This window comes from Flavobacterium sandaracinum, from assembly GCF_004349135.1.
In the GTDB taxonomy this organism is placed as follows: Bacteria; Bacteroidota; Bacteroidia; order Flavobacteriales; family Flavobacteriaceae; genus Flavobacterium; species Flavobacterium sandaracinum.
Map to the genome: position 1 here is coordinate 1 of NZ_SMFN01000007.1, position 57,671 is coordinate 57,671.

The window sequence follows — 57,671 nt, forward strand, 5'->3', positions numbered from 1 at the left end:
AACTATCCAATAATGACAAAGAATCTTTCTGAATTGATTGTAAAACATTGAATTTAAATGCATCACTATAACTACGGTTCTTCCTTGGTATTAATCCATCTTCACCATAATAATTGTATAATCTAACCCATTTCTTAATACTGGATCTATGAACCATCTTTTTATTAGCTACAGATACACAGGAATTGTGCTGTTTGATAACTAATTCTACACATTCAAGCTTAAATGTGTATTCATACTTGACTTTTCTTTCCATAAAAATGCCCCCAAATAGTGTCTAACTTTTTGGGGGCAGTGTATAATCAAGACTTTTTTTATGGAATTTAATATCCGTATTTATTTTTCCAACGGTTTTTCAGAAATTCTCGTATGCTGTTTTCCCTTGAATTGTTTCCAGGAATATAAATAGGTTTTTTACTTATAGCATCAGGTAAAAATTCCTGCTCTGCAAAATTATTAGTGTAATCATGGGCGTATTTGTACTCTTCACCATATCCTAGCTCTTTCATTAATTTTGTGGGTGCATTGCGCAGGTGAATAGGAACCGGCAGATCTCCGGTTTGTTTTACTAATTGTTGTGCTGTCCCAATTGCTAAATAGGAAGCATTACTTTTGGGTGAAGTCGCAAGATAAACCGCACATTGGCTTAATAGGATTCGGCTTTCTGGATACCCAATTATGGATACAGCCTGAAAAGTATTATTGGCCATAATAAAGGCAGTAGGATTTGCATTTCCTATATCTTCACTGCTGAGAATAAGCATTCTTCTGGCTATGAATTTTACATCTTCACCGCCTTCGATCATTCGCGCTAGCCAGTAAACAGCGCCATTAGGATCGCTGCCTCGAATTGATTTTATAAAAGCAGAAACAATGTCATAATGTTGTTCTCCAGTTTTGTCATACAAAACAGTATTTTGTTGTACTAAAGCAAAAACACGATCATTAGTGATTAGAACTTCGTCGTCATTAGAAGCGTTTACAACAAGTTCAAAAATATTTAACAGTTTGCGTCCATCGCCACCGGAAAGTCGCAATAGGGCTTCGGTCTCGTTTAGTTTAATGTTTTTTGTTGACAAATACGGATCCGTTTTCATGGCACGGTCTAACAGTGACTCAAGGTCTTTTTTAGTGAAAGCGTTCAACACATAAACCTGACAGCGGGAAAGTAATGCGGGAATCACTTCAAAGCTTGGGTTTTCAGTTGTAGCGCCTATCAGCGTAATCCAACCTTTTTCGACAGCAGCCAATAATGAATCCTGTTGGGATTTGCTAAAACGGTGAATCTCATCAATGAAAAGAATAGGATTTTTTGCAGTGAATAAACCGCCACTTTGCTTTGCTTTTTCAATCACTTCCCTAATATCCTTAACTCCTGAATTGATCGCACTCAAAATATAAAAGGGACGTTTGGATTCTTGTGCAATTATTTGTGCCAATGTAGTTTTTCCAGTTCCTGGTGGTCCCCAAAAAATTAATGACGGTATAATTCCTTTTGCAATTTGTTGTGTCAAGGAGCCATTAGGTCCTATTAAATGGGATTGACTGATGTAGTCTTCTAATTTTTGAGGGCGTATGCGTTCTGCAAGTGGTGCTTCCATTTTTTACTTTAAATCTAAAATGCTTCGCCAGTTCGCTGGCGCTCGGGTCTAAATTCGTTACTCTTCAATCGAAAATATGACTTTGGTAAAATTACTATTTTTATTCGGAGCTATTTCCGGCTGTACACTATATCTTTTCTATCTTGTTAAAAAACGAGATAGAAAAGGATGCCGCTTCCATCCGGGCTAGGGACTTATACTTTAGAGAGTCTTTTTAATTTAAATATGACAAAATAGCATTAAATTGCTTTTGGATAAGTTTTTGAAATACTACTAAAATGTAAAATCTCACCTATTCATGGAAAAGCATTTTAAATTTACGAATTCAGTTATTGGATTGCCCCTTTCTTTTGTGGTGTTGTTGTGGTTTGTTTTTTGGCTCCAAATCCGATTTGATTTTGACTTTGTCGAAAACGGGATTTATCCTAGAACTTTTTCAGGTTTACAAGGTATTTTTTTTAGTCCATTTATTCATGCCGATATAGAACATCTTTACAACAATTCCATTCCGCTATTGATTTTATTAACTGCTTTACAATTTTTTTACGCAGAGCAAGCAATGAAGGTGATTGGATACGGTATTTTAATTTCGGGTTGTATCACTTGGAGTATTGGTAGAGAAAATTACCATATAGGCGCAAGCGGATTAATTTATGTGTTGTTTAGTTTTGTTTTTTTTAAAGGCCTACAAACGAAGTACAATCGGCTTGTAGCTTTGTCGCTTGCTGTTATAGTTGTTTATGGAGGCTTGGTTTGGTATGTTTTTCCAAGTCCTGAGATTACTGGAAATAAATCTATTTCTTGGGAAGGACATTTGGGAGGATTGCTCGCGGGTTTTTTTCTTTCTTTAGTTTATAAAACTCCTCAGTATAAGAAAGTGATTAAATACGATTGGGAACATCCTGATTTTGATGCTACAGCAGATAAATTTATGCAGCGTTTTGATGAAAATGGAAACTTTGTAAATTTACCTCAAGAAAATGAGGAAGCCATTTTTACCTATTATACAGCCGACATTCCTATAAATTATAGCGTTGTACCAGATCAAAAAAAAGAATCAAAACCGCAGTCTTGATTCTTTTTTTTATTTAGCAGTATTGGCTCCCTTCCCTTTGGGAAGGGTCGGGGATGGGATTAACTTCTTTGTCTTACGGCTTCATACAAGAAAGCACCGCAAGCTACTGAAACATTCAAAGATCCTATAGTTCCAAACATAGGAAGTTTTGCTTTTTCATCTACAATTTTAAGAACTGATGGGTTTACACCACGATCTTCTGACCCCATGATAATAGCAACGGGCTCGTTTAAAGAGATGTCATATATAGTTGTGTCTGTTTTTTCAGTTGCAGCGACAGTTTTAATGCCACTTGCTTGTAACAGAAAAATGGCGTCTTTAATGTGTTCTACTTTACAAATAGGAATATTAAAGACTGCACCTGCTGACGTTTTAACGGTGTCGCCATTTACGGGCGCTGAACCTGCTTTTTGAACAATAATTCCATTTACTCCGGTACATTCTGCAGTTCTAATAATTGCACCAAAATTGCGAGCGTCAGAGATTTGATCTAATATTAAAAATAATGGTTTCTTTCCGTTTTCAACAACAGATTCAATTAAAGATTCTAAATCAAAAAAGGAGATCGGAGATACGGTTGCCACTGCACCTTGATGATTATTAGGTGTAAGTCTGTTAAGTTTTTCAACCGGTACATAAGAAAAATTGATGTTTCCACGCTTCATTACTTTCATTAAGTCTTTCATAAGTTCGCTACTAGCTTCCTTTTGAATATAGACTTTATCTACTGTTGCGCCTGCTTGGATGGCTTCAATGATTGCTCTAATGCCAAATATTTGATGTTCTTTTTCCATGGTGCAAATATATAAAAAAAAACCATCAGCATTTGCTGATGGTTTTAAAGATTTAGTTTCATACTGTACATTAGTGTAAAGGGATCTTTTAATACAGTACAAATTATAAAAATAGGAGGTAAGGATCCTCAGATGAATAAACTTTTAGATTGTTTTGTGTCTTTACTTTTTCTAAGAAAGCTAATTAAATAAAAAGGCCGCCCGTTTAAGGGCAGCCTTTAGTTGATTTAACTGTATTTTCTAGTTTACGTCCCAGAAAAGTTTTGTAGTTTGTTCATCACCTCCTATGGCTGCAGAAGCCTCAGTATAGTTTGTTTTATTTAAATTTTGTTCGCTTATAGGATACGTATATCTTGTAGGAACTGGTAATTCAGACACAGCTGGTATGTTGAAACCGGGAATATCGTAAGTTCTCCAAGCAGTCCATGCCTCAAAGCCTCTATTGTACATAGCCAACCACAGTTGATTACCTATTTTTACTCTCCATGAACCTGGAGCAGTTGCATAAGCTACATTAGGGTTAAGTAAATAACTTGTAATACCTGATGCACCCCATTGTTCAAATGAAGCTGTTATTCCTTTGTTGTAGAATTCCGCTGCGAGAGCTGGAGTACCTGAAATAGAACGTTCAGCTGCATCAGCTAAATAAAAGTTTACTTCTGAGTAATCTAATAAAGAGGCTGGATTAGTTGGATTTGCTACTATATCTCCAATTTGGGTATATGCTAAAAAGCTATTATTTGCTCCGTAAGGTCCACCTTTGTAAACTCCTGAACCTAAATTTTGTTTAAAATAAACTTCTCTTCTCGGATCACTAAGATTATTCATGAAATCTACTAAGGTATTAGCAACAACGAAATCAGATCTTCCAGATTGTACTAGATCTACCCATACTGGATTTGTATTTGGAGATGCGCTCTCGTATTGTAACGACGCGTTATCTGCATTTGAAGTCAATACACCATCTGCAATAGCAGTTGTAATTGCCGACCTCGCTACAGTTGATAGTGAAGGAACATCAACAATACGAATACCCATCCTTAACTTTAAGGAGTTCCCAAACTTTTTCCAAGAAGCCACGTTTCCAGAATAAATTGGATCTATGGCGCCAAAGCCGCTGTTGGATAATTTAGGTATTGTAGCATTTAAACGAGTAAGTAAGTCAGCATAAATTGTAGCTGCGTCATCATACTTAGGTAAAATGTAAGTACCAGGATCTAATGATTGAGAATAAGGAATATCTCCAAAAGTCTCCACTAAGTTAGCCCAAGCATAAATGCTTAATATTTCTATTTGAGCTTTTCGTGAGTCCTTAGTTTCTTGAGAAAAAGTAGGACTTATAGGAGTTGCTTCAGTATTGTTCTTTGCTGTGTTTAAATCTAAAATAACATCTCTGTACATTTCAGACCAATGAGCATTAGTAATGTTACGTGTGTTGAAGTCGTAATTTGCCTCGTCTACATACGTTGTTTCAGTCCAGTGCTGTCCTAACATCCTGAAGATATTAGTGTTCACATTTGTACTTGTCATTTGATCCACTAAACTCTTAGTTGCACTATTGAATAAAAATGATGCATTAACCTGAGTTGGGTTCTTGGGGTCTCTATTTAAGTCTTCATATGCATCATCAGATTGGCATGATACAAGTGCTAAAATAGATAACGCTGTTATTATTATCTTTTTCATAATTTAATTTTTTAAAACTGTAATTTAAGACTTGCTCCAATTTCTCTAATAGAAGGATAAGCACCAGATTGGTAGCCCTGAACGTTTCCTGAGCTTAAACCAGCTTCAGGATCTGCATATGGAGTGTTTTTGTCAATAATCCATAAGTTTCTACCAATGATTGAAAAGGAAGCGTTAGTAAAAGGTAATCTATCCAATGTTTTACCACTGAAAATATACGTTAAGCTAGCTTCACGTAATTTGATATACCCAGCATCGTAAACGTGTAACTTGTTAGGAGCTCTTGCGTAACCCCAAGGGTTTTGATAGGTGTCAGCATTCGCTCTAACTGTATTAGGTGTTCCATCAGGAGCAACACCAGGTAATATTATACCACCTGAGTTAGCACTGTAATTTCCAGGAGTTCCTACGACTGCATCTCTTACTGGATTTCCTAGTTCGTTTGTACCGGCAGAGAAATCATACATCCCTGTAGCATAACCGTACCATGTGTCAAGAGAGAAAACGTCTCCACCTTTTTGCATGTCAATTAGGAAACTTAAATTCACGTTTTTGTATGTAAAACTATTGTTAAGTCCAGCTTTCCAGTCAGCATTGATATCACCAATCACACTATTATTTGTGCTTGTTCTTTGGTATGAACCAATTCTTGTTGCTGACCCCGTTTGGTTAACAATAGGTTGGCCATTTTCTGCATAAATAAAATCACTACCTCTGATTGTTCCATAAGGTTGACCTGGCGTAGCGTTGATTGATATTCCCCCTTGTAAACTAGCTATTTGTAAGTTTTCAATTCCGTTCAATAATTCAACAACTAAACTTTTATTTTGTGACCAGTTTAGGTTTAAATCCCATTTAAAATCAGCAGTTTTAAAAGGTGTAGCATTCAATTGAACTTCTATACCTTTGTTTTCAATTGTTCCCGCGTTCAATAGTGCTTGAGAATATCCTGTTGAAGTAGATAATGGTATAGGTGTTATTTGGTTAATGTTTTGATTATTGTAGTAAGATATGTCAAAACCAACACGTTTCTTTAAAAATGACATTTCTAAACCAACTTCATAACTATTTTGTCTTTCAGGTAATAAATTCAGGTTAGCTTGTGCGCCAGGATTTGATGCAATACCTGTTCCGTTGAATGGAGTTCCAATGTCAAATGTATTAAATACATTATAAGGATTTGTGTCACTACCTACCTCTGCGTAGTTAGTACGTACTTTACCAAATGATAACCATGGAAGATCTATTAACTGGGAGAAAATTAAACTTCCAGATACTGAAAAATAATTAAATCTGTTGTTCTCTTTAGGTAATGTAGAAGAACGGTCAGATCTGAATGAGCCTTCTAAGTAAGCAAAACCATCATACCCTAAACTTGCTCTAATGTATTCGCCGTCAACTAAACTACTTGAAGCATATTCAATAGGAGCATTTATAGGATTCACACTATTTGAAAGAGAATATAAGCTTCTTAGATTTAAACCTCCGTTAGTCTCAGCAGAGATACTGTTGATAGTATTGTTTCTTAAATTGAAACCGATGTTTCCTTCTAAATTTAATTTTTCAGTTAAATCTTTATTGAAATTTAACATTGCATCGTAATTATATTCAGAAACATTTCTATTTCGTCTAGTGTATTTAGATACATCAGCACTTCCTACGTTGATTCTTTCTTCTTGAATTTCGCCGAAAGTATCAAATGAGAATCTTCCCATTACGCTCAACCAGTCATTTATTTTGTGATCTAAGGCAACGTTACCAAAGTATCTTGATCTAGTATCATTTTGATAATTCTCATAAAAAGTCCAATATGGATTGTCAGAATAGATCGGTCTTAAGTTCGAAGGACTATTTGGATTCCAAGAAATGTTATCGCCTGTAGCAAAATAAGCATCTTTTTGTTCTCCAAAATCAACGTTCATTTGATTCCATTGTCTGAATTGTTGCATAACGTTACCTGCAGAATAACCAGTACCGTTTCTTCCTTTACCATCCGCTTTTACAAAATTTAGGCTGGTAGATACTTTTAATTTATCCGAAAGATCTTGAGATCCTGAAAAAGTGATTGTATTTCTTCTTAGGTTACTATTTGGTAAGTTACCCTCCGCAAGCAGATTGGTAAAACCTAATCTGAAAGTACTAGTATCTGTACCACCGTCTAATGAAACAGAGTTAACAGCTGTGCTGCTAGTTCCCCAAACGGAATTTGGGTTATTTTTCCCAGCTACCCATGGTGTTGCTTTTTTGTATGTTTCTGTTAATTGTGGATAGAGTGAATTCCATTGGTATATCATCAAACTTGGATCAAAAGCAGCACCATATGAAGCGTCCTCTGTAAAAGGCGTAATCAAATCATCAATACCATCACCGTTAATGTCTGCTTCGTTAAAATATGCGTCCTCATTTGGTCCATAAAACGGGCCATATCCAGCTCCGTATTTATTTTGATATTTAGGTAAAGTTTCTTTGTCAGCATTACCTAAAGTCATACTAGAAGAGATCGTTATGCCAAGACCTTTTCGTTTTTTTCCTTTTTTAGTAACGATCATGACAACCCCTTTAGAAGCTCGAGAGCCATAAAGTGCAGTAGCTGCCGCTCCTTTTAGAACATTTATAGATTCGATGTCATCTGGATTGATATCTGATGCGGCATTTCCGTAATCATAACCACCTCCACCAGCTTGCTGGCTGCCAAGATTTGAGTTGCCGTTATCTATTGGAACTCCGTCAACTACAAATAATGCTTGATTATTTCCTGTTATAGAGCTATTTCCTCTTACTACAACTTGAGTAGAACCACCAAAGTTTCCAGATGTTTTGATGTTTAAACCTGCTACTTTACCAGAAAGCGAATTTACAAAATTCTGGCTTTTTACATTAGAGACTTCTTCACCGCTAACCTGCTGTGTTGCGTACCCCAGTGCTTTTTTTTCTCTTTTAATACCTAAAGCTGTAACAACAAGCCCTTCCAATTGCATTGCATCATCTGTCAATTTTATATTTATTGAGGATGTATTAGCTAACTTTTCTTGAGTTTTCATCCCAATGTAGCTAAATACCAAGACTTGACTTGGTGTTGCTCTGATGGAATATTTCCCGTCAAAATCAGTTTGTGCTCCAGATTGAGTTCCTTTCACTAATACACTCACGCCTGGTAAAGGCAATCCTGCATTATCAGAAACAACACCTGAAACAGTTCTTTCTTGCGCAAAAGTTATTTGCGCCACAAGTACTACTAAGAGCACTAAGAATCCATTAAACTTTAGTTTCATTTTTTAATATTTTGAATTAGTGTCGCAAACGTCTTAATAATTTGTTAACTTTCCTAATATATGAAATGCTAATTTTATCTTAAATTAAAATTTAACATTATAACTAATGTGGATGATGCTATTATAAATTTCAAATTGTTGCTTTTTAGTTTTGCCATTGGCTAGTGCTACTTTAAGTAATCCGTTTTTTGTTTGTAATCCCATCCCTAACCCAATGCCAATAAGGTTTTCCGTAATATCTGAATTTCCTGAACCGGATTTATTTTTAGCCAAGCCATAATCCAGAATGGTATTCAAATAAAGATTTGGAGCTAGAACATAGCGGTATTCTGTTAGTAATGATGTCGTTAAGTAGGCTTGTAGACTATTCTCTGCAAAGCCTCTTATGCTGTTAAATCCTCCAAAACGGAACAATTCATTAACAACATAACGGTTGCTATTAAGATAGCTGTTTTGACTGTTTAGATGAATTGAATTCTTTTTGTTTAAATAAATGTTGTGCATTGCTTGAACAGTAAGAGTCAATTGATTATTTTTTGAATCCTCCGTTGGATTCGTGATTTTTCTTTTACCAATTCCTACAGCGGTTTGAAATTTTGATTTTATGGGAAATAGGTTGTTGTTTGTGTCTGATTTTAAATATTCAAAACTGGAAGTTAAAAACGAATTATTAAAATCACTGATTGAAGTGCTGTTTGAATTTTGAATGTCGCTTGATTCTGTGGTGTGATATCCCAAGTACATCCGGGAATTATAATTTATAAAATAGCTTAGGTCGATTGCGGTTTTTGTGTTTTGAAAAGTAGTATCTTGTCTAAAGACTTGTAGTTGTGCTTTTAGTCCTATAGGTGTTTGGAATAGATATGGAAGTTCAAGGCTAGCTTTAAACGTTTTTTGATCGTTGCCGTCGCTTTTCCAATAGATAGAAAGTTGCTCTCCAGAACCCAGGATGTTTTGTAGATTTATGTCCAGGTATCCAGTTAGTATGATCTTTTGATTGTCATTATTTGCAAAGCCTAGGAAGCCATCAAAAGTATTTGAATTTCTTTTTTCTAAATATACATATACTTTTGTGCTGTCCTTAGTAAATAAAATTTCTGGGTATTTTAATTGATTTACAAAATTATATTTTTCGAAATCAGTATTAATTTGTTCAACCACTTTTTGATTGAAAATTATTTTTTGATATTTTTTGTTAATTTGTGTTAAATGACCCTTTGGGAATTTATTTGCACGTCCGTTTTCGGCATACCGAATTGTAATTGAGTTTAAAATCCTTTTTTGATCTGTTTCCACTTGTAGGGTAGCGGAAAGAGCACTTTTATCTCTTGTAATGTTTACTAGTTTTAATTTTGCTAGTGAAAAGCCATTTTGCTCTAGTTTCTGTAAGGTTTGCTCTAAGAATAAATCTATTTCTGAGTAGGGTACTTCAATACTATCATTTTTTTTACTTCGTGTGATTAAGTTGTTTAATTGTTTGGCATCTCCTAAGTATATAGAGATGGATTTTACTTTTTCTCCTATATTGATTTTTGCTATAAAGGAGGAATCTTTTGCTTTAGAAAATTCAAGCATGTTATTGTCAATATAGCCGATCTTTATTAATCTTATTGAAAATTTATTTATTTCCTCTTGAAGTTCTTTTGTATTTTGATGTTTGGAGTTGTAACCCAATGAATCGATGGTTTTGGATTCAGAGTCGGATTGCCCAATTATTTTTAATTGAAAATTTTGAGCGGAAGAGTGCCACCCAAAAATCAAAAATAAAAGAAAAATAAGGAAACGTTTCAAAGGAGTATTTGTTTTAATAAATATAATGCAAATATCTATGGTTTGTTATAAAAATCAAAGTGTAAAACAATGGTATTGAATTTGTCGCTGAAATAGTCCTGAATTCGTATCCTTATTTTAATTTAAGTAATTCTTTATTCCTTTAAAGAACAAATTATTAGTTCGTAAAAAAATTAATAGATTAACGTTTGTAGAGTAAAAAATATTTTCTACATTTGCAACCCCGTAAAAAGCGGGAATTTAATATAATAAGAAATTTTTAGTATTAATTATGCCAACAATTCAACAATTAGTAAGAACAGGAAGAACTCAGATAACTAAGAAGAGTAAATCGGTTGCTTTAGATTCTTGTCCTCAAAGAAGAGGGGTTTGTACGCGTGTTTACACTACAACACCAAAAAAACCAAACTCTGCAATGCGTAAAGTAGCGCGTGTACGTTTGACAAATGGTAATGAAGTGAATGCTTACATCCCTGGTGAAGGACACAATTTACAAGAGCACTCGATAGTATTAGTTAGGGGTGGAAGGGTAAAAGATTTACCAGGAGTTAGATATCACATCGTTCGTGGTGCACTTGATACGTCAGGAGTAGCAGGAAGAACGCAAAGAAGATCTAAGTACGGAGCTAAACGCCCAAAAGAAGCAAAAAAGTAATTTAAAACGTTATTTCTTGTAGAGATGTGATTCGTTACAGCTTTATAAGTATGACCTTTTATTAAAAAAAAGACATGAGAAAAAGAGCGGCAAAGAAAAGACCACTTTTACCAGATCCAAGGTTTAATGACCAACTGGTAACACGTTTTGTGAACAACTTAATGTGGGATGGAAAAAAATCGACAGCGTTTAAAGTATTTTATGATGCAATTGACATCATTGAGTCTAAAAAACAAGATGCGGAGAAACCGTCATTAGAGATTTGGAAAGATGCATTAACTAATGTTATGCCTCACGTAGAAGTGCGTAGTCGTAGAGTAGGTGGAGCTACATTCCAAATTCCAATGCAAATTCGTCCAGATAGAAAAATTTCTATGGCGATGAAATGGTTAATTCTTTATTCTAGAAGAAGAAACGAAAAATCTATGGCTCAAAGGTTAGCTTCAGAATGTTTAGCTGCGGCTAAAGAAGAAGGAGCAGCTGTGAAGAAAAGAATGGATACTCACAAAATGGCAGAAGCTAACAAAGCGTTCTCTCACTTTAGATTTTAATTCATAAGAAATGGCTAGAGATTTAAAATATACAAGAAACATAGGAATTGCTGCTCATATTGATGCTGGTAAAACAACAACAACAGAGCGTATATTATTCTATACTGGAAAGTCTCACAAGATAGGTGAAGTGCATGATGGTGCTGCAACTATGGACTGGATGGCGCAAGAGCAAGAAAGAGGTATTACAATTACTTCTGCTGCTACAACTTGTGAATGGAATTTCCCAACTGAGCAAGGTAAAGTTTTACCTGATACCTTACCGTATCACTTTAATATTATTGATACCCCAGGACACGTTGATTTTACTGTTGAAGTAAATCGTTCATTACGTGTACTTGATGGGTTGGTTTTCTTGTTTAGTGCTGTTGATGGTGTTGAGCCACAATCAGAAACAAACTGGAGACTTGCTGATCAATACAGAGTACCGCGTATCGGATTCGTAAACAAAATGGACCGCCAAGGTTCTAACTTTTTGATGGTTTGTCAGCAAGTTAGAGACATGTTGAAATCTAATGCAGTTGCTATTACTTTACCTATTGGTGAGGAAAACGACTTCAAAGGGGTGGTTGATTTAGTGAAAAATCAAGCGATAGTGTGGCATGAAGAAGGTCTTGGAGCGACATATGATATTGTACCTATCCCTGAGGATATGGTTGCAGAAGTGAAAGAATACAGATCGATTCTTATAGAAGCAGTTGCTGATTATGATGAAAATTTGTTAGAAAAATTCATGGAAGATGAAGACTCTATTACAGAGGAAGAAATCAATATTGCATTAAGAGCTGCTACTATGGACATGGCTATCATTCCTATGATTGCTGGTTCTTCCTTCAAAAACAAAGGAGTTCAATTCATGTTAGATGCAGTATGTAAATACCTACCATCTCCAATGGATAAAGAAGGTATCGAAGGGATCCATCCTGATGATGCTGAATTATTAGAAGAAGATCAAACTAAAATTTTGCGTAAGCCAGATGTTAAAGAGCCGTTCGCTGCTTTAGCATTTAAAATTGCTACTGATCCCTTCGTAGGTCGTTTAGCTTTCTTCCGTGCTTATTCAGGACGTTTAGATGCAGGTTCATATGTTTTGAACACACGTTCAGGAAACAAAGAAAGAATCTCGCGTATATACCAAATGCATGCTAACAAGCAAAACCCAATCGAGTACATCGAGGCAGGTGATATTGGAGCAGCGGTTGGGTTTAAGGATATTAAAACTGGAGATACATTGTGTGATGAAAAACACCCAATTATTCTTGAGTCAATGAAATTTCCTGCGCCGGTAATCGGTATTGCAATTGAGCCTAAAACTAAAGCTGACGTTGATAAAATGGGGATGGCTTTGGCTAAATTAGCGGAAGAGGATCCAACGTTTACCGTTAGAACTGATGAGGCTTCGGGACAAACTATTATCTCAGGGATGGGTGAGCTTCACTTAGATATCCTTGTTGATAGAATGAAACGTGAATTTAAAGTTGAAGTTAACCAAGGTGAGCCTCAAGTTGAATATAAAGAAGCATTTACTAAGTCTGCTCAACATAGAGAAACGTACAAGAAACAATCAGGTGGTCGTGGTAAATTCGGTGATATCGTATTTAGAATCGAACCAGCAGATTTAGTTGACGGTAAAGCTCCAGTTGGATTGCAATTTATCAATGCAGTAAAAGGGGGTAACGTTCCTAAAGAATATATCCCTTCAGTTGAAAAAGGTTTCAGAGAAGCTATGAAAACTGGTCCTTTAGCAGGATACCAAGTAGATAGTTTGAAAGTGACTTTATTAGACGGATCTTTTCACCCTGTCGATTCAGACGCGCTTTCTTTTGAGTTAGCTGCTAGAATGGGTTACAGAGAGTCAGGTCGTGCTGCAGGTGCTGTTATTCTTGAGCCTATCATGAAAATGGAAGTTATTACACCAGAAGAAAACATGGGAGATATCGTAGGTGATATCAACCGTCGTAGAGGTCAGGTAAATGACATGGGTGATAGAAATGGTGCTAAAACTATCAAGGCTGATGTGCCATTATCAGAAATGTTTGGTTATGTAACTACTTTAAGAACTTTATCTTCAGGTCGTGCAACATCAACAATGGAATTTTCACATTACGCTGAAACTCCTTCGAATATTTCGGAAGCAGTTATCAAAAAAGCAAAAGGAAACGCTTAATCTTTAAGAAAATGAGTCAAAAAATCAGAATAAAACTAAAATCTTACGATCACATGTTGGTAGATAAATCTGCTGAAAAGATTGTAAAAACTGTAAAAAGTACAGGTGCAGTAGTAACAGGACCAATTCCATTACCAACTCACAAAAAACTTTTCACTGTACTACGTTCTCCACACGTTAACAAAAAAGCGAGAGAGCAATTTGAAGTAATGTCATATAAGAGATTAATTGACATTTATTCATCTTCATCAAAAACTATTGATGCTTTAATGAAACTTGAATTGCCAAGTGGAGTTGAAGTTGAAATCAAAGTTTAAGTAGTTTAAGAGTAAAAAGGAACGCTGTTTTTAAGCGAAAAATATTTTTTTGGTTTGTGTGTAAATAAGTTATACATTTGCACCCACTAAAAAAATAGGATTCGCTTAAAAGCTGCGTTCTATATTTATATTTAATAATTAATAATTAATATTTATGTCTGGGTTAATTGGTAGAAAAATCGGCATGACTAGCATTTTCGACGAGAACGGGAAGAATATTCCTTGTACAGTAATCGAAGCTGGACCATGTGTTGTTACCCAAGTCAGAACCAAAGGTGTTGACGGGTACGAAGCGTTGCAACTTGGTTTCGATGACAAAAACGAGAAACATTCCACAAAAGCGGCTTTAGGTCACTTTAAAAAAGCGGGAACTGTAGCTAAGAAAAAAGTCGTTGAATTCCAAGATTTCGCAACAGAGCAAAAATTAGGAGATCTTATTGATGTTTCTATTTTTTCAGAAGGAGAATTTGTAGATGTACAAGGTGTGTCTAAAGGTAAAGGTTTTCAAGGGGTTGTAAAACGTCACGGTTTTGGTGGTGTTGGTCAAGCAACTCACGGTCAACACAACCGTTTAAGAGCGCCAGGTTCTGTAGGAGCTTCTTCTTATCCATCTAGAGTATTCAAAGGAATGCGTATGGCTGGACGTATGGGAGGAGATAATGTAAAAGTTCAAAACCTTAGAGTTTTAAAAGTAGTGGCTGAAAAGAACCTACTTGTTATTAAAGGATGTGTTCCTGGATGTAACAACTCTTATGTAATCATTCAGAAGTAATGGAAGCAAAAGTATTAGATTTCAACGGAAAAGATACTGGAAGAAAAGTGCAACTTTCTGATTCAGTATTTGGTATAGAACCAAACAATCACGCAGTATATCTTGATGTTAAGCAATATCTTGCTAATCAACGTCAAGGAACGCACAAAGCTAAAGAAAGAGCTGAAGTTGCAGGATCTACTCGTAAGATTAAAAAGCAAAAGGGAACAGGAACTGCTCGTGCAGGGTCTGCTAAAAACCCATTGTTTAAAGGTGGTGGAACAGTTTTTGGACCAAGACCAAGAAGTTATTCATTTAAATTGAATAAAAGCTTGAAACGTTTGGCAAGAAAATCTGCTTTTTCAATTAAAGCAAAAGAGTCGAATATTATTGTTCTTGAAGACTTTAATTTTGAAACGCCAAACACTAAAAATTTCATTAATGTTTTGAAAGCTTTAGAGTTAGAAAATAAAAAATCTCTGTTTGTGTTGGGTGATACCAATAAAAATGTATATTTGTCCTCACGCAATTTAAAAGGCTCTAGCGTTGTAAGTAGCTTAGAATTAAGCACTTATGCTATTCTAAATGCTAATAACTTAGTTCTTTTAGAGAGTTCTTTAGAGATAATTGAAGAAAATTTAAGTAAATAATAGGATATGAGCATCATAATTAAGCCTATAGTAACGGAAAAAGTAACCAAAGAAAGTGAAGTTTTAAACCGCTTCGGATTCGTTGTTGACAAAAAAGCAAACAAAGTGCAAATTAAGAAAGCTATTGAAGCTGCTTACGGAGTAACTATTTTGAGTGTTAACACGATGAACGTAAGACCGGATAGAACTACAAAATACACTAAAAGTGGTTTAATCAGTGGAAAGACTAATGCAATTAAAAAAGCAATTGTTCAAGTACAAGAAGGAGAAACAATTGATTTTTACAACAATATCTAAGATAGAAAAATGTCAGTAAGAAAATTAAAACCTATTACCCCAGGTCAGCGATTTAGAGTTGTGAATGGTTATGACGCCATTACAACTGATAAGCCGGAACGCTCTTTGATAGCGCCGATAAAAAACTCTGGAGGTAGAAATAGTCAAGGAAAGATGACCATGCGTTATACGGGTGGTGGTCACAAGCAGAGATATCGTATTATTGATTTCAAACGTACAAAAGAAGGAATTCCGGCTACTGTGAAATCAATCGAATATGATCCAAATCGTACTGCATTTATCGCTTTATTGGCGTATGCTGATGGAGAGAAAACGTATGTTATTGCTCAAAACGGATTGAAAGTTGGTCAGAAATTAGTTTCAGGTCCAGAATCTCAACCTGAAATTGGTAATACTTTACCTTTAAGTAGAGTTCCACTAGGAACTGTAATTTCTTGTATCGAATTGAGACCAGGGCAAGGAGCGGTAATCGCTCGTTCTGCTGGAACATTTGCTCAATTAATGGCAAGAGATGGAAAATATGCAACAATTAAGATGCCATCTGGTGAAACAAGATTAATCTTGTTGACTTGTTCGGCTACTATTGGAGCAGTATCTAATTCAGACCACCAATTAGTTGTATCAGGAAAAGCTGGTAGAACGAGATGGTTAGGAAGAAGACCTAGAACAAGACCTGTTGCAATGAACCCTGTCGATCACCCAATGGGTGGTGGTGAAGGACGTTCTTCTGGTGGACATCCACGTTCAAGAAATGGAATACCAGCAAAAGGTTATAGAACTCGTTCTAAGAAAAACCCGAGTAACAAGTATATCGTAGAACGTAGAAAGAAATAATAAGATATGGCACGTTCATTAAAAAAAGGACCTTTTGTTCATTATAAGTTAGACAAAAAAGTTCAAGAAAACATCGCAGGTGGAAATAAAGGAGTAGTAAAGACATGGTCTAGAGCTTCTATGATTACTCCAGACTTTGTTGGTCAAACTATCGCAGTTCACAACGGTCGTCAATTTGTACCGGTTTATGTTACTGAAAACATGGTAGGTCACAAATTAGGAGAATTTTCACCAACTAGATCTTTTAGAGGTCATGCTGGAGCAAAAAATAAAGGTAAAAAATAAGAAGCAATGGGAGTTCGTAAAAGAGAAACAGCAGATGCGAGAAAAGAGGCTAATAAGTCTATAGCTTTCGCAAAATTGAATAACTGCCCTACTTCACCTAGAAAAATGCGCTTAGTAGCGGACTTGGTAAGAGGTCAGAAGGTAGAGAGAGCACTTAACATCTTAAGATTTAGTTCTAAAGAAGCTTCAAGAAAATTAGAAAAATTGGTTTTATCTGTAATTGCCAACTGGCAAGCAAAAAACCCTGACGCTAATATGGAAGAAGCTGGGTTATTTGTTAAAACGATTACAGTTGATGGTGGAATGATGTTGAAAAGACTTCGTCCAGCTCCACAAGGTCGTGCTCACAGAATTAGAAAACGTTCTAATCACGTTACAATCGTGCTTGGATCTATTAATAACACACAAGCAATTTAATACAAGATGGGACAAAAGACAAATCCAATTGGAAATAGACTTGGTATCATCAGAGGATGGGACTCAAACTGGTATGGTGGAAATGATTATGGTGATAAACTTGCCGAAGATTATAAAATCAGAAAGTACATCCATGCTCGTTTATCAAAAGCTAGTGTATCAAAAGTAATTATTGAGAGAACTTTGAAACTCGTAACCGTTACTATCACTACTGCTAGACCTGGTATCATTATCGGAAAAGGTGGACAAGAGGTAGACAAGTTGAAAGAAGAACTTAAGAAAATTACTGACAAAGAGGTTCAAATCAACATCTTTGAAATAAAAAGACCTGAACTTGACGCGTATCTAGTTGCTACAAGCATCTGTCGTCAAATCGAAAGCCGTATTTCTTATAGACGTGCAATTAAAATGGCTATTGCTGCTTCTATGCGTATGAACGCAGAAGGTATCAAAGTTTTAATTTCTGGTCGTTTGAATGGTGCTGAGATGGCTCGTTCAGAAGGTTTCAAAGAAGGTAGAATTCCTCTATCAACTTTCAGAGCTGATATTGATTATGCTTTGGCAGAAGCTCACACTACTTATGGTAGAATGGGAATCAAAGTATGGATCATGAAAGGTGAAGTTTATGGAAAGAGAGATCTTTCTCCACTTGCTGGAATGGACAAAAAACAATCTGGTGCTGGTGGTAAAGGTGGTGATTCTCCAAGAGGAGATAGAAAACCTTTTAATAAAGGTGGTAAACCAGACGCTCGTAAACGAAAGTAAATTTTTAAACTAAAGAAAAATGTTACAGCCTAAAAGAACAAAATACCGTAAGGTACAAAAAGGTAAAATGAAAGGAAATTCTCAAAGAGGACATGAACTTTCTAATGGAATGTTTGGTATTAAATCTGTACATGAAGATGGAATGTTCTTAACCTCTCGTCAAATCGAAGCTGCGCGTATTGCTGCAACTCGTTTTATGAAAAGAGAAGGACAATTATGGATCAAAATATTTCCAGACAAACCAATTACTAAGAAGCCTCTTGAGGTACGTATGGGTAAAGGTAAAGGAGCCGTTGAATATTGGGCTGCTGTTGTTAAACCCGGAAGAATTATGTTTGAAGTTGGAGGAGTACCTTTGTCAGTTGCAAAAGAGGCGTTACGTCTTGCGGCTCAAAAGCTTCCAGTAAAAACTAAATTCGTCGTTGCTAGAGATTTCGAAGCATAATCTATATTATATTATGAAACAATCAGAAATAAAAGATCTTTCTGCAGCAGAGTTGCAAGAAAAGCTTAGCCAGACTAAGAAAACATATGCTGATCTAAAAATGGCTCACGCTATTTCACCAATTGAGAATCCACTTCAAATTAGAGGTGTAAGAAGAACAGTTGCAAGATTAGCTACCGAACTTACTAAAAGACAATAACTGTAGTCTGCTGAAAGATGGAAGAAAAAAGAAATTTAAGAAAAGAAAGAGTTGGTGTTGTAACTTCTGACAAAATGGATAAGTCTATTGTTGTTGCAGAAGTGCGTAAAGTAAAACACCCATTATACGGTAAGTTCGTGTTGAAAACTAAAAAGTATCACGCACACGACGAAATGAACGACTGTAACATTGGAGATACTGTAAGGATTAGCGAGACGCGTCCTTTGAGTAAAACAAAATGTTGGAGGTTAGTTGAAATCTTAGAAAGAGCTAAATAATTATGGTACAACAAGAATCAAGACTAAAAGTAGCAGATAACACTGGAGCAAAGGAAGTTTTAACTATCCGTGTTTTAGGAGGTACCAAAAGAAGGTATGCCTCTGTTGGTGACAAGATTGTAGTTTCTATCAAAGATACAGCCCCTAACGGAAGCGTTAAAAAAGGAGCTGTTTCAACTGCAGTTGTTGTACGTACCAAAAAAGAAGTGAGAAGAGCCGATGGTTCTTATATCCGTTTCGATGACAATGCATGTGTTCTTTTGAATGCTGCAGGTGAAATGAGAGGAACTCGTGTTTTTGGTCCCGTAGCAAGAGAACTTCGTGAAAAACAATTCATGAAAATTGTATCATTAGCACCAGAAGTGCTTTAATTCGTTTTAAGATGATAAAGCTAAAAATAAAATCAGGTGACATCGTAAGAGTAATTGCTGGAGACCATAAAGGTGCTGAAGGTAAAGTATTACGTGTGTACAAAGAGAAAAACAAAGCGATTGTTGAAGGTGTTAACATGGTTTCAAAACACACGAAACCTAGTGCAAAAAGCCCTCAAGGTGGTATCGTAAAGAAAGAAGCTTCTATACAAATATCTAATATTTCTTTAATTGATCCTAAAACTAAGGAAGCAACTAGAGTTGGTATTAGAGTAGAGGGAGATAAGAAAGTAAGATTTTCAAAAAAATCTAATCAAGTACTATAGTAATGGAGTATATACCTAGACTAAAAGAAGAATATAAGAGCAGAGTAATTGCTGCTCTTAAAGAGGAATTCGGATACGTAAACGTAATGCAAGTTCCTAAATTGGAAAAAATCGTTTTAAGTAAAGGAGTTGGTGCAGCTGTATCTGATAAAAAATTAATTGACTATGCAGTTGATGAGTTGACAAAGATCACTGGACAGAAAGCAATATCTACTATCTCAAAGAAAGACGTTGCGTCGTTCAAACTGAGAAAAGGGATGCCTATTGGAGCAAAAGTTACTTTGCGTGGGGAAAGAATGTATGAGTTTTTAGATAGACTTATTACTTCATCTTTGCCACGTGTGAGAGATTTTAGTGGTATTAAAGCTACTGGTTTTGACGGAAGAGGAAATTATAACCTTGGTGTTTTAGAGCAAATCATTTTCCCGGAAATTGATATTGATAAAGTAAACAAAATATCAGGAATGGACATATCTTTTGTAACTACTGCTAAAACAGATAAAGAAGCAAAGTCTCTATTGACAGAATTAGGATTACCTTTTAAAAAGAATTAAGACATGGCTAAAGAATCAATGAAAGCCCGCGAGGTTAAGAGAGAAAAAACAGTAGCTAAGTATGCTGAGAAAAGAAAAGCTTTGTTAGAAGCTGGAGATTTCGTAGGTTTGCAAAAGTTACCAAAAAATGCTTCACCAGTTCGTTTACACAATCGTTGTAAATTAACAGGTAGACCAAGAGGATATATGCGTCAATTCGGTCTTTCACGTGTTACATTTCGTGAAATGGCTAACAACGGATTGATACCTGGTGTTAAAAAGGCATCTTGGTAAGACGTAATTTATTACGTTCTGATACAGACTTAACTTACGTTTTGTCTGTATCATAAATATTTATAAATTGGTTTAAGGTTCGGCAAATCGTTTGTTGAAAACCAAAACCGCAAATTAATACATATGTATACAGATCCTATTGCAGATTATTTGACAAGAGTTCGTAACGCTGTGGCTGCAAGCCACAAAGTTGTTGAAATTCCTGCATCTAATCTAAAAAAAGAAATAACTAAGATCTTGTTTGATCAAGGTTATATCTTGAGTTACAAATTTGAAGACAACGCCGTTCAGGGTTCAATCAAAATCGCTTTAAAGTATGATAAGGATACTAAGGAGTCAGTAATTAAAGATATCCAAAGAATTAGTAAACCAGGTTTACGTAAATATTCAAGTTCTTCAAGTATTCCTAGAATCCTTAACGGATTAGGAATTGCTATTGTTTCTACTTCTAAAGGTTTAATGACTGGAAAGAAAGCGAAACAATTGAATGTTGGTGGCGAAGTAATTTGTTACGTATACTAATTTTAAAGACTATATAAGATGTCAAGAATAGGTAAAAGCCCAGTAACAATTCCTGCAGGAGTAACTGTTTCAGTTGCTAACGGTATTATTACGGTAAAAGGAAAAAATGGTCAACTAACTCAGGAGTTTTCGGACGTAACTGTAACAGTTGAAGGAGATCTAGTTCAAGTAGATAGGTCTTCTGATCACAAAGACCAAAGAGCAAAACACGGTTTGTACAGATCTTTAATCAATAACATGATTATTGGAGTTACAGATGGTTTTACTAAGTCATTAGAATTGGTAGGAGTTGGTTATAGAGCTTCAAATCAAGGACAAAAGCTAGATTTAGCACTTGGTTATTCTCACAATATAGTTTTAGAAATTGCTCCAGAAGTAACTTTAGAAACTATATCTGAAAAAGGTAAAAACCCGATTGTTAAATTAACATCATTTGACAAACAACTTTTAGGTCAGGTAGCTGCGAAAATCAGAGGTTTCCGTAAGCCTGAGCCGTACAAAGGAAAAGGTGTTAAATTTGTGGGTGAAGTATTAAGAAGAAAAGCAGGTAAATCAGCTTAAAAAATAAGATTATGTCATTAACAAAACCTGAAAGAAGGCAACGAATTAGATTCAGAATTAGAAAGTCAATTAGTGGTACAGCTACTAATCCTAGACTATCTGTATTTAGAAGTAACAAAGAAATTTACGCTCAACTTATTGATGACGTAAACGGAGTTACTTTGTTGGCGGCTTCTTCAAGAGAAAAAGAAATAGGTAACGGTACGAATATTGAAGTGGCTACAGCGGTTGGAAAACTAGTTGCTGAAAAAGCTTTAAAGGCTGGGATAGACGTAGTAACTTTCGATAGAGGAGGTTATTTATATCACGGACGTATTAAATCATTAGCGGAAGGCGCAAGAGCGGCTGGACTTAAATTCTAATATAGTATGTCTAATAGTAAATACAAGAATGTAGAGTTAGTAAAACCAAGTGGACTTGAATTAAAAGACCGTTTGGTAAGTGTAAATCGTGTTACTAAGGTTACAAAGGGTGGTAGAGCTTTTGGTTTTTCTGCTATTGTAGTTGTAGGTGATGAAAATGGAGTTGTAGGACACGGATTAGGAAAATCTAAAGATGTTTCTGAGGCAATTGCGAAAGCAGTAGAAGATGCAAAGAAAAATTTAGTAAAAATTCCTTTGAATGGTCAATCAGTTCCTCACGAACAAAAAGGTAAATTTGGTGGTGCACGTGTATTCTTAATTCCTGCCTCTCATGGTACAGGAGTTATTGCTGGTGGAGCTGTTCGTTCAGTTCTTGAATCAGTAGGAATTCATGATGTATTATCTAAATCACAAGGATCTTCAAATCCTCACAACGTAGTGAAAGCAACTTTTGATGCTTTATTACAAATGAGAAGCGCGTATACTGTTGCAAAACAAAGAGGCGTTTCTTTAGAAAAAGTTTTTAAAGGTTAATTCAAGGAAATTATGGCTAAATTATTAGTAAAACAAGTTAGAAGCAAAATCAACTGTCCTCTTTCTCAAAAGAGAGGATTAGAAGCTTTAGGTCTACGTAAAATGGGACAAGTTGTAGAGCATGATTCAAATCCTACAATCCTTGGGATGATAAATAAAGTTAAACACTTAGTTTCTGTAGAAGAAGCTAAATAACAAATACTGTTATGAATTTAAGTAACTTACAACCTGCTGAAGGTTCTACACACAATCAAAATAAAAGATTAGGTAGAGGAGAAGGTTCTGGAAAAGGTGGTACTTCTGCAAGAGGACACAAAGGAGCAAAATCTCGTTCTGGTTATTCTAAAAAGATTGGTTTTGAAGGTGGGCAAATGCCACTTCAAAGACGTGTGCCAAAGTTCGGTTTTACAAACATCAATCGTAAAGATTACGAAGGTGTAAATCTTGATACACTTCAACTATTAGTTGATAATGGTGTTATTAAAGATACTGTTGATATGACAGTTTATGTTGCTAATCGTTTAGCTACCAAAAATGAGATCGTTAAGATTTTAGGTAGAGGTGAATTGACAGCAAAATTAAAAGTAACCGCTCACAAATTTACTGCTACTGCAAAAGCTGCTATTGAAGCTGCTGGTGGAGAGGCTGTAACAATGTAATTTTTCTATTAATATGAAGAAATTTATTGAATCAATAAGTAATGTTTGGAAAATAGAAGAACTGAAAAATAGAATTCTAATCACCTTAGGACTACTTTTAGTTTATCGTTTCGGGGCTCAAGTTACCCTACCAGGCATTGATGCTACACAGTTAGGTAATTTAGCTGGGCAAACCAAAGAAGGAATTGGTTCAATTCTTGACATGTTTACCGGAGGTGCATTTTCTCAAGCTTCTGTTTTTGCTTTAGGAATTATGCCTTACATTTCTGCTTCCATTGTTGTTCAGTTGATGGGAATTGCGATTCCTTATTTACAAAAACTTCAAAGTGATGGAGAGAGTGGTAGAAAGAAGATTAATCAAATCACTCGTTGGTTGACAATTGGAATTACTTTAGTTCAAGGTCCAACTTATATCTATAATTTATATAGAACATTACCTAGTAATGCATTTTTATTGGGATTCAATTCATTTGAATTCTTGTTTTCATCAGTAGTTATTTTAGTTACAGGTACAATTTTTGCCATGTGGTTAGGAGAAAAGATTACTGACAAGGGAATTGGAAATGGTATATCTTTGTTGATTATGGTTGGGATATTGGCTAGATTTCCTCAAGCATTTATCCAAGAATTTACAACTAGGGTTACCAATAATAATGGGGGTCCAATGTTGCTGGTTATTGAGATTATCATCTGGTTATTAGTTATTATTTGTTGTGTACTCTTAGTAATGGCAGTTAGGAGAATTCCGGTGCAATATGCTCGTCGTACAACTTCAGGTGATTTCGAACAAGATATGTTAAATGGAAATAGACAATGGATTCCTTTAAAGCTTAATGCTTCAGGGGTTATGCCAATTATATTTGCACAAGCGATCATGTTCATACCTGCAGCTTTAGCTGGTTTGTCTAAATCAGATGCGTCACAATCAATTGTTGGTGCTTTTAGTAATATGTTTGGGTTTTGGTATAATTTAGTATTTGCAACTTTAATAATTGTATTTACATTTTTTTACACCGCTATCACGGTTCCTACTAATAAGATGTCTGATGATTTAAAGAGAAGCGGAGGTTTTATTCCTGGTATCAGACCTGGATTGGAAACATCAGATTATCTTGACAAAGTGATGTCTTTAATAACTTTTCCTGGGTCATTATTTCTGGCTTTAATTGCTGTGTTCCCGGCAATAATTGTTAGTGTTATGGATGTTCAACAATCTTGGGCAATGTTTTTTGGAGGTACTTCATTAATAATTATGGTTGGTGTTGCCATAGATACAATGCAGCAAATCAATTCATATTTGTTGAATAAACATTATGATGGTTTAATGAAAAGTGGTAAAAATAGAAAAGCAGTAGCTTAACTTTATGGCAAAACAATCAGCAATAGAACAAGACGGATCAATCATTGAGGCATTATCAAATGCCATGTTCCGTGTAGAATTAGAAAATGGACATATTGTAATTGCACATATTTCTGGAAAAATGCGTATGCATTATATCAAGTTATTACCTGGTGATAAAGTGAAACTAGAAATGAGCCCTTACGACTTGTCAAAAGCAAGAATTACTTATAGATATTAAAGGATATTCAAAATGAAAGTTAGAGCTTCAGTAAAAAAGAGAAGTCCCGAGTGCAAAATTGTGCGAAGAAAAGGGAGATTGTACGTAATAAACAAAAAGAATCCTAGATTTAAACAAAGACAAGGATAATTATGGCAAGAATAGCAGGGGTAGATATCCCAAAAAATAAGAGAGGTGTTATAGCACTTACCTACATCTTTGGATTAGGAAAAAGTAGAGCTGTTGAGATTTTAGAAAAAGCTCAAGTTAGCCAAGATAAAAAAGTTCAAGACTGGAATGATGATGAGATCGGAGCAATTCGTGAGGCAGTATCGACTTTCAAAATTGAAGGAGAATTACGTTCTGAGGTTTCTTTAAACATCAAACGTTTAATGGATATTGGATGTTATAGAGGTATCCGTCATAGAACTGGTCTTCCATTAAGAGGGCAAAGAACTAAAAACAACTCTAGAACAAGAAAAGGTAAAAGAAAAACTGTTGCTAACAAGAAAAAAGCAACTAAATAATAAGTAATATGGCTAAAGCAACTGCAAAAAAACGTAAAGTTATCGTTGAATCAACGGGAGAAGCTCATATTTCTGCTACTTTTAACAATATCATCATTTCTTTGACAAACAAAAAAGGTGAAGTTATTTCTTGGTCCTCAGCTGGAAAAATGGGTTTTAGAGGTTCTAAAAAGAATACTCCATACGCAGCCCAAATGGCAGCAGAAGATTGTAGTAAAGTAGCTCTTGAAGCTGGACTAAAAAAAGTAAAGGTTTATGTAAAAGGACCAGGAAACGGACGTGAGTCTGCTATTCGTTCTTTGCATAACGGTGGAATTGAAGTGACTGAGATTATCGACGTTACTCCAATGCCTCACAACGGATGTCGTCCTCCTAAGAGACGTAGAGTTTAATTATATATTTAAGTATAACTAGGTAGAATATACGATTATCGAAGGATATGACCTGAATTCATAATCTCTACCTTAATTTAATTTTTAGAAATGGCAAGATATACTGGTCCAAAAACTAGAATTGCTCGTAAATTTGGCGAAGCAATTTTCGGAGATGACAAATCATTCGAAAAAAGAAATTATCCTCCTGGACAACACGGGATGGCTAAAAAAAGAGGTAAAAAATCTGAATATGCTATCCAGTTGATGGAAAAGCAAAAAGCTAAATATTCTTATGGAATTTTAGAAAAACAATTCAGAGGTTTATTCAAAAAAGCATCAGCTACCAAAGGTGTTACTGGTGAAGTTCTTTTACAGTTGTGTGAAGCAAGATTAGATAACGTTGTTTTTAGAATGGGTATCGCTCCTTCTAGAAGAGGCGCTAGACAATTAGTTTCTCACAGACACGTTACTGTTAATGGTGATGTAGTAAATATTGCTTCTTACCACCTTAAGCCTGGTGACAAAGTTGCTGTTCGTGAAAAATCTAAATCTTTAGAGGCTATCGAACGTTCTTTATCTAATTCAAGTCATGTTTATGAATGGATTACTTGGAATAATGACGTTAAAGAAGGTACTTTTGTTTCTGTACCAGCGAGACTTCAGATTCCAGAAAACATTAAAGAACAATTAATCGTAGAGTTGTACAACAAATAATAATTGACTTAGTCGAAATTTATGGCAATATTTAATTTTCAGAAGCCCGATAAAGTTATCATGATCGATTCCACCGATTTTGAAGGTAAGTTTGAATTTAGACCTTTAGAACCTGGTTACGGATTGACTGTTGGTAATGCACTTAGAAGAGTTTTGCTTTCAGCATTAGAAGGTTATGCAATTACATCTGTTCGCATTGAAGGTGTAGATCATGAGTTTTCTACTATTTCAGGAGTTGTTGAAGACGTTACCGAAATTATTCTTAATCTAAAACAAGTACGTTTTAAACGTCAAATTGAAGATATAGATAATGAATCAGTTACTATTTCTGTTTCAGGTAAAGATCAATTAACGGCTGGTGATTTTCAGAAATTTATTTCAGGTTTCCAAGTTTTGAATCCAGAACTAGTTATCTGTAATTTAGACAGCAAAATCAAACTTAATTTTGATTTAACAATCGAAAAAGGTAGAGGTTATGTTCCTGCTGAAGAAAACAAAAAGCAGAATGCTGCAATTGGAACTATTTTTACTGACTCAATTTTTACTCCTGTAAAGAATGTAAAATATGCTATTGAGAACTTCCGTGTTGAGCAAAAAACAGATTATGAAAAATTAGTTTTTGAAATTAAAACTGATGGATCAATCAATCCTAAAGATGCTCTTACTGAGGCTGCAAAAGTTCTAATTCACCATTTCATGTTGTTTTCTGACGAAAGAATTACACTTGAGGCTGACGAAATTGCACAAACAGAATCTTATGATGAAGAGTCATTGCATATGAGACAATTGCTTAAAACTAAGCTTGTTGATATGGATCTTTCTGTTAGAGCATTAAATTGTTTGAAAGCGGCTGAAGTTGATACACTTGGTGATTTAGTATCGTTCAATAAAAATGATCTAATGAAATTCCGTAATTTTGGTAAAAAGTCTTTAACTGAACTTGATGAACTTGTTGCAGTTAAAAATTTAAACTTCGGTATGGATTTAGCAAAATACAAACTAGATAAAGAATAAATTACTTCATATTTTGATCTCCAAAATGGATAGCATCAAGATGAAAGTATAAAAAAACACGTCATGAGACACGGAAAAAAATTCAATCACTTAAGCAGACAGACTGCACATAGAAAATCTATGTTAGCTAATATGGCTTGTTCTCTTATTGAACACAAGCGTATTAACACTACTGTTGCTAAAGCAAAAGCGCTTAAACAATTCGTTGAGCCTTTAATAACTAAATCAAAACAAGATACGACTCACAATCGTCGTATTGTTTTTGCTTACTTACGTAGCAAATATGCCGTAACTGACTTGTTCAGAGACGTAGCTGCTAAAGTGGGTGACCGTCCAGGTGGATACACACGTATCATTAAAGTTGGAAATCGTCTAGGAGATAATGCCGATATGGCAATGATCGAATTAGTAGATTTCAATGAACTTTACAACGGTGGTAAAAAAGAAGTTAAAAAAGCAAAAAGCCGTCGTGGTGGAAAAGCAAAGAAAGCAGATGAAGCTACTGAAGCTCCTGTTGCTGAAACTGAAGCAACTACTGACACAGCTGAGTAATTATGAAAGTAATTATTTTATAAAAATCGAGGATAAGCTATTTATAGTTTATCCTTTTTTTTTGATTTTTTTTTAAAGAATCGTTTGAAGTTATATAACACGATACTTGACTTACTTTTCGCAGGTTCCTTTTAATTGTTTGGTCTTTCAAATCTTTAACAGAATGTGAGTTGTAGTAAGATTTTAAGAATTATTTCTTTTTATTATTGAAGCTGAGTATATGCTTTAATTGAGGATTCTTAGCACTAGTATTTCGAGCGGCTTTAAGCTCCAAAAAAAATAATAATTTTAAAAACATTGCAACCATTGCTTTAAAGAATTAAGTTTGCAAAATATTTAACTACGCATGAAACCAGGTTTTCTAGTTCCATGAAACTATTAAAAAAATAATAGAAATCAACGAATGAAATATACAACACGACAAAGCGCTATACTCTTACTAAGTGACGGAACTATTTTTCACGGTAAATCCATTGGAATCAGTGGAACTACTTTTGGTGAGGTCTGTTTTAACACCGGAATGACTGGATACCAAGAGATATTTACAGATCCCTCTTATTTTGGTCAAATAATGGTGGCTACAAATGCCCACATAGGAAATTATGGAGTAAATGAAAAGGAAATTGAATCTAGTAGTATTAAAATTTCAGGTTTAGTTTGTAAAAATTTTAGTTATAATTATTCTCGCGAAGACGCTTCGGGAAGTTTAGAAAATTATTTTATAGAACAAAATCTTATTTGCATCTCTGATGTTGATACAAGAGCTTTGGTGAGCTATATTCGTGAAAATGGAGCTATGAATGCGGTCATTTGTACGGATGGTTCCTCTGTAGAAGAGTTAAAGGCGTCATTAGCCAAAGTTCCTGACATGAATGGTTTAGAATTGGCCTCTAAGGTATCCACCAAGGAAGCCTATTTTTATGGTGATGAGCAAGCAACCTATAAGATTTCTGTACTTGATTTAGGAATCAAAACGAATATTCTTCGAAACCTTGCTAAAAGAGATTGTTATATAAAGGTTTTCCCTTTTGATGCTTCCTATCAGGATATGCAGTCCTTTAATCCAGATGGTTATTTCTTGTCTAATGGTCCTGGAGACCCAGAGCCACTTTCAAGTGCGATTCAGGTAGCCAAAGCAATTATCGAAAATAATAACCCTTTATTTGGAATATGTCTTGGTCATCAGGTTATTGGTTTGGCCAATGGAGTTTCAACTTACAAGATGTTTAATGGACATAGAGGAATAAATCATCCTGTAAAAAATATAGTTACTGGGAAAGGCGAAATCACTTCTCAAAATCATGGTTTTGCTGTCAATAAGGAAGAATTAGACAATCATCCGGATTTGGAAATCACACATGTGCATCTTAATGATGGTACTGTTGCGGGTATGCGAATGAAAAACAAAAATTGTTTCTCGGTTCAATATCATCCTGAAGCTAGTCCAGGGCCACATGATTCTTCTTACTTATTTGATCAATTTATTGAAAATATAAAAGCCTAAAATTTGAATTTTTCTTATTTCAGATGTTAAACTACCTGGGATTGACTTTTCAATAAGTCAATCCTTTTTTTTAATCCGTAATGATCTTTCTCAAGAACTAATATATTGTTTAAATTTTGTGGTGCGATTTATGTCATGTTGCAGTTAGAACGTATTTTTACTAAAAGAATTTTTTTTATTTCTTGGTTTAAAGAATGTTTTTCTTTGTTTTTGATTTCATTACGTTAAGGGTTTTCTTTTTCTTCTCATTTTAATAATACAGTAAATTTTCCACTTATCTATTACGGTTAAATCTATTAAGTCTACAATTTAGAGCTTAAAAAGTAATTTTACGGTAGTTTATAATGAACAATAGTATTTTGTAATTTAATTAAAGTACTAAATCCTTCTAGCTTCTTTTACTTTAGGTTTTTTATCATTTTTATAGATTAGATTTATAAAACCAAAAATTAGGATATTTTTCTTCTTCTTTTTAAAAAAAACTTGCCGTATCTTTTCTCTAAAAATAATTACAACGTTTTCGTTAATAAGATTCATTGTTTTCATAAAATGAATCAAAAAGATAGAATATATTTGTGTTTTATAATTTAAAAATTGAGTATATGAGTATAATTATCAAAATTCACGCAAGACAAATTTTCGATTCTAGAGGAAATCCTACAATAGAAGTAGATGTAATAACAGATAATGGTGTTTTAGGAAGAGCTGCAGTACCATCTGGGGCATCAACTGGAGAGCATGAAGCAATGGAGTTGCGCGATGGAGGAAAAGCTTACCTTGGAAAAGGAGTTTTGAATGCAGTGAAAAATGTGAATACCCTTATTTCTGAGGAGCTTTTAGGAGTTTCAATTTTTGAACAAAATCTAATTGATCAGATGATGATTGATTTGGATGGTACTCCTAATAAATCAAACTTGGGTGCAAACGCAATTTTAGGAGTTTCTTTGGCTGTAGCCAAAGCCGCTGCAAATGAATTGGGTTTGCCATTGTATAGATATGTAGGCGGTGTTTCTGCAAACACATTACCTGTGCCGATGATGAATATTATCAATGGAGGATCACATTCTGATGCGCCGATCGCCTTTCAAGAATTTATGATTTTTCCTGTAAAAGCAACTTCTTTCTCCCATGCAATGCAAATGGGTACAGAAATTTTTCATAGTTTAAAAAAAGTATTACACGATAGAGGACTTTCTACTGCTGTAGGTGATGAAGGGGGTTTTGCACCAAATCTTCCTGGAGGAACTGAAGATGCTTTAGATACCATTAAAAAAGCAGTTGAGAATGCAGGGTATAGTTTTGGTGATGAAATTATGATTGCTTTGGATTGTGCAGCGGCAGAGTTTTATGTAGATGGGAAATACGATTATTCTAAATTTGAAGGCGAAACAGGTAAGATTAGATCTTCTGCGGAGCAAGTGGATTATTTAGCAGAACTAGCTTCTAAATATCCAATTATTTCTATCGAAGACGGTATGGATGAAAATGACTGGGATGGTTGGAAGTTGTTAACGGATAAGATTGGAGATAAAGTGCAATTAGTTGGAGATGATTTATTCGTTACTAACGTAGAGCGTTTGTCTACAGGTATTGAGAAAGGAATCGCTAACTCTATTCTTATTAAGGTAAATCAAATAGGGACTTTAACTGAAACTATTGCGGCTGTAAATATGGCTAAAAATGCAGGATATACGTCCGTAATGTCACATCGTTCTGGAGAAACAGAAGACAATACGATTGCAGATTTAGCAGTAGCTTTAAACTGTGGTCAAATAAAAACGGGTTCTGCTTCAAGATCAGATCGTATGGCTAAATACAATCAGTTGCTTAGAATTGAAGAAGAATTAGGTGATACAGCTTATTTTCCTGGTAAAAATGCATTCAAAATAAAATAAATTCCTACGATATTTTTATTTAAAGCCATTCACGTACCGTGGGTGGCTTTTTTTGGTAATATTTAACAATTTCGTTGTGTTATTCTCTTTTTAATTAGTGTTTAATTCCCTAGATTTGATAAATTATTATTTTAAAAGTTTATTTTCAATATATTATGTCAAAAATAGCAACATTAGAAATTGATGGGAAAAAAATTGAGCTGCCTGTAGTTGTAGGGAGTGAAAACGAAGTTGCCATCGATATTAACAAATTACGTGATTTATCCGGGATTATTACACTAGATCCGGGCTATAAAAATTCGGGTTCTTGTAAAAGTGATATCACTTTTCTAGATGGAGAATTAGGAATACTTCGTTATAGAGGATATTCAATAGAAGATTTAGCTGCAAAAGCTGATTTCTTAGAAGTGTCTTATCTTTTGATTTTTGGAGAATTGCCAAACAATAAGCAATTAGCGCAATTTGAAACTGATATCAGGAAATACACTTTAGTCAATGAAGAAATGAAAAACATCATTGATGGTTTTCCTAAAACAGCACATCCAATGGGTGTTTTGGCAGCTTTGACTAGTGCATTGACAGCATTTAACCCTAAATCGGTTAATGTTGAAAATGAAAAAGAAATGTATGAGGCCGTTTGTAAAACTATGGGTAAATTCATGGTAATAGCAACTTGGACGTACAGAAAAAGCATGGGTTATCCTTTAAATTATTATGATAATACTAAAGGATACGTTGAAAATTTTATGCGATTAATGTTTGAATTGCCTACTGAACCGTACGTTGCAAATCCTATAGTAATCGATGCATTGGATAAATTATTCATACTTCACGGGGATCACGAACAAAATTGTTCTACCTCTACTGTTAGAATGGTAGGATCGTCTCACGCAGGATTGTTTGCTTCTATATCGGCAGGAGTTTCGGCGCTTTGGGGTCCTCTACATGGTGGAGCCAATCAAGCAGTACTTGAAATGTTAGAGGAAATTCATAGAAATGGTGGTGATGCAGATAAATACATGGCTAAAGCCAAAGATAAAAATGATCCTTTCCGTTTAATGGGTTTTGGTCACAGAGTATATAAAAATTTCGATCCAAGAGCAAAAATTATTAAGAAAGCTGCCAATGAGGTTTTAGCCACATTGGGAGTTGAAGATCCAATTCTTGCCATAGCTAAAAAATTAGAAGAAGCTGCTCTGGAAGATGAATATTTTAAATCTAGAAACTTATATCCAAATGTTGATTTCTATTCTGGGATCATCTATAGAGCGTTAGGAATTCCTACAGATATGTTCACGGTAATGTTTGCCATAGGTCGTTTGCCAGGTTGGATCGCACAATGGAAAGAAATGCGTGAAAACAAAGAACCAATAGGAAGACCAAGACAAGTTTATACAGGTCACCCATTGAGGGAGTTTGTACCAACAGATAAAAGATAAAATCAGTTTAAAAAGCTTCACGAATTTGTGAAGCTTTTTTTATATTTGCCAAAAGCTAAAAAGACATGTTACAATTAAAGGTGAATAATGAAACTTCGAGACTGAGGGCTTTAGTGCTTGGTTCTGCCGTTGATAATGGACCTACTCCAAAGGCTGAAGAGGCCTACGATCCAAAATCATTAGAGCATATTTTAGCGGGAACCTATCCAAAGGAACAGGATATGGTTAATGAAATGGAGGCATTTAATACGGTGTTGAAAAAATATGACGTCACGGTTTTTCGTCCAGAGCAGATTGAAAATTACAATCAAATATTTACTAGGGATATTGGTTTTGTTATTGATGATGTTTTTGTGAAATCTAATATTCTACCAGATCGCGAACGAGAATTAGATGCGATTCAGTACATCATTGATCAAATTAATCCTAAAAAAGTGGTCCGTCCACCCGAGGAAGTTCATATCGAAGGAGGTGACGTTATGTTGTGGAATGAGTATATTTTTATTGGAACTTATAAAGGAAGTGACTACAAAGAGTACATCACTGCACGAACAAACCTGCAAGGAGTTCAATATATTAAAGACTTGTTTCCAAATAAAATTGTCAAAGAATTTGATTTGGTTAAATCCAAAATGGACGCCCGTGATAATGCCTTGCATTTAGATTGTTGTTTTCAACCAGTGGGGAATGATAAAGGGATTATTTACAAGAACGGATTCCGGGAGGAAGCAGACTACTTGTTTTTGGTCCATCTTTTTGGAAAAGACAACCTATTTCACATCACTAGAGACGAAATGTACCACATGAATTCGAATGTTTTTTCTATCGATACCAATGTAGTAGTTTCTGAAAGAAATTTTACGCGACTTAATAATTGGTTGCGTGCTAACGGTTTTGTCGTAGAAGAAATTCCATACGCAGAAATTGCAAAACAAGAAGGGTTATTGCGATGTTCGACCTTACCATTAATCAGGGATTAATTTCATATTGAGGCGCAAAAGAGTAGAGACGCATCGCAATGCGTTGCAACAAAAAATAAAATAAAAATCATGAAACAAACCACAAATTCCATAGTAATGATTCGCCCAGTTGCGTTTCGAATGAACGAACAAACCGCAGTTAACAATTATTACCAAAAAGTACTGGACGGTTTGTTGCCAGCAACCGTAAATGCAAAGGCGCAACAAGAATTTGATGTTTTTGTCGAGAAATTAAGAGCAGTGGGTGTAGAGGTAACCGTTGTTGATGATACCTTGAGTCCGGATACGCCAGACAGCATTTTTCCTAACAATTGGATTTCATTCCACGAGAATGGTGATGTGGCATTGTATCCCATGTTTGCCGAAAATCGTAGGGAAGAACGTAGGGAAGAAATTCTAGATATGTTGGAGGATAAAGGTTTTGTTATCCATAACATTGTGGATTATACCTCGGCTGAAGAAGATGGTTTTTTCTTAGAGGGAACAGGAAGTTTACTTTTAGACAGAGAAAACAGTAAAGCTTATTGTGCTTTGTCACCTAGAGCTGATGAAGAATTGTTTATCGAATTTTGCGAAGATTTTGATTATGCGCCCATAATTTTTGAAGCGTTTCAAACCGTCGATGGAGAACGAAAACTAATTTATCACACGAATGTAATGATGTGTTTAGGCGAAACTTTTGCTGTAATTTGTTCGGATTGTATTGATGATAAAAAAGAACGCAAAATGGTTCTCGATAATCTTAAAGAAAATGGCAAAGAAATTATTGTAATTACGGAAGCCCAAATGAACAATTTTGCAGGGAATATGCTTGAAGTTCGGGGAAGTAATGATAAAAGATATTTAGTAATGAGTGCTGCAGCACATCAAGCTTTGACTTCAAAGCAGATCGAACAACTGGAAAAACATGCTGAAATTTTGAGCTCCAGTCTAGATACAATTGAAGCGTGCGGTGGTGGAAGCGCCAGATGTATGATGGCAGAGATTTTCCTACCAAGAAAATAGAAGAAAACCGGATAAAATTTAGACTGCCCCCAAAAAGTTAGATACTATTTGGGGGTATTTTTATGGCTTTAATTTAGGAGAGATTCCCTTTTATAATATTAATGATGGCACTTACAATATATTGTATTCCTATCGCAATTACAATGAATCCTACGATTCTTGATATGGCAACAATGCCAGATACTCCAAGTATTTTTGCTAAATAATGCGCGCTTTTAAGGATTAAAAATATGGTAACTGCAATAGCAAGAATAGCCATTGAAGAGATTAAAATCTCCATAGATGAATTGTGTTCCTGATAAAATGCAATAAGTAGTGAGATGGAACCAGGTCCAGCAAGCATAGGAATGGCAAGCGGCGTTAAGGCAATGTCATTTCTTTTTTGAGCATCGGATTCTGCTTTTTTATTGATTCCCCTCTTTTTATTAAATTCTCCCGAAAGCAACGAAAACCCCGAATTTACAATAATGATTCCTCCAGCTATTCGCAAGGCATCGATACTGATGCCAAAGAAAATCAAAACATATTGGCCTATAAAAAAGGAGACAATTAGGATAATAAATACATTTATCGCCGTCCATAAAGAAATTCTAGAACGTTCTTTTTTGGTGTCATTTTGTGTCAGGCCCACAAAGATGGGAACCGTACCAATAGGGTTTAAAACCGAAAAAAGAGCGACAAATAGATAAATAAATAAATCCATATTTTGTTTTTAAGACTGCAAAAATACTCTTTTTTTGCTTTTTAAAGTTAAGCTACTGTTTTTTATTGCTTTGAGAACTAAACCGTAAAATTGTTAAACGAACAAACCTTTTTGATTACTTTTGCCACATACAATTAAAGAAAATGATAAAGAGTAAAAAAACCTTGGTTCTTGGAGCAACAACGAAACCAGATCGATATGCGTTCAAAGCCATATCAATGTTAGTAGATAAAGGGCATTCCGTACTTGCGCTGGGTCAAAATGCCGGTGAAGTTGCGGGTGTGAAAATCCAGACTAAAGCCATTCCATTAAAGAATATTGATACCGTTACCTTATATTTAAATCCAACGCGTCAGCGTGATTATTATAATTATATCGTAGAGGCAAAACCGAAACGAGTTATCTTTAATCCCGGTACAGAAAATCCAGAATTTTATCAGCTGTTAAAATTGAACGATATCAAGGCAGAAGTGGCTTGTACGTTGGTTTTATTATCCACGAATCAGTATTAGTTTTTTTCGAAGCTATTTCCTGCTATTCATTTCAATCTTTGGATTAAAAACAGTCTTTTTCTAAATATAAAAAGGAGCTTCCGTTGGTCGCTCTTTTTTTATGAGAAAAAAGTACTGTTTTTAATCCAAAGGATTTCCATTTTTATCAGGGCTAGGAATATCTTAATTGCCCTAAATAGTTGGAATTAAAACGGTCTGTTTTGCATTATTACTGCATTTCATTATTGACAATTCCAAGTTGAATAGTTGGAATTAAAAAAGCAAGGTTGAATATCCAAAAGTAGCAAGGGATTTGCTTGTAAAGATTCTGAATTAATAAAATATAGAGGATAGAAATTAGTGACGCTCTGGGAATCTCCGCACAGAATTTTAAAACCGTCTTACCTCTGCGATAGGTTTGCTTATCAAAAGCAATCCAATATAGGTTATAAGTCCATTTAGGATGATGAGCTCATTGTCAAATACGTATCCAAAAAATAAGGTTTTCGAATTTTCGCTTATAAAATAGGTTAGTGCCGGAGCCAATAGACAGATCAATGGGACAAATTTATCTTTGACCGTTTTTGATTTGGCAAACAACCCAAAGCAATACAGTCCTAGTAGTGGGCCATACGTATACGAAGCTACTCTAAAAATCATCCCAACCACAGAGCTATCATTGATTGTATTAAAAAACACGATAACCAAAAACATCAAAAAAGAAAAGGCAATATGAACAAAATGTCTGTTGCGCACTACATTGGGTTTGTTTCGGTTTTCGGCTTTATCCATACCTAGAAAATCGACACAAAACGAAGTAGTAAGAGCGGTTAATGCGGAGTCTGTAGTCGCAAAGGTAGCGGCGGTCAATCCCAATAAAAAAATGATGGATGGAATTAGCGTCAAATGATGAAAAGCAATTTCTGGAAAAAGTAAATCGGTTCTGGGTTTTCCAGATATTAAATCGGTAGGGACTGCAATCCCATTTTTATCAGCATAAATGTAAAGTAGTGCGCCCACACTTAAAAAGAATATGTTGATCAGTACAAATATTCCCGTAAAGGTAAACATGTTTTTTTGGGCTTCGCCAATGTTCTTGCAGCTCAGGTTCTTCTGCATTAAATCCTGATCTAAGCCAACCATAGCAATAGTGACAAAAATTCCTCCCAGAATTTGTTTGACAAAATGAAACTTATTGGACACAAAATCGTCAAAGAAAAAGACTTTCGAATAATTGCTGTTTTTTACTGCTTCGAAAGCGTCAAAAACACCTAAGTTTAAACTTTTACAAATAAAGTAAATGGTCAAAAAAACAGAAGTTACCAAGAAGAAAGTTTGTAATGTATCTGTGATGATGATGGTTTTCAATCCACCTCGGTAGGTATAAGCAAATATCAAAGCTAGCGAAATTAAAACGGTGATGGCAAATGGGATTCCATAAAAGTCAAAAACATAACGCTGTAAAACAATCACCACAAGATACAGTCGAAACGATGAGCCTATAGTTCGGCTAATCAAGAAAATGGTGGCCGCAGTTTTATAGGAATAAATGCCCAATCGCTGTTCGATATAACTGTAAATCGAAGTTAGATTCATGCGGTAATAAAGCGGCAAGAGTATTTTGGCAATAATGACAAAGCCAATTGCATTTCCTAAAACAAATTGAAAATACTTGAATTGCTCGCCATTTGGAGACCCTACTTCTCCGGGAACCGAAATGAATGTGACTCCAGAAAGCGCCGTTCCAATCATTCCAAAGGCGACTAAATACCATTTTGAATTTTTGTTGGCTTTAAAAAAAGCATCATTTCCACTGTCTTTTTTACTGACAAAGTGGGAAATCAAAAATAACATTCCAAAATAGACGATAATAAGGAGTAGGATAGTACTTGGGGCCATTTGCTGAGTTTGAAGTGACCAAAATACGATTTTTTGGTTAATCGATGAATCGGGAATTTGTTTATTTGAAAACCAGTACGCTTTCATCTCAACGCTCTGCGAAGGAAGAACATTACTTTGTTAAAAAAAAATGCTAAATAGATTGACCGCTGAAAGGATAAAAAGTATTGTTTAGATGGTGGATCTCAAACTCCGATTATTGTCAAAGTAAATTCTTTGGTAGTTTTTCCTCATTATCTCATTTTCTAATTCTTCGAATTATCTAATTGACTACTTTTGCAGTTATGGAATTTTCTTCGAAATTAATAGAGAAAGCAGTAAACGAGATGTCTCAGTTACCAGGAATTGGTAAACGAACAGCACTGCGCTTGGTGTTGCATTTGTTAAAACAACCCAAAGAGCAAACCGGTTTTTTGTCACAAGCTTTGGTTGCTATGCGGGAGGATATTAAGTACTGCGAGAGTTGCCACAACATTTCGGATAGTGTGTTGTGTGAAATTTGCGCCAATAAAAGCCGAAATCAGCAAATCATTTGTGTGGTGGAGGATATTCGCGATGTAATGGCAATAGAAAATACGGGTCAGTTTAGAGGGATTTATCATGTATTGGGCGGTAAAATTTCACCTATAGATGGCGTTGGCCCCAGCCAATTAAACATCACCACTTTGGTTGAAAAAGTTAAGTCGGGCGTGGTGAATGAAATTATTTTTGCCCTGAGCTCCACTATGGAAGGAGATACTACTAATTTTTATATTTACCGGCAAATAACGGACTGTGAGATAATTATTTCAACAATTGCCAGAGGGATTTCAGTAGGGGACGAACTGGAATATGCGGATGAAGTTACGCTGGGAAGAAGTATTTTACATCGAATTCCATTTGAAAAGTCTTTTAAAAATAATTAATCTATTTAATGAATAGCGATGCTTTTTAAATCATAAATGAAAAGCTATATTTGTCGCTTAAAAAATATTAAAATGAGCAGAACCGTACTCTATTTGTTGCTAGTTACTAGTGTGTTGCTTTCTTCTTGTATTCCAACTAAGGATTTAATTTATCTGCAGAAAAAAGATAATTCGCAACCAGAAGTTACCATCGCAGCAGTAGAAGCAAAGCCCTATCGATTGCAGATAAATGATGTATTGAGTATTACTATAAAAGCCATCGATCCTAAATTGGTAGCTATTTTTAGTCCTTCCAACGAAGGGAGTGTATCCGGTAAGTCAGAATCGGGATTGTATTTTGATGGTTTTACAGTTGATGATCACGGGATGATTAGAGTCCCTGTTTTGGGAGATTTAAACGTGATTGGTTATACGTTAGATGAAGTAAGGATTCGGATTGAAAAGCAATTATTAGCGGAATATTTCAATAAAGAGGCAAATGTTTTTGTGACTGTGAAATTAGCGGGTTTTCGTTATACCATCAATGGAGAAATAGGTGGTCCTGGCACCAAGACCTTGTTTCAAGAGCATGTGAATATTATGGAAGCTATTGCAAATGCTGGAGATATCACCATTACTGGAGATAGAAAAGCAGTTACCATCATGCGAAAAACACCAACAGGAGTTGAAATGCATGATCTCGATCTAACGGATATAAATGTAATGCGATCTCCTTATTTTTACTTGCAGCCTAATGATTATGTTTACATCAAGCCACTCAAACAGAAAACATGGGGAACTGGAAAAACGGGAATCGAATCGTTAGGAACCATTATCACTTTGTTATCATTAGCCACAACGACTTTCTTGCTGTTAAGAAATTAAAAACCAAAATTAAAAAATGTTAGACATAAAAGATTTTTCGATTTTTGAAAACCAAGTCAGTTTTGACTTTAAAGGATTTTTAATAAAAATCGGAAGTTATTGGAAGTGGTTTTTGATCAGTTTATTAATCACTTTTACGATTGCTTATCAAGTCAATATACGCAAGGAGAAAATCTATGGTATGGAGACGCTTATTGCTGTAAAAGAAGAAAGTAATCCGCTTTTTACGTCAAATACGAGTTTGGTCTTCAATTGGGGTGGTACTTCTGATCAGGTTCAAACTATTTCAACCACTTTGCAATCTCGATCTCATAACGAATTGGTGGTAGACAAGCTTCAGTATTACATTAATTACCTGGTTCAAGGGGAGTATAATTTGGTCGATGCGTACGGTGCTGTTCCGTTTTTCGTGAATATTGATAAAACTAAGGGACAACTTACCGGAATGCTTATAGGGATTAAGTTTGTAAGTGAAAATGAATATGAAATCAGAATCCCATTTGAAAATCCAAGCGTTTCTATACTCACTTATTCAAATAATACATACAGTACTACCGCAGTGGAACCGGTCGAATTTGTCAAAAGATATAAAGTCGGACAACAAGTGGGGCTGCCTTTTTTAAATTGGAAATTGCAAATAAATGATAATCCTGGTTTTTACAAAGGAAATGAATATTTCGTGCGATTTAACGATTTTGATGGAACGGTTTCTGGCTATAAAGGCATCAGTGTTCAGTCAGATGACAAAGGAGGTTCGATCATTACTTTAGGAATGCAAGGAACGAACAAAGCTAGAATGGTAGAATATTTGAATTCGACTGTTAAAATGCTTATCAAAAGACAGCTGGACAGTAAGAATCAGTTTGCGACAAATACCATTGCTTTTATAGACAGTACATTAGTTACAATGGAATCCCAGTTGAAGGAAACGGGAAACGAACTGAAAACCTTCAGACAGGGAAAGAATATTTATGATATTGAGGAAGGCGGAGCTAAATTCTCCGAGAAGATTTTGGAATTCGATGTGAAGAAAGACGAGGTCAATCGTAAAATGGCCTATTATAATTCTTTAAAAGCGTACCTGAAAAACAGCGTGAATTATACAAAATTGCCGGCACCATCAGTAGCTGGAATCGAAGATCCAAATATTGTGGTTAACGTTTCCAAGTTAATCGCCTTATCCACTCAAAGATCAGAAATGGCTTATGCGGTAAAAAGCGACAAGATTTTCAAAGATTTTGACAATCAGATGGAAGCCGTTAAAAATGTATTGCTGGAGAACATCGCTACGGCTAAAGCTGCTTTACAGTATGATTTAGCGATGGTCAGCAGTAAAATCAATGAAACAGAGAGTACGATTAGACAACTTCCCGAGGACCAACAAGAGCTCATTAAAATTAAAAGGAAGTATGATTTAAGCGATAATATTTATAGTACTTTTTTGCAAAAAAGAAGCGAAGCCGATATCGTTAAAGCAGCCAATCTTTCCGATGTTCATTTTATAGATCCTGCTAAGGATGTTGGCGGTGGCTTGATTGGTCCCAAAACTTCTGTGAATTATGTACTGGCTTTATTTTTGGGAATTCTTTTTCCTTTGTTATTTGTCTTTGCTGTTTTTTTTATCAATAATTCGGTTCAAAATACCGAAGACATCAGCAAAATGACAAAAATTCCTTTAATAGGCGTGGTGGGCGTAAATAGAGAGCATACTAATTTAGCTGTTTATGATCGGCCTAAATCTGCTTTATCCGAATCCTTTAGAGCCATCCGTTCATCGCTTCAATTTTTGTACAAACAACAAAATGTAGATGGAGCCAAAACCTTGATGATCACTTCTTCGGTCAGTGGCGAGGGAAAAACATTTTGCTCCATAAACATCGCTACAGTTTTTGCCTTGAGCGAGAAAAAAACCGTAGTTATTGGTCTTGATTTAAGAAAACCCAAATTGGCATCCGAATTTAATTTGTCCAATGACGTGGGGATAGTTAATTATTTAATCAAACAAAAAACAGTTGATGAAATTATAAACCATACTCACATTCCGTATTTGGACGTTATTTTATCAGGTCCTATTCCGCCCAATCCAGCGGAGATGATTATGAGTGAAGGAATGGGAGAGTTAATTGAAGAATTAAAGAAAAAATACGATTATATTATTCTAGATACGCCGCCAGTAGGGTTGGTTTCTGATGCATTAGAATTAGCACAATATTGTGATGTAACGCTGTATATTGTAAGACAGAACTTTACTAAAAAAGACATGATTACTTTATTAAACAATAGGGTCAAACGTGGAGAGTTAAACAACACCAGCATTATTTTAAATGGTTTAGAAAACAAAGCAAAATACGGAACGGGTTATGGATACGGCTACGGTTACGGGTATGGAACGTATGCCAACGGTTATTATGAAGAAGAAAAACCAAAGAGTATTTATCAAAAAGTAGCACAAAAAATAGTAAAAAAACCGAGGCAGTAAGGGTTGGATTTAAAACAAAATAAAATGAAAGTGGACATGCAAAAAGTGATTTTAATTACCGGAGGGGCAGGTTTTATAGGGTCTAATCTTTGTGAATATTTTTTGTCAAAAGGAGATCAGGTTGTTTGTTTGGATAATTTTGCAACAGGACACAGACACAACTTAAAGGATTTTATAAATCATCCAAATTTTAGGTTGATAGAAGGTGATATTCGCAACGCTACAGATTGCGCAACTGCGGTAAAAGGTGTGGATTACGTTTTACATCAAGCAGCTTTAGGTTCTGTGCCAAGGTCTTTGAAGGATCCTGTGACCACTAATGATGTGAATGTGACCGGTTTCTTGAATATGCTAGTAGCAGCACGTGATGAAAAAGTGAAACGTTTTATATATGCGGCAAGTTCCTCTACTTATGGTGACTCAGAATCTTTGCCAAAAGTAGAAGAAGTAATTGGCAAGCCACTTTCTCCTTATGCTATAACGAAGTATGTAAATGAGTTGTATGCCGAAATTTTTAGTAAAACGTATGGTTTAGAGACGATTGGTTTGCGTTATTTTAATGTTTTTGGAAGAAAGCAGGATCCCAATGGTGCTTATGCTGCGGTTATCCCAAAATTTGTACTGCAATTGATGCAATTAGAAAGTCCAAAAATAAATGGTGATGGGAACTATTCTCGCGATTTTACCTATATTGATAATGTAATTCAAATGAATGAGCTGGCTATGTTAACAGCTAACCCAGAGGCTGTCAATACGATTTATAATACAGCTTATGGCGACCGAAATACATTGAATAATTTAGTAGATTATTTGAAAGAATATTTATCAGAGTATGATCCGCGTATTGGTACTGTTAGCGTGGAATACGGTCCCAATAGAGCAGGGGATATTCCTCATTCCTTAGCTAGTATTGATAAAGCAAAAAATCTGCTGGGATACAATCCAAAATATTCCATGCAGGAAGGACTGAAAGAGGCGGTTGGCTGGTATTGGAATAATTTAAGATAGAAGATTTCGGTTGTGGGTTGTCTGTTATCTGTTATCTGTTATGAGTTATCTGTTATGAGTTGTCAGTTATGAGTTATCTGTTATGAGTTATCTGTTTTCTGTTATGGGTTATCTGTTATGAGTTGTCCGTTTTCGGTTATCTGTTATGGGTTTTCTGTTATGGGTTATGAGTTGTCAGTTATCTGTTATTACACGAATAGTTACGGATTGAGAATAGCTATCAAATAAAAATAAAAGATACTCGTTAATAAACAGTCAACCGAAAACGGAAAACCGAAAACGGACAACTCATAACAGAAAACCGACAACGGAAAACCGACAACGGATAACAGAAAACAGACAACCGACAACAGAAAACCGAAAACGGACAACCGAAAACCGAGAACAGAAAACAGAAAACGGAAAACGGAAAACAGAACACAGTAAATATGAAAAGCTACAAAGATCTAGATGTTTACACTTTGGCTTTAGCCTTGTTTTATAGAACACATCGGCTTTCGTTACAATTACCAAAGTATGAATTATATGAATTAGGTAGCCAAATTAGAAGGTCTTCTGACTCTGTGGCAACTAATATTGTGGAGGGATATGGAAGAAAGAGATATAAGATGGATTTTATAAAGTTCTTAACATATTCTCATGCAAGTAATTTGGAAACAATTTGTCATCTAGAGAAGTTAGCGGTTCTCTATCCAGATGTTGCAAATGAAATGATTACTTTACAAAAAGAGTACGATATATTAGGCGCGAAATTATTTTCATTTGTACGCTATGTTGAAAGTAATTGGAACAAATTTGAGTAGAGAATTATCTTTTAGGAGTTATCTGTTTTCTGTTATGGGTTATCTGTTATGGGTTATGGGTTATCTGTTTTCTGTTGTGAGTTGTCAGTTATGAGTTTTCTGTTATGGGTTTTCTGTTATGGGTTATGAGTTATCTGTTGTGAGTTGTCAGTTATGAGTTTTCTGTTATGGGTTTTCTGTTATGGGTTATGAGTTGTCAGTTATCTGTTATTACACGAATAGTTACGGATTGAGAATAGCTATCAAATAAAAATAAAAGATACTCGTTAATAAACAGTCAACCGAAAACAGTCAACCGAAAACAGACAACGGAAAACGGACAACCGACAACCGAAAACGGAAAACGGAAAACAGAAGACGGACAACCGAAGACGGACAACCGAAAACCGAAAACCGAAAACAGAAAACCGAAAACCGAAAACGGAGAACAGACAACCGAAAACGGATAACAGACAACCGACAACCGAAAACGGAAAACCGACAACCGAAAAAAGAAAACCAACAAGAATATAAAAAGAAAGAAATGAAAATTACAAAGATTTGTTGCATTGGAGCAGGGTACGTTGGTGGACCAACTATGGCAGTTATAGCACAAAAATGTCCGCAAATTCAAGTTGCCGTTGTGGATTTGAATGCAGAACGCATCGCAGCTTGGAATGATGAGAATGTAGATAACATACCAATATATGAGCCAGGCTTGGGCGCGATTGTTGGGGAAGCGAGAGGAAGAAATTTATTTTTTTCTACCGATGTTGACAAGGCGATAGCCGAAGCTCAAATCATCTTTATCTCGGTTAATACACCCACAAAAACCTACGGAAAGGGAAAAGGTATGGCTGCTGATTTAAAATACATAGAATTGTGCGCCAGACAAATTGCTAGAGTAGCCAAAGACAATAAAATTGTAGTGGAGAAATCGACACTTCCTGTAAGAACTGCCGAAGCGATTAAAAGTATTTTGGATAATACCGGTAATGGAGTGCAGTTTCAAATATTGTCTAATCCAGAATTTCTAGCCGAGGGAACTGCGGTTCAAGACCTGTTAAATCCAGATCGGATATTAATTGGTGGTGATACCACGGAGGAAGGAGAGAAAGCAATTCAAGCACTAGTGGATGTGTATGCCAATTGGGTTCCAGCAGATAAAATAGTAACCACAAATGTGTGGTCGTCAGAATTATCAAAATTGACTGCTAATGCTTTCCTAGCACAACGGATTTCCTCTATTAATGCCATGTCGGAACTTTGTGAAAAAACAGGAGCCGATGTCAATGAAGTAGCCAAAGCTATTGGGATGGACAGCAGAATTGGATCTAAGTTTCTAAAAGCGTCAGTAGGGTTTGGAGGTTCTTGCTTTCAAAAAGACATTCTGAATTTAGTTTACATCGCAAAATCGTATGGATTAAATGAAGTAGCGGACTATTGGGAACAAGTAATTATAATGAATGACCATCAGAAAAGACGGTTCTCTAGCAACATCGTTCAAACGCTTTACAATACAGTTTCCGACAAAAAAATCACGTTTTTGGGTTGGGCATTCAAAAAAGATACCAATGATACCAGAGAATCGGCTGCTATTTATGTTGCTGATGATTTAATCAATGAGCACGCAAAAATTGCCGTTTATGATCCAAAGGTAGCCAATAAAAAAATCTTGGATGATTTAAATTATTTAGAAACCAGAACAGCAGCAAGTAATGCGAGTAGCATCAGTTGCTTTACTGATCCTTATGAAGCCTGCCAAAACGCACATGCTATTGCTGTACTGACAGAGTGGGACGAATTTATAACCTATGATTGGCAAAAAATATATGATTCCATGCAAAAACCAGCTTTTGTTTTTGATGGAAGAAATTTGTTGAATGCGGCTGATTTAGAAGCGATCGGATTTGTATACCAAGCGGTAGGCTCTTAAAAAAGAAGCAGTTATTTTTGTTGACGTTTGTTAAAAAATGACCTTCGTTCTGAGAAGAAGATTTATAATAGTAGAAAATAAAATTAATAAAAAGAATCGCATTTTTATTGCAATACAAAACATAAGATGAATTGGTATGTAGTGTATACAAAACCCAAATGGGAGAAAAAAGTTGCAGAACAATTAAAAAACAGTGGAATTGAGTGCTATTGTCCTTTAATTACGCAAATCCGACAATGGTCCGATCGAAAGAAAAAAGTAGAAGTGCCTCTTTTTAATTCCTATGTTTTTGTTCAGTTAGAGGAGTCGGATCGGAACTCCGTATTCCAATCTGTTGGTGCAGTCCGGTATTTATTTTGGCTGGGAAAGCCTGCTATTGTTCGCGATGAAGAAATCAGTGTCATAAAGAAATGGCTCGACACTTCGGATTGTATTGATGTAACCGTGGGAGCCTATCAAATAGGAGATTCCATACAGTTGGAGTCTGGCCCTTTTGTTGCACAAAAGGCTGTAATTCAGGAGATGACCAACACCCATTACGTCTTGGTTTTAGAATCTTTGGGGTGTGTTTTGAAAATGAAAATAAAATAGGGAAACAGACTAAAATAATAGGATTCTTTTAAAACAAAAGAAGTTTAAAGTTTTGACTAATTTGTTTCTGTAAAATAAATAGAGTGTGCTTTACTTTCGAACGAAACTAAATTGTTCTACTTGGGAAATGTAACTGCAATTGATTTTTAATAGCACTTTCTGATGATAAGCTTTAGCCAAGAGGTTAATGCACTTAAGAAAGATTTTTTCTAAAGTTGATATAAAGTAGTCTTTCAAAGCGAATGGCAGTATGGTATCAAAAAAATAATTGCATTTTAAATATAAAATTTAAATGAAAAAAATAGTAATAACAGGAGGCGCTGGATTTATTGGTTCTCATGTAGTTCGGTTGTTTGTTACCAAATATCCAGAATATCATATTTATAATTTGGATGCCCTTACTTATGCAGGTAATTTAGAAAATTTGGTGGATATTGAAAACAAACCCAATTATACTTTTATAAAAGGTGATATTACGGATGAAACTTTCATTGCTGATTTGTTTGATAAACATCAATTCGACGGGGTAATTCATTTGGCTGCAGAATCACATGTGGATCGATCCATTGAAGATCCACTAGCCTTTGTAAAAACCAATGTTTTTGGAACGGTACATTTGCTGAATGCGGCAAAAAAGCAATGGTTGAATAATCCGGAAGGCAAACGTTTTTATCACATCAGTACCGATGAGGTTTATGGGTCTTTAGGTGCAGAGGGCCTTTTTACAGAAACGACGGCTTACGATCCTAATTCTCCGTATTCCGCCTCTAAAGCGAGTTCAGATCATTTTGTAAGAGCGTACGGTGAAACGTATGATTTGCCTTTTGTGATAACCAACTGTTCTAATAATTATGGTCCTAATCATTTTCCTGAAAAGCTAATTCCTTTATTTATAAATAACATAATTAACAACAAACCATTGCCGGTGTATGGTGATGGGAATTATACACGCGATTGGCTATTTGTCGTGGATCATGCAAGGGCAATTGATTTGGTTTTTCACCATGGAAAAAATCACGATACCTATAACATCGGTGGCTTCAATGAGTGGAAAAATATTGATTTAGTGCGTCTTTTGTGTTCTATTATGGATGGTAAACTGGGCCGTGCTGCTGGAAAATCAGCAGAATTAATTACCTATGTTAAAGACAGACCGGGACATGATTTGCGCTACGCTATTGATGCTTCTAAAATAAATAAGGAGCTAGGCTGGAAACCATCAGTGACTTTTGAACAAGGATTGGAAATCACAGTAAACTGGTATTTAAATAATTCGGAGTGGTTGCAGCACGTTACTTCTGGTGCATACGCTTCCTATTATGAAAAACAGTATTTGTAAGAGTAGCTTCTGATAGTAGATCAGAATGAGGCACCACAATTTTTCTGATTTTGGAAGTACAGGGATGTCATTTTTATTACAGATCTATTAACTATTGATTTTCAGGTGATTGTCGCTTCGAAATTCCTTTAAAATAATTTTTTAACATTGATTTGTTAGTCGGTAGTCATTTTAATGACCTTTTGTAAGTATATTTGCGCCCTGAAAATAATCCAGTTCTTACTCATTTATGTGAGTTTGAACTGCGTAGCGGTGGATTAAAAGGAACACAAGTAATCAGAATTAGTAGGAAATGAGTTCAAATAAAAAAATAGCAGTAATTGGTTTGGGTTATGTAGGCTTGCCATTAGCAAGACTATTTGCCACAAAACATGCTGTAGTAGGATTTGATATCAATCCATCTCGTGTTGCTTCCTTACAATCGGGTACGGATACGACCTTTGAGGTTGAAGATGCCGTTTTACAAAAAGTACTTTTAGACCAGCCGAGTGATTCCAAGGGTTTGTACTGTACCACTGATATAGCCCATCTGGCAACGTGTAACTATTACATTGTAACGGTTCCCACTCCAGTAGATAAAAACAATCGTCCTGATTTAAATCCGCTGTATAAATCCAGTGCAACAGTAGGGAAGGTCTTGAAAAAAGGAGATATCGTTATTTATGAATCTACCGTATATCCTGGCGCGACAGAGGAAGAATGTGTGCCCGTTTTAGAAAAAGTTTCGGGATTGCAGTTTAATGTTGATTTTTTTGTAGGCTATTCGCCCGAACGCATTAACCCGGGAGACAAAGAACACACGGTAGAGAAAATTTTAAAAATCACTTCGGGATCTACGCCAGAAACGGGAGTAGAAGTCAATGAATTATACCAATCTGTTATTACGGCAGGAACCCATTTGGCACCGACCATAAAAGTAGCAGAAGCAGCCAAAGTCATTGAGAACTCCCAGCGGGATATCAATATTGCTTTTGTCAACGAATTAGCCAAGATCTTTAATTTGATGAATATTGATACCCACGCAGTGTTAGCCGCAGCAGGAACGAAATGGAATTTCCTTCCTTTCAAACCAGGTTTAGTGGGCGGACATTGCATTGGCGTGGATCCGTATTACTTAGCACAACGGGCACAGGAATTTGGTTATCATCCAGAAATTATCTTGGCGGGACGTCGCTTGAATGACAGTATGGGAGACTATGTTGCTTCTCAGATCGTAAAATTGATGATCAAAAAAGGGATTTCAGTGAATGGCGCCACGTTATTAATGCTAGGAATTACTTTTAAAGAGAACTGTCCTGATGTTCGCAACACAAAAATTGTTGATGTGATCACTGCTTTGGCAGATTATGGAATTACAATAACGATTTTTGATCCAATGGCGAATCCAGCCGAAGTGCAACATGAATATTCACTAGTTACGACTGCTGAATTGCCTACTCAAAAATTTGATGCCGTAGTTTTAGGCGTTGCACATCGAGAATTCCTTGATATTGATTTTTCTAAATTACAAAACAGCAACAGTTTGTTGTATGATGTAAAAGGAATTCTAGGGGATTTAGCTGATGGAAGATTATAGATCAGACGCTCCCAAAAAAAATTAAAATACAAAGAGTAGTGAAGTATGGAAAGTAAGCATTCAATTACACATGTCATTCTTACCGGTGGTGTTGGCAGCCGTTTGTGGCCCTTATCCCGTAAAAGTCAGCCAAAGCAATACTTAGAGCTATTTGAAGGGAAGTCTTTGTTTGAAATGACCGTAGAGCGCAATCGCAATGTTGCTGATACCATTATGGTGGTAGGCAATCGCGATAATTGTCATCTAAGTAAAAAAGTATTGGAAAAATCAAACACTTCCTATATTGATATTGTAGAGTCCACTCCAAGAAATACAGCAGCAGCCATCGCTTTTGCCGCTTTTGCATCTGATCCAGAAGCCATATTGATTGTCACTCCCTCCGATCATATCATTGATAAGATGGAAGAATACGAAGCCGCTATAAATGATGCTATTGAAAAGGCTTCAAAAGGATATATTGTAACTTTTGGAATTATCCCAACGAAACCAGAAACAGGTTACGGTTACATTGAAAGAAAAGGGGACGATGTCCTTTCTTTTAGAGAAAAGCCAAATCAGGTTACAGCGAGAGATTTTATTTCAAGAGGTAACTTTTTATGGAACAGTGGTATGTTTTGCTTTAAAGCAGGAGTGCTTTTAGATGAGTTAAAAATTTATACACCAGAGATTTACGAAAAATCCAAAATTGCATGGGAAGCCAATCAAAATGGAAATTTAGATTTAGACTTGTCTCTCGATATACCATCTATCAGTATTGATTATGCTGTTATGGAGCGAAGTAAAAAAATCAAAGTAGTTTCTTCTACCTTTGTCTGGTCGGATCTAGGCTCTTTTGAATCGGTTTATGATTACTTGATTACGATTGGTCATCCGGTGGATGAAAATGGCAATATGGTTATAGGTACAACTAATTATACTGCTTTTATTGGGGTTAAGGACACTATTTTTGTTTATACAGATACTGCCAATTTAATATTGAAAAAAGAATTTTCTCAGGATGTCAAAAGCGTATATAGTAAATTGGAACGAGACAAATCAGATCTCTTGAATTGATATAACAATGAAAAAAAATACTAAAATATACATAGCAGGGCATAATGGTATGGTTGGCAGCGCTATTTGGAGAATCCTTTCTGCAAAAGGATATACAAACTTAATTGGAGTTTCTAGTAAAGATTTAGATTTGAAAAACCAACAAGCGGTAAAAGACTATTTTGCTGCCGAAAAACCAGAAGTAGTTATTGATGCTGCTGCAAAAGTGGGTGGAATTTTAGCTAACAATGATTTTCCATATCAATTTATTATGGAAAATATGCAAATACAAAATAATCTAATTGATACAGCGACGCAATCCGGTGTTAAGAAGTTTATTTTCTTGGGGAGTTCATGTATCTATCCAAAACTTGCACCACAACCCCTGAAAGAAGAGTATTTGTTGACAAATTCTTTAGAGCCTACGAATGAATGGTATGCGATTGCAAAAATTACGGGGGTCAAAGCCTGTCAAGCAATCCGAAATCAATTTGATAAGGATTATGTAAGCTTGATGCCTACTAATTTATATGGTACTCATGATAATTTCGACCTAAATTCTTCACATGTTTTACCTGCAATGATTCGTAAATTTCATGATGCAAAAGAGAATAACAACGCACCAGTTATTTTATGGGGCAGTGGAACACCTATGAGAGAGTTTTTATTTGTAGATGATATGGCGGAAGCCGTTGTTTTTGCATTGGAAAATAAATTGCCGGAGTATTTATACAACGTAGGTACGGGCGAAGATTTAACGATTAAACAACTAGCAGAAGCAATACAAAAAATTACGAGGCATCATGGAGAAATTATTTGGGACAGTAGTAAACCTGATGGAACACCAAGAAAACTAATGGATGTATCCAAAATGCATGAATTGGGATGGAAACATCAGGTGCAATTGGAAGAAGGAATCCAGAAGACATATGTTTGGTTTTTGGAGAACGCAGGTAAGTTTAAAGAAGTGAAAATGTGAAATTAATGTACTTTAATTCAAAATTAGTAATAAAAACATCAATTAATAAGAAATAGTTTTAGATATATACGTGTAGCTATTCCCCATTTGAGATGGGGCAGGGGCGTTTTTTTCTAGACAACGAATCACGAAACAATATGAGTATGCAACAAAAAATAGCATTTATAACTGGAGTAACAGGGCAAGACGGAGCTTATCTGAGTGAATTTTTACTTAAAAAAGGATATATTGTTCACGGATTAAAAAGACGATCGTCTTTGTTTAATACTGATCGTATTGACCATTTATATCAAGATCCTCATGTAGATAATCGTAATTTTTATTTGCATTATGGGGACATGACGGATAGTACAAACTTGATTCGTTTGATTAAAGAAATACAGCCGGACGAAATTTACAACTTGGCAGCTATGAGCCATGTAGCAGTTTCTTTTGAAACACCGGAGTATACCGGAAACGCAGATGGATTAGGTACCTTACGAATTTTGGATGCCGTACGTTTGTTAGGATTAGAGAAAAAAACCCGTATTTATCAAGCTTCTACTTCTGAGTTGTATGGTAAGGTACAAGAAGTGCCACAAAGTGAGACAACCCCTTTTTACCCTCGTTCGCCTTATGCAGTAGCTAAAATGTACGCGTTTTGGATCACGGTAAATTATAGAGAAGCTTATGCGATGTATGCTTGTAATGGGATTTTGTTTAACCATGAATCACCTATTCGCGGGGAAACTTTTGTAACTCGTAAAATTACACGTGCAACTTCTAGAATTGCTTTGGGGTTGCAAGATAAATTTTATTTAGGAAACCTAGACGCTAAACGCGATTGGGGCCATGCCAAAGATTACGTACGCATGATGTGGATGATTCTTCAAGCGGATGAAGCAGAGGATTGGGTAATTGCTACCGGGAAAACTACACCAGTTAGAGAGTTTGTACGAATGAGTTTTGCTGAGGTAGGAATTGAGTTAGAATTTACTGGAGAAGGAGTACAAGAGAAAGCGCTTGTAAAAGCATGTAATAATCCTGAATTCCAAATAGAAATAGGAAAAGAAGTTTTGGCGGTTGACCCTAAATATTTCCGCCCAACAGAAGTTGATTTATTAATTGGTGATCCAACAAAAGCAAAAACAAAACTAGGTTGGGAATGTAAATATGACTTAGCTTCTTTAGTTAAGGATATGATGCAATCAGACTTAAAATTAATGCAAAAAGATCAATTTTTGAAGGAAAATGGATATGCTACTTTGAATTATTTTGAGTAAAAATATGGCAAATTAAATTGGTCAATATAATAAAAAGAAATAATAATAAAATGAAAATATTAGTAACAGGTGCGGCAGGATTTATAGGATATCATCTTTGTGAAAAAATATTAAAACTTGGTTATGAGGTATATGGTGTAGATAATTTAAATGATTATTATGATGTTAACCTGAAGCTTGGTAGGCTTAGAGAGTTAGGTATTTCACAAGAATTACTATTCAATAAGCGAGTTAGTAGTAAGATATATGGTGATAAATTCCAATTTATTAAATTAAATATTGAAGACAGGGTAAATCTTCCGATAATATTTGAAGAGCAACAATTTGATATTGTTTGTAATTTGGCTGCCCAAGCAGGAGTCCGTTATAGTATTGAGAATCCAAATGCATATGTTGATAGTAACATTGTTGGATTCATTAACTTGTTGGAATGTGCAAGGAATTATAAAGTAAAAAAAATTGTGTATGCAAGTAGCTCTAGTGTATACGGTCTAAATGACAAACTTCCTTTTTCTGTTAATGATAATGTAGACCATCCCATTAGTCTCTATGCTGCAACTAAGAAAAGTAACGAGTTGATGGCACATACATATTCTCATTTATTTGGGATAAAAACTATAGGGCTTCGTTTTTTTACGGTTTATGGCCCGTGGGGGCGACCTGATATGGCAATGTTTTTGTTTACTGACGCTGTATTTAATGATAAGCCAATAAAAGTTTTTAATCAGGGTTATTTATCTAGGGATTTTACCTATATAGACGATATTATAAAAGGTGTAGTTGCTACTATAGTTGCTGAAACTGAAATAGAAAAGCCTTTATATGAAATACATAATATAGGAAATAGTAGACCAGTGAAATTGCTTGATTTTATAAGTGAAATTGAAATATGTATTGGAAAGACTGCAAAAAAGGAATATCTGCCAATGCAGGCTGGTGATGTGGAATATACCTGGGCAAATGTAGACTCTTTAGTTGCGGACTATGGATATAAACCAACAACCTCAATTAAGGATGGTGTGAAGGAATTTGTGGAATGGTTCAAAGTGTTTTATAATAAAAAGTAGGGTCGTCCTAATTTTTAGGAAATTCACTTGAAGTAGAAAATGCTGATTTAATTAATGAGCATATGAGTCTTTCTAGAATTTAATAGTAAAAAAATATTTATTCTTAGATAGAAGGGTAGCGATAAGTAATTGTCAAAAACGTATAATTATAAAATAGACGTTAAAGTTATTAGCTTAAAATAGTTTAGTAATTGTTATTAAATAATTTTTGAACTCAAGGTATATTTGGAGAAATTTTATCAACCATTGATTTTAATTTCAGATAATCTGAGCTACTTGTTTGAGAATATAACTATTACAAAGTAATAAGGAGTAATGGAGGTAAATTATTACTTTAATTAAATAATAAAATATAAGAAAAATGAAAGTATTATTACTAGCAGGTGGTTTTGGGTCAAGGCTGTCAGAAGAAACATCTTTAAAACCAAAGCCTATGGTTGAAATAGGAGGAAAACCAATTCTATGGCACATTATGAAAACTTATGCTTCTTATGGGTTTACTGAGTTTATAATTTTATGTGGATATAAAGGATATGTAATAAAAGAATACTTTTCTAATTACTACAGACATTTAAGTGACATGACAATTGATTTAACTAATAATGATGTAACATATCACAAAAATAGTGCTGAACCTTGGAAAGTTACTCTTGTAGATACAGGTTTAAATTCAATGACTGGTGGAAGGATAAAAAGGGTACAAGATTATGTAGGAGATGAATCATTTATGCTTACTTATGGGGATGGATTATCAAATATAAATATTAATGAACTTTTAAATTTTCATAATTCTCATAAAGGAGCAATTACAATGTCTGCTGTTCAACCAGACGGTCGATTTGGTTCTTTACAAATAGATGAAAAAGAACAAGTAATTAATTTTACAGAGAAACCAAAAGGTGATGGTTCATGGATAAATGGAGGTTTTTTTGTCTGTGATGCCAAAGTATTCGATTACTTAGAAGACGACTCAACTATATTTGAGAAGAAGCCTTTAGAAAATTTAGCAAATGATGGAGAATTATTCTCATTCAAACACAAAGGTTTTTGGAAGCCAATGGATATGCTAAGAGATAAAAACGAATTAGAAGAACTTTGGAATTCTGGAAAAGCACCTTGGAAAAATTGGTAAGATGAATCAAATAGAATTACTTAAAAAAACATATAAGGGAGCTAAAGTTTTCTTAACAGGACATACAGGATTCAAAGGATCATGGCTGACTGTATTGTTAAATGAACTAGGAGCAGAAGTAAAAGGCTATGCCTTAGCACCTGAAGATGAAAAAGACATTTATAATTCAATAGATAAAGCATTATTTGATTCTGTAATAGGTGATTTAAGAGATAGACAAAAATTAGAAGATGAAATTATTAATTTTCAACCTGATTTTATCTTTCATTTAGCAGCACAACCTTTAGTAAGATTGAGTTATAAAATACCAGCTGAAACTTTTGAAGTTAACGTGATTGGAACTGCTAATTTACTAAGTGCTGTACAAAAACTAAATAAAAAATGTCAAGTAATTTGTATTACAACGGATAAGGTTTATCACAATAATGAATGGATTTATCCCTACAGAGAAACCGATAGACTAGGAGGATATGATCCTTATAGTGCCAGTAAAGCAGCTTGTGAAATAGTAATTTCATCCTATAAAAATTCATTTTTTAACTCAAATGAATATCAAAAACACCAAAAATGTATTGCTAGTGTTCGAGCAGGTAATGTAATTGGTGGTGGAGATTGGTCAAAAGACAGATTACTTCCAGACATTGTCAATGCACTTTCTATGAATAAAGATATTGAAGTTAGAAATCCAAATGCAGTAAGACCATGGCAACATGTTTTAGAGCCTTTATTCGGATATTTGTCATTGGGTTCTAAAATGATAGAAGATCCGATCAAATATGCAACGGCTTATAATTTTGGCCCTTCAAATAATGATAATTTATCTGTTAAAGAAATATTAGAAATTGCCATTAATTCCTATGGGAGTGGTTCATATAGTATAAAGGAAGATAAGAGTCAACCTCATGAAGCTGGTCTTTTACGATTAGACATAAGTAAAGTTTCAAATGATTTAAATTGGCAGCCAAGATTTACTGCTCACCAAGCGGTAGATTTAACAATTCAATGGTATAAGAATTTCAATAATGGAGATTCACCTATCGAGTTAATAAAAAGAGATATTAAAAAATTCATCGATTCATAAAGAATTGAAAAATTAAAATAGGATGAAAATAGCAATAATTGGAGGTAAATCTTTTTTAGGAAAACAATTGTTTTTAAGATTATTAAATTCAAATAAAGTTGAATCATTCCATATTTTTGGAAGTAGTATAGAAGATAAATTGTTAGAATACGAATCAGTTACTTTTCACCAATATATATATCCTAAATCTACACTAAACTATAAATTATTATCAACTTTAGATGCAATATATTTTTGTTCTGCTACAGGAGTGCAATCAAATATTGTTGTTACTGAAGAAATAATTTATGGCTTAAACACTTTTGAACCAATTAAAGTTGCAATTGAATTAGAAAAAAATAATTTCAAAGGTAAATTTATAACTTTTGGTTCTTATTTTGAAATTGGTAGTAATACAATTGAAAAGAAATTTTCAGAAAGTGAAGTGGTTTTTTCAAAGGGGAACGTTCCAAATCATTATTGTAATTCTAAAAGAATGCTTTCCAGATTTATTTCTGGACACTTGCATAAGATACAATGGTTTCATTTTATTTTGCCTACAATTTATGGCCCTACAGAAAATCCAATTAGATTAATTCCATATTTAATTAATTCTATTTTAATTAATGAACCCATAAAAGTAACTAGTGGAACGCAACTTAGACAATATATTCATATTGAAGATGTAATAGATTTAATTACTAAAATTTTACATGATATAAGTGAAGGAAATATTTATAATGTTGCACCAAATAATTCTATTAGTATAAAAGAATTAATAGAAACCATATTTGAAACGATGAGTTACAATGATGAGAATGTTTCAATTATAAGCAGAGTTGATGAAAATATGAAATATCTTTCTTTAGATACCACTAAAACCCAAAAGGTTTTTAATTGGGAACCAAAAATTAATTTAATTCAAGGAATAAAAACCTACTTAAAAAATGATAAAAGATAAAATTCAAATAATAAAAAGAAATAAAATTGAAGATAGTCGTGGTTGGTTTTTAAAGGTAATTACCGGAACCGAATCAAATTTGCCAAAGAGTACTGGTGAGGTATATTTAACTTTGGCTAATCCTGGGGAAATGAAAGGAGGTCATTATCATCTACTTGCTAATGAATGGTTTACTCTTATAACAGGTAATTGTCTTTTAAAACTTCAAGATGTTAAAACAAAAGAATATAAAGAGATTGTTTTAAATTCAAATGATCCGGTGACTATCTATGTGCCTTATGGTATTGCACACGCTTTTTTCAATACAAGTAAAGAGGCTGATTTTATATTGTTGGCATATTCAGATCAATTATTTAATCCCGTTGATACCATTAATTTTAGCTTCTGATGTCTAAATATTTAGCCTCCATATATAATTATTTATTTAATTCTATCAATGCAATTGTTATGATTGTAAATGGAATAATAATGGTTCCTATCTATTTTAAGTTTATGTCCGTTTCAACTTATGGGGCTTGGTTGGCAACCGGCAATGTGGTAGCAATGCTAGGCTTGGTTGAATCTGGATTCGCGGGTGTTATTACGCAAAAAATGTCGGTATCGTTAGCCAAAAATGATGATAAGAATTTTTTTCAGTTGGCAAGTGCAAATATTTATGCAGCTTTAATAATGGCGGTAGCTTTATTATTACTGGGATTATCCATTTCCCCTTTTATTGCGGGCTGGATTAATGCAGAAGAATCAGTTAAAAGAGCAATTACTATAGCCTATGTAGTAAGTCTTTCTTCTGCGGCTGTTTCTTTATTAGTTTCCCTGTTGGGCGCATTCCCTCAGGTTTGGCAAAAAACCAAAACGGTAGGGTTAATTGCAACCGGTGTCAATATTCTTGGTGTAGTATCTTTGGTAATTTATTTATATGCAGGTTTTGGGGTGGTTTCTTTGGCTATGGGGTATTTAACTCGATCAGGATTGAATCTGATTGGTCAAGGTGTCTGGGTATTACTGGAATGGAGAAAGCGAGAACTCACAATGCCTGTATTCAATTTTATT

65 protein-coding genes (1 of these 65 running past the window's edge) are annotated in these 57,671 nt (G+C 34.9%); 57 read left to right on the forward strand and 8 right to left on the reverse strand.

Annotated features, from left to right (window positions below; genetic code table 11):
* The coding region (locus tag E0F91_RS18190; protein WP_132064941.1) for a helix-turn-helix domain-containing protein at positions 1-256 on the reverse strand (256 nt) is incomplete at its 3' end.
* Between the two features lie 67 nt (positions 257-323).
* Positions 324-1,601, reverse strand: coding sequence for a replication-associated recombination protein A (locus tag E0F91_RS07315; protein WP_132065665.1), 1,278 nt, complete (start codon positions 1,599-1,601; stop codon positions 324-326).
* A 298-nt stretch (positions 1,602-1,899) separates the two neighbouring features.
* On the opposite strand from E0F91_RS07315, the gene E0F91_RS07320 reads away from it, so the two are divergent.
* On the forward strand, positions 1,900-2,676 hold the full coding sequence (locus tag E0F91_RS07320; RefSeq protein WP_132065666.1) for a rhomboid family intramembrane serine protease: 777 nt from the start codon (positions 1,900-1,902) through the stop codon (positions 2,674-2,676).
* A 59-nt stretch (positions 2,677-2,735) separates the two neighbouring features.
* Here the strand turns inward: E0F91_RS07320 and rlmB are convergent, their stop codons facing one another.
* The 4 genes from rlmB to E0F91_RS07340 form a co-directional block, all read right to left on the reverse strand.
* Positions 2,736-3,470, reverse strand: coding sequence for a 23S rRNA (guanosine(2251)-2'-O)-methyltransferase RlmB (gene rlmB, locus E0F91_RS07325; RefSeq protein ID WP_132065667.1), 735 nt, complete (start codon positions 3,468-3,470; stop codon positions 2,736-2,738).
* 240 nt (positions 3,471-3,710) lie between these two features.
* Complete coding sequence (locus tag E0F91_RS07330) at positions 3,711-5,156, reverse strand: SusD/RagB family nutrient-binding outer membrane lipoprotein (protein WP_132065668.1); 1,446 nt, start codon at positions 5,154-5,156, stop codon at positions 3,711-3,713.
* Between the two features lie 11 nt (positions 5,157-5,167).
* On the reverse strand, positions 5,168-8,428 hold the full coding sequence (locus tag E0F91_RS07335; RefSeq protein WP_132065669.1) for a SusC/RagA family TonB-linked outer membrane protein: 3,261 nt from the start codon (positions 8,426-8,428) through the stop codon (positions 5,168-5,170).
* Positions 8,429-8,512: 84 nt separating this feature from the next.
* Entirely contained in the window at positions 8,513-10,219 is a 1,707-nt protein-coding gene (locus E0F91_RS07340) for a BamA/TamA family outer membrane protein (protein WP_132065670.1), read from the reverse strand.
* A 271-nt stretch (positions 10,220-10,490) separates the two neighbouring features.
* Here E0F91_RS07340 and rpsL point away from each other — a divergent pair, with 271 nt between their 5' ends.
* The 37 genes from rpsL (at position 10,491) to ctlX (ending at position 34,555) form a co-directional block, all read left to right on the forward strand.
* Positions 10,491-10,874, forward strand: a complete 384-nt coding sequence (gene rpsL, locus E0F91_RS07345; protein WP_007136570.1) for a 30S ribosomal protein S12 — start codon at positions 10,491-10,493, stop codon at positions 10,872-10,874.
* A 74-nt stretch (positions 10,875-10,948) separates the two neighbouring features.
* The gene (gene rpsG, locus E0F91_RS07350; RefSeq protein WP_035668130.1) at positions 10,949-11,425 is read left to right on the forward strand and encodes a 30S ribosomal protein S7; all 477 of its coding nucleotides are present in this window, start codon (positions 10,949-10,951) and stop codon (positions 11,423-11,425) included.
* Between the two features lie 10 nt (positions 11,426-11,435).
* Positions 11,436-13,592 carry an elongation factor G gene (gene fusA / locus E0F91_RS07355; RefSeq protein WP_132065671.1) on the forward strand — a complete coding sequence of 719 codons (2,157 nt, stop codon included), beginning with the start codon at positions 11,436-11,438 and terminating at the stop codon, positions 13,590-13,592.
* An 11-nt stretch (positions 13,593-13,603) separates the two neighbouring features.
* Positions 13,604-13,909 (forward strand): 30S ribosomal protein S10, encoded by a 306-nt coding sequence (gene rpsJ / locus E0F91_RS07360; RefSeq protein ID WP_011963470.1) that lies wholly within the window; start codon positions 13,604-13,606, stop codon positions 13,907-13,909.
* A 154-nt stretch (positions 13,910-14,063) separates the two neighbouring features.
* Positions 14,064-14,681 (forward strand): 50S ribosomal protein L3, encoded by a 618-nt coding sequence (gene rplC / locus E0F91_RS07365; RefSeq protein ID WP_132065672.1) that lies wholly within the window; start codon positions 14,064-14,066, stop codon positions 14,679-14,681.
* Complete coding sequence (gene rplD, locus E0F91_RS07370; protein WP_035668126.1) at positions 14,681-15,310, forward strand: 50S ribosomal protein L4; 630 nt, start codon at positions 14,681-14,683, stop codon at positions 15,308-15,310. The genes rplC and rplD overlap by 1 nt, the downstream gene beginning before the upstream one ends.
* A gap of 6 nt (positions 15,311-15,316) precedes the next feature.
* A complete protein-coding gene (gene rplW, locus E0F91_RS07375; protein ID WP_066081040.1) occupies positions 15,317-15,607 on the forward strand; it encodes a 50S ribosomal protein L23 in 291 nt (96 codons plus the stop codon).
* Positions 15,608-15,616: 9 nt separating this feature from the next.
* The gene (gene rplB / locus E0F91_RS07380) at positions 15,617-16,441 is read left to right on the forward strand and encodes a 50S ribosomal protein L2 (RefSeq protein ID WP_035668122.1); all 825 of its coding nucleotides are present in this window, start codon (positions 15,617-15,619) and stop codon (positions 16,439-16,441) included.
* Between the two features lie 6 nt (positions 16,442-16,447).
* Positions 16,448-16,726: a 30S ribosomal protein S19 gene (gene rpsS / locus E0F91_RS07385; RefSeq protein WP_007136562.1), complete on the forward strand. Its 279-nt coding sequence runs from the start codon at positions 16,448-16,450 to the stop codon at positions 16,724-16,726.
* A gap of 6 nt (positions 16,727-16,732) precedes the next feature.
* Positions 16,733-17,143 (forward strand): 50S ribosomal protein L22, encoded by a 411-nt coding sequence (gene rplV / locus E0F91_RS07390; RefSeq protein ID WP_007136561.1) that lies wholly within the window; start codon positions 16,733-16,735, stop codon positions 17,141-17,143.
* Positions 17,144-17,149: 6 nt separating this feature from the next.
* Positions 17,150-17,908, forward strand: coding sequence for a 30S ribosomal protein S3 (gene rpsC, locus E0F91_RS07395; RefSeq protein ID WP_066081035.1), 759 nt, complete (start codon positions 17,150-17,152; stop codon positions 17,906-17,908).
* A gap of 19 nt (positions 17,909-17,927) precedes the next feature.
* The gene (gene rplP / locus E0F91_RS07400) at positions 17,928-18,353 is read left to right on the forward strand and encodes a 50S ribosomal protein L16 (protein ID WP_007803637.1); all 426 of its coding nucleotides are present in this window, start codon (positions 17,928-17,930) and stop codon (positions 18,351-18,353) included.
* A 13-nt stretch (positions 18,354-18,366) separates the two neighbouring features.
* On the forward strand, positions 18,367-18,552 hold the full coding sequence (gene rpmC / locus E0F91_RS07405) for a 50S ribosomal protein L29 (RefSeq protein ID WP_091173697.1): 186 nt from the start codon (positions 18,367-18,369) through the stop codon (positions 18,550-18,552).
* 17 nt (positions 18,553-18,569) lie between these two features.
* A complete protein-coding gene (gene rpsQ / locus E0F91_RS07410; protein ID WP_066081027.1) occupies positions 18,570-18,830 on the forward strand; it encodes a 30S ribosomal protein S17 in 261 nt (86 codons plus the stop codon).
* Positions 18,831-18,832: 2 nt separating this feature from the next.
* Positions 18,833-19,201: a 50S ribosomal protein L14 gene (gene rplN, locus E0F91_RS07415; RefSeq protein WP_026717863.1), complete on the forward strand. Its 369-nt coding sequence runs from the start codon at positions 18,833-18,835 to the stop codon at positions 19,199-19,201.
* 11 nt (positions 19,202-19,212) lie between these two features.
* On the forward strand, positions 19,213-19,527 hold the full coding sequence (gene rplX / locus E0F91_RS07420) for a 50S ribosomal protein L24 (protein WP_066081024.1): 315 nt from the start codon (positions 19,213-19,215) through the stop codon (positions 19,525-19,527).
* A gap of 2 nt (positions 19,528-19,529) precedes the next feature.
* Positions 19,530-20,081, forward strand: a complete 552-nt coding sequence (gene rplE, locus E0F91_RS07425; protein ID WP_066081021.1) for a 50S ribosomal protein L5 — start codon at positions 19,530-19,532, stop codon at positions 20,079-20,081.
* A 3-nt stretch (positions 20,082-20,084) separates the two neighbouring features.
* Positions 20,085-20,354, forward strand: coding sequence for a 30S ribosomal protein S14 (rpsN, locus tag E0F91_RS07430; RefSeq protein WP_007136553.1), 270 nt, complete (start codon positions 20,085-20,087; stop codon positions 20,352-20,354).
* A gap of 123 nt (positions 20,355-20,477) precedes the next feature.
* Complete coding sequence (rpsH, locus tag E0F91_RS07435; RefSeq protein ID WP_132065673.1) at positions 20,478-20,876, forward strand: 30S ribosomal protein S8; 399 nt, start codon at positions 20,478-20,480, stop codon at positions 20,874-20,876.
* 18 nt (positions 20,877-20,894) lie between these two features.
* Positions 20,895-21,437: a 50S ribosomal protein L6 gene (gene rplF / locus E0F91_RS07440; RefSeq protein WP_091173708.1), complete on the forward strand. Its 543-nt coding sequence runs from the start codon at positions 20,895-20,897 to the stop codon at positions 21,435-21,437.
* An 11-nt stretch (positions 21,438-21,448) separates the two neighbouring features.
* Positions 21,449-21,799, forward strand: a complete 351-nt coding sequence (gene rplR, locus E0F91_RS07445) for a 50S ribosomal protein L18 (RefSeq protein WP_132065674.1) — start codon at positions 21,449-21,451, stop codon at positions 21,797-21,799.
* Between the two features lie 6 nt (positions 21,800-21,805).
* A complete protein-coding gene (gene rpsE / locus E0F91_RS07450) occupies positions 21,806-22,333 on the forward strand; it encodes a 30S ribosomal protein S5 (protein WP_035668102.1) in 528 nt (175 codons plus the stop codon).
* A 12-nt stretch (positions 22,334-22,345) separates the two neighbouring features.
* Positions 22,346-22,528, forward strand: a complete 183-nt coding sequence (gene rpmD / locus E0F91_RS07455; protein WP_114753105.1) for a 50S ribosomal protein L30 — start codon at positions 22,346-22,348, stop codon at positions 22,526-22,528.
* Positions 22,529-22,539: 11 nt separating this feature from the next.
* The gene (rplO, locus tag E0F91_RS07460) at positions 22,540-22,992 is read left to right on the forward strand and encodes a 50S ribosomal protein L15 (RefSeq protein WP_066081007.1); all 453 of its coding nucleotides are present in this window, start codon (positions 22,540-22,542) and stop codon (positions 22,990-22,992) included.
* A 13-nt stretch (positions 22,993-23,005) separates the two neighbouring features.
* Entirely contained in the window at positions 23,006-24,352 is a 1,347-nt protein-coding gene (secY, locus tag E0F91_RS07465; protein ID WP_132065675.1) for a preprotein translocase subunit SecY, read from the forward strand.
* Positions 24,353-24,356: 4 nt separating this feature from the next.
* The gene (gene infA / locus E0F91_RS07470; protein WP_007136545.1) at positions 24,357-24,572 is read left to right on the forward strand and encodes a translation initiation factor IF-1; all 216 of its coding nucleotides are present in this window, start codon (positions 24,357-24,359) and stop codon (positions 24,570-24,572) included.
* Positions 24,573-24,584: 12 nt separating this feature from the next.
* The gene (gene ykgO, locus E0F91_RS07475; protein ID WP_008992256.1) at positions 24,585-24,701 is read left to right on the forward strand and encodes a type B 50S ribosomal protein L36; all 117 of its coding nucleotides are present in this window, start codon (positions 24,585-24,587) and stop codon (positions 24,699-24,701) included.
* Between the two features lie 2 nt (positions 24,702-24,703).
* Entirely contained in the window at positions 24,704-25,078 is a 375-nt protein-coding gene (gene rpsM, locus E0F91_RS07480; protein WP_091203660.1) for a 30S ribosomal protein S13, read from the forward strand.
* Between the two features lie 8 nt (positions 25,079-25,086).
* The gene (rpsK, locus tag E0F91_RS07485) at positions 25,087-25,470 is read left to right on the forward strand and encodes a 30S ribosomal protein S11 (RefSeq protein WP_024981527.1); all 384 of its coding nucleotides are present in this window, start codon (positions 25,087-25,089) and stop codon (positions 25,468-25,470) included.
* A gap of 90 nt (positions 25,471-25,560) precedes the next feature.
* Positions 25,561-26,166 (forward strand): 30S ribosomal protein S4, encoded by a 606-nt coding sequence (gene rpsD, locus E0F91_RS07490; protein WP_132065676.1) that lies wholly within the window; start codon positions 25,561-25,563, stop codon positions 26,164-26,166.
* Positions 26,167-26,187: 21 nt separating this feature from the next.
* The gene (locus E0F91_RS07495; RefSeq protein WP_039110214.1) at positions 26,188-27,180 is read left to right on the forward strand and encodes a DNA-directed RNA polymerase subunit alpha; all 993 of its coding nucleotides are present in this window, start codon (positions 26,188-26,190) and stop codon (positions 27,178-27,180) included.
* Between the two features lie 63 nt (positions 27,181-27,243).
* Positions 27,244-27,732, forward strand: coding sequence for a 50S ribosomal protein L17 (gene rplQ, locus E0F91_RS07500; RefSeq protein ID WP_132065677.1), 489 nt, complete (start codon positions 27,244-27,246; stop codon positions 27,730-27,732).
* A 403-nt stretch (positions 27,733-28,135) separates the two neighbouring features.
* The gene (gene carA / locus E0F91_RS07505) at positions 28,136-29,236 is read left to right on the forward strand and encodes a glutamine-hydrolyzing carbamoyl-phosphate synthase small subunit (RefSeq protein ID WP_132065678.1); all 1,101 of its coding nucleotides are present in this window, start codon (positions 28,136-28,138) and stop codon (positions 29,234-29,236) included.
* A gap of 602 nt (positions 29,237-29,838) precedes the next feature.
* Entirely contained in the window at positions 29,839-31,131 is a 1,293-nt protein-coding gene (eno, locus tag E0F91_RS07510; RefSeq protein WP_132065679.1) for a phosphopyruvate hydratase, read from the forward strand.
* A 155-nt stretch (positions 31,132-31,286) separates the two neighbouring features.
* The gene (locus E0F91_RS07515) at positions 31,287-32,570 is read left to right on the forward strand and encodes a citrate synthase (protein ID WP_132065680.1); all 1,284 of its coding nucleotides are present in this window, start codon (positions 31,287-31,289) and stop codon (positions 32,568-32,570) included.
* 65 nt (positions 32,571-32,635) lie between these two features.
* The gene (locus E0F91_RS07520) at positions 32,636-33,550 is read left to right on the forward strand and encodes a dimethylarginine dimethylaminohydrolase family protein (protein ID WP_132065681.1); all 915 of its coding nucleotides are present in this window, start codon (positions 32,636-32,638) and stop codon (positions 33,548-33,550) included.
* A 69-nt stretch (positions 33,551-33,619) separates the two neighbouring features.
* Positions 33,620-34,555, forward strand: coding sequence for a citrulline utilization hydrolase CtlX (ctlX, locus tag E0F91_RS07525; RefSeq protein WP_132065682.1), 936 nt, complete (start codon positions 33,620-33,622; stop codon positions 34,553-34,555).
* Between the two features lie 73 nt (positions 34,556-34,628).
* Here the strand turns inward: ctlX and E0F91_RS07530 are convergent, their stop codons facing one another.
* Positions 34,629-35,258, reverse strand: a complete 630-nt coding sequence (locus tag E0F91_RS07530; RefSeq protein WP_132065683.1) for a MarC family NAAT transporter — start codon at positions 35,256-35,258, stop codon at positions 34,629-34,631.
* A gap of 146 nt (positions 35,259-35,404) precedes the next feature.
* Here E0F91_RS07530 and E0F91_RS07535 point away from each other — a divergent pair, with 146 nt between their 5' ends.
* Complete coding sequence (locus E0F91_RS07535; protein ID WP_073351586.1) at positions 35,405-35,770, forward strand: CoA-binding protein; 366 nt, start codon at positions 35,405-35,407, stop codon at positions 35,768-35,770.
* Positions 35,771-36,139: 369 nt separating this feature from the next.
* Here the strand turns inward: E0F91_RS07535 and E0F91_RS07540 are convergent, their stop codons facing one another.
* A complete protein-coding gene (locus E0F91_RS07540) occupies positions 36,140-37,648 on the reverse strand; it encodes a sodium:solute symporter (protein ID WP_132065684.1) in 1,509 nt (502 codons plus the stop codon).
* 284 nt (positions 37,649-37,932) lie between these two features.
* Between E0F91_RS07540 and recR the strand changes: the two genes are divergently transcribed.
* From recR to E0F91_RS07630, 18 genes are all read left to right on the forward strand, one after another.
* The gene (recR, locus tag E0F91_RS07545) at positions 37,933-38,553 is read left to right on the forward strand and encodes a recombination mediator RecR (RefSeq protein ID WP_132065685.1); all 621 of its coding nucleotides are present in this window, start codon (positions 37,933-37,935) and stop codon (positions 38,551-38,553) included.
* 72 nt (positions 38,554-38,625) lie between these two features.
* Positions 38,626-39,417, forward strand: a complete 792-nt coding sequence (locus E0F91_RS07550; protein ID WP_132065686.1) for a polysaccharide biosynthesis/export family protein — start codon at positions 38,626-38,628, stop codon at positions 39,415-39,417.
* Between the two features lie 16 nt (positions 39,418-39,433).
* Positions 39,434-41,896, forward strand: a complete 2,463-nt coding sequence (locus E0F91_RS07555; protein ID WP_132065687.1) for a polysaccharide biosynthesis tyrosine autokinase — start codon at positions 39,434-39,436, stop codon at positions 41,894-41,896.
* 24 nt (positions 41,897-41,920) lie between these two features.
* Positions 41,921-42,904: an SDR family oxidoreductase gene (locus tag E0F91_RS07560; protein WP_165930104.1), complete on the forward strand. Its 984-nt coding sequence runs from the start codon at positions 41,921-41,923 to the stop codon at positions 42,902-42,904.
* Between the two features lie 428 nt (positions 42,905-43,332).
* Entirely contained in the window at positions 43,333-43,707 is a 375-nt protein-coding gene (locus tag E0F91_RS07565) for a four helix bundle protein (protein ID WP_132065688.1), read from the forward strand.
* Between the two features lie 523 nt (positions 43,708-44,230).
* A complete protein-coding gene (locus tag E0F91_RS07570; protein ID WP_132065689.1) occupies positions 44,231-45,622 on the forward strand; it encodes a UDP-glucose 6-dehydrogenase in 1,392 nt (463 codons plus the stop codon).
* A 126-nt stretch (positions 45,623-45,748) separates the two neighbouring features.
* Positions 45,749-46,213 (forward strand): UpxY family transcription antiterminator, encoded by a 465-nt coding sequence (locus E0F91_RS07575; RefSeq protein WP_132065690.1) that lies wholly within the window; start codon positions 45,749-45,751, stop codon positions 46,211-46,213.
* A 292-nt stretch (positions 46,214-46,505) separates the two neighbouring features.
* Positions 46,506-47,552 carry a dTDP-glucose 4,6-dehydratase gene (rfbB, locus tag E0F91_RS07580; protein ID WP_132065691.1) on the forward strand — a complete coding sequence of 349 codons (1,047 nt, stop codon included), beginning with the start codon at positions 46,506-46,508 and terminating at the stop codon, positions 47,550-47,552.
* A gap of 292 nt (positions 47,553-47,844) precedes the next feature.
* The gene (locus E0F91_RS07585; RefSeq protein ID WP_132065692.1) at positions 47,845-49,128 is read left to right on the forward strand and encodes a nucleotide sugar dehydrogenase; all 1,284 of its coding nucleotides are present in this window, start codon (positions 47,845-47,847) and stop codon (positions 49,126-49,128) included.
* Positions 49,129-49,173: 45 nt separating this feature from the next.
* Positions 49,174-50,181, forward strand: a complete 1,008-nt coding sequence (locus E0F91_RS07590; protein WP_132065693.1) for a mannose-1-phosphate guanylyltransferase — start codon at positions 49,174-49,176, stop codon at positions 50,179-50,181.
* A 7-nt stretch (positions 50,182-50,188) separates the two neighbouring features.
* Positions 50,189-51,139 carry a GDP-L-fucose synthase family protein gene (locus E0F91_RS07595; RefSeq protein ID WP_132065694.1) on the forward strand — a complete coding sequence of 317 codons (951 nt, stop codon included), beginning with the start codon at positions 50,189-50,191 and terminating at the stop codon, positions 51,137-51,139.
* Positions 51,140-51,282: 143 nt separating this feature from the next.
* Positions 51,283-52,401, forward strand: coding sequence for a GDP-mannose 4,6-dehydratase (gene gmd, locus E0F91_RS07600; RefSeq protein ID WP_132065695.1), 1,119 nt, complete (start codon positions 51,283-51,285; stop codon positions 52,399-52,401).
* 50 nt (positions 52,402-52,451) lie between these two features.
* Positions 52,452-53,468 carry an NAD-dependent epimerase/dehydratase family protein gene (locus E0F91_RS07605; protein ID WP_132065696.1) on the forward strand — a complete coding sequence of 339 codons (1,017 nt, stop codon included), beginning with the start codon at positions 52,452-52,454 and terminating at the stop codon, positions 53,466-53,468.
* Between the two features lie 361 nt (positions 53,469-53,829).
* A complete protein-coding gene (rfbF, locus tag E0F91_RS07610; RefSeq protein ID WP_132065697.1) occupies positions 53,830-54,600 on the forward strand; it encodes a glucose-1-phosphate cytidylyltransferase in 771 nt (256 codons plus the stop codon).
* A 1-nt stretch (position 54,601) separates the two neighbouring features.
* Positions 54,602-55,681 (forward strand): CDP-glucose 4,6-dehydratase, encoded by a 1,080-nt coding sequence (gene rfbG, locus E0F91_RS07615; protein ID WP_132065698.1) that lies wholly within the window; start codon positions 54,602-54,604, stop codon positions 55,679-55,681.
* A 22-nt stretch (positions 55,682-55,703) separates the two neighbouring features.
* Positions 55,704-56,621 (forward strand): NAD-dependent epimerase/dehydratase family protein, encoded by a 918-nt coding sequence (locus E0F91_RS07620; RefSeq protein ID WP_132065699.1) that lies wholly within the window; start codon positions 55,704-55,706, stop codon positions 56,619-56,621.
* Positions 56,608-57,009 carry a polysaccharide biosynthesis C-terminal domain-containing protein gene (locus E0F91_RS07625; protein ID WP_132065700.1) on the forward strand — a complete coding sequence of 134 codons (402 nt, stop codon included), beginning with the start codon at positions 56,608-56,610 and terminating at the stop codon, positions 57,007-57,009. Before E0F91_RS07620 ends, E0F91_RS07625 begins: the two co-directional genes overlap by 14 nt.
* Positions 57,009-57,671 carry the start of a lipopolysaccharide biosynthesis protein gene (locus E0F91_RS07630; RefSeq protein WP_132065701.1) on the forward strand. Its footprint extends 831 nt past the window's final position, so the window shows 663 of its 1,494 coding nt (coding positions 1-663); its start codon is at positions 57,009-57,011; its stop codon lies beyond the right edge, outside the window. Before E0F91_RS07625 ends, E0F91_RS07630 begins: the two co-directional genes overlap by 1 nt.

Coding starts and splice junctions, on each gene's coding strand:
- rpsS (WP_007136562.1), top strand. CDS start 16,448: ATGGCACGTTCATTAAAAAAAGGACCTTTTGTTCATTATAAGTTAGAC.
- rpsG (WP_035668130.1), top strand. CDS start 10,949: ATGAGAAAAAGAGCGGCAAAGAAAAGACCACTTTTACCAGATCCAAGG.
- rfbG (WP_132065698.1), top strand. CDS start 54,602: ATGAATCAAATAGAATTACTTAAAAAAACATATAAGGGAGCTAAAGTT.
- rpmC (WP_091173697.1), top strand. CDS start 18,367: ATGAAACAATCAGAAATAAAAGATCTTTCTGCAGCAGAGTTGCAAGAA.
- E0F91_RS07555 (WP_132065687.1), top strand. CDS start 39,434: ATGTTAGACATAAAAGATTTTTCGATTTTTGAAAACCAAGTCAGTTTT.
- E0F91_RS07585 (WP_132065692.1), top strand. CDS start 47,845: ATGAGTTCAAATAAAAAAATAGCAGTAATTGGTTTGGGTTATGTAGGC.
- rplP (WP_007803637.1), top strand. CDS start 17,928: ATGTTACAGCCTAAAAGAACAAAATACCGTAAGGTACAAAAAGGTAAA.
- E0F91_RS07330 (WP_132065668.1), bottom strand. CDS start 5,156: ATGAAAAAGATAATAATAACAGCGTTATCTATTTTAGCACTTGTATCA.
- rplE (WP_066081021.1), top strand. CDS start 19,530: ATGGAGTATATACCTAGACTAAAAGAAGAATATAAGAGCAGAGTAATT.
- ctlX (WP_132065682.1), top strand. CDS start 33,620: ATGAAACAAACCACAAATTCCATAGTAATGATTCGCCCAGTTGCGTTT.
- ykgO (WP_008992256.1), top strand. CDS start 24,585: ATGAAAGTTAGAGCTTCAGTAAAAAAGAGAAGTCCCGAGTGCAAAATT.
- E0F91_RS07530 (WP_132065683.1), bottom strand. CDS start 35,258: ATGGATTTATTTATTTATCTATTTGTCGCTCTTTTTTCGGTTTTAAAC.
- rplQ (WP_132065677.1), top strand. CDS start 27,244: ATGAGACACGGAAAAAAATTCAATCACTTAAGCAGACAGACTGCACAT.
- recR (WP_132065685.1), top strand. CDS start 37,933: ATGGAATTTTCTTCGAAATTAATAGAGAAAGCAGTAAACGAGATGTCT.
- rplN (WP_026717863.1), top strand. CDS start 18,833: ATGGTACAACAAGAATCAAGACTAAAAGTAGCAGATAACACTGGAGCA.
- rpsD (WP_132065676.1), top strand. CDS start 25,561: ATGGCAAGATATACTGGTCCAAAAACTAGAATTGCTCGTAAATTTGGC.
- eno (WP_132065679.1), top strand. CDS start 29,839: ATGAGTATAATTATCAAAATTCACGCAAGACAAATTTTCGATTCTAGA.
- E0F91_RS07550 (WP_132065686.1), top strand. CDS start 38,626: ATGAGCAGAACCGTACTCTATTTGTTGCTAGTTACTAGTGTGTTGCTT.
- E0F91_RS07570 (WP_132065689.1), top strand. CDS start 44,231: ATGAAAATTACAAAGATTTGTTGCATTGGAGCAGGGTACGTTGGTGGA.
- infA (WP_007136545.1), top strand. CDS start 24,357: ATGGCAAAACAATCAGCAATAGAACAAGACGGATCAATCATTGAGGCA.
- rpsH (WP_132065673.1), top strand. CDS start 20,478: ATGTATACAGATCCTATTGCAGATTATTTGACAAGAGTTCGTAACGCT.
- rpsQ (WP_066081027.1), top strand. CDS start 18,570: ATGGAAGAAAAAAGAAATTTAAGAAAAGAAAGAGTTGGTGTTGTAACT.
- fusA (WP_132065671.1), top strand. CDS start 11,436: ATGGCTAGAGATTTAAAATATACAAGAAACATAGGAATTGCTGCTCAT.
- carA (WP_132065678.1), top strand. CDS start 28,136: ATGAAATATACAACACGACAAAGCGCTATACTCTTACTAAGTGACGGA.
- E0F91_RS07575 (WP_132065690.1), top strand. CDS start 45,749: ATGAATTGGTATGTAGTGTATACAAAACCCAAATGGGAGAAAAAAGTT.
- E0F91_RS07605 (WP_132065696.1), top strand. CDS start 52,452: ATGAAAATATTAGTAACAGGTGCGGCAGGATTTATAGGATATCATCTT.
- rpsN (WP_007136553.1), top strand. CDS start 20,085: ATGGCTAAAGAATCAATGAAAGCCCGCGAGGTTAAGAGAGAAAAAACA.
- rpsM (WP_091203660.1), top strand. CDS start 24,704: ATGGCAAGAATAGCAGGGGTAGATATCCCAAAAAATAAGAGAGGTGTT.
- rpsJ (WP_011963470.1), top strand. CDS start 13,604: ATGAGTCAAAAAATCAGAATAAAACTAAAATCTTACGATCACATGTTG.
- E0F91_RS07540 (WP_132065684.1), bottom strand. CDS start 37,648: ATGGCCCCAAGTACTATCCTACTCCTTATTATCGTCTATTTTGGAATG.
- E0F91_RS07320 (WP_132065666.1), top strand. CDS start 1,900: ATGGAAAAGCATTTTAAATTTACGAATTCAGTTATTGGATTGCCCCTT.
- E0F91_RS07595 (WP_132065694.1), top strand. CDS start 50,189: ATGAAAAAAAATACTAAAATATACATAGCAGGGCATAATGGTATGGTT.
- rplC (WP_132065672.1), top strand. CDS start 14,064: ATGTCTGGGTTAATTGGTAGAAAAATCGGCATGACTAGCATTTTCGAC.
- E0F91_RS07560 (WP_165930104.1), top strand. CDS start 41,921: ATGAAAGTGGACATGCAAAAAGTGATTTTAATTACCGGAGGGGCAGGT.
- rpmD (WP_114753105.1), top strand. CDS start 22,346: ATGGCTAAATTATTAGTAAAACAAGTTAGAAGCAAAATCAACTGTCCT.
- rpsK (WP_024981527.1), top strand. CDS start 25,087: ATGGCTAAAGCAACTGCAAAAAAACGTAAAGTTATCGTTGAATCAACG.
- rplO (WP_066081007.1), top strand. CDS start 22,540: ATGAATTTAAGTAACTTACAACCTGCTGAAGGTTCTACACACAATCAA.
- rplR (WP_132065674.1), top strand. CDS start 21,449: ATGTCATTAACAAAACCTGAAAGAAGGCAACGAATTAGATTCAGAATT.
- rpsC (WP_066081035.1), top strand. CDS start 17,150: ATGGGACAAAAGACAAATCCAATTGGAAATAGACTTGGTATCATCAGA.
- rplW (WP_066081040.1), top strand. CDS start 15,317: ATGAGCATCATAATTAAGCCTATAGTAACGGAAAAAGTAACCAAAGAA.
- E0F91_RS07335 (WP_132065669.1), bottom strand. CDS start 8,428: ATGAAACTAAAGTTTAATGGATTCTTAGTGCTCTTAGTAGTACTTGTG.
- gmd (WP_132065695.1), top strand. CDS start 51,283: ATGCAACAAAAAATAGCATTTATAACTGGAGTAACAGGGCAAGACGGA.
- rplF (WP_091173708.1), top strand. CDS start 20,895: ATGTCAAGAATAGGTAAAAGCCCAGTAACAATTCCTGCAGGAGTAACT.
- E0F91_RS07495 (WP_039110214.1), top strand. CDS start 26,188: ATGGCAATATTTAATTTTCAGAAGCCCGATAAAGTTATCATGATCGAT.
- rplV (WP_007136561.1), top strand. CDS start 16,733: ATGGGAGTTCGTAAAAGAGAAACAGCAGATGCGAGAAAAGAGGCTAAT.
- E0F91_RS07625 (WP_132065700.1), top strand. CDS start 56,608: ATGATAAAAGATAAAATTCAAATAATAAAAAGAAATAAAATTGAAGAT.
- rlmB (WP_132065667.1), bottom strand. CDS start 3,470: ATGGAAAAAGAACATCAAATATTTGGCATTAGAGCAATCATTGAAGCC.
- rfbF (WP_132065697.1), top strand. CDS start 53,830: ATGAAAGTATTATTACTAGCAGGTGGTTTTGGGTCAAGGCTGTCAGAA.
- E0F91_RS07590 (WP_132065693.1), top strand. CDS start 49,174: ATGGAAAGTAAGCATTCAATTACACATGTCATTCTTACCGGTGGTGTT.
- secY (WP_132065675.1), top strand. CDS start 23,006: ATGAAGAAATTTATTGAATCAATAAGTAATGTTTGGAAAATAGAAGAA.
- rfbB (WP_132065691.1), top strand. CDS start 46,506: ATGAAAAAAATAGTAATAACAGGAGGCGCTGGATTTATTGGTTCTCAT.
- rplD (WP_035668126.1), top strand. CDS start 14,681: ATGGAAGCAAAAGTATTAGATTTCAACGGAAAAGATACTGGAAGAAAA.
- rpsL (WP_007136570.1), top strand. CDS start 10,491: ATGCCAACAATTCAACAATTAGTAAGAACAGGAAGAACTCAGATAACT.
- E0F91_RS07620 (WP_132065699.1), top strand. CDS start 55,704: ATGAAAATAGCAATAATTGGAGGTAAATCTTTTTTAGGAAAACAATTG.
- E0F91_RS07565 (WP_132065688.1), top strand. CDS start 43,333: ATGAAAAGCTACAAAGATCTAGATGTTTACACTTTGGCTTTAGCCTTG.
- rpsE (WP_035668102.1), top strand. CDS start 21,806: ATGTCTAATAGTAAATACAAGAATGTAGAGTTAGTAAAACCAAGTGGA.
- rplB (WP_035668122.1), top strand. CDS start 15,617: ATGTCAGTAAGAAAATTAAAACCTATTACCCCAGGTCAGCGATTTAGA.
- E0F91_RS07515 (WP_132065680.1), top strand. CDS start 31,287: ATGTCAAAAATAGCAACATTAGAAATTGATGGGAAAAAAATTGAGCTG.
- rplX (WP_066081024.1), top strand. CDS start 19,213: ATGATAAAGCTAAAAATAAAATCAGGTGACATCGTAAGAGTAATTGCT.
- E0F91_RS07520 (WP_132065681.1), top strand. CDS start 32,636: ATGTTACAATTAAAGGTGAATAATGAAACTTCGAGACTGAGGGCTTTA.
- E0F91_RS07315 (WP_132065665.1), bottom strand. CDS start 1,601: ATGGAAGCACCACTTGCAGAACGCATACGCCCTCAAAAATTAGAAGAC.